This window comes from Notoacmeibacter sp. MSK16QG-6, from assembly GCF_024158145.1.
Taxonomy (GTDB): Bacteria; Pseudomonadota; Alphaproteobacteria; order Rhizobiales; family Rhizobiaceae; genus Notoacmeibacter.
Genome location: NZ_JAMYXM010000001.1, coordinates 1,483,624 through 1,538,714, shown reverse-complemented (window position 1 = coordinate 1,538,714; position 55,091 = coordinate 1,483,624). Strand labels below are relative to the sequence as shown.

Sequence of the window (55,091 nt, the reverse complement as noted above, 5' to 3'; positions counted from 1 at the left end):
CTGACGACGATATCCGGCCTCGATGCCGATCTGCCGCCCGCCGAGGGTTTTGACGCCGTTATCCTTACAAGCGCCAATGCAATACGCCACCTGCCCAAGGCAAAAGCGTCCGGTCTCCGGCATCTACCGGTCTGGACCGTCGGATCGGCGACCGCAAACGCTGCGAGAGATCGTGGGTTTACCCATGCCGAGGCGCTTGGCGGCGACGCCGAAACGCTCACCGACACACTGATCGATAGAGCGCCGCAGCGCCTTCTGTATCTCGCTGGCAGAGTCCGTCGAAAGCATATTGAGGAGCGCTTGAGACAGGTAGGTATGGAGATCGTCACGAGGGAAATTTACGACACGCGCGAGAAGAATATTCCAGATACCGATCTGAACAATCTGCGCGCGATACCCATCGATGTTGTTCTGCTGACATCGACTTTGGCAGCGCGTCTGTTCCGAGCGCTCACCGAAAAGGAGCGCTTGGGCGAAAATGCTGTTCGCCTCTGCTTTTCCCGGCGAATTGCCGATGAGGCCGGCGGCACTTGCGAAATTGCAAGGAACGCCACCGAACAGGCCGCTTTAACGCTTCTCGATGAAATTGCCCGCCGATGAACACTAGCGATCTATATCAAAGCGCTGTTACAAGCTGGCGAAACGCAAATTTCGCGCTACGCTTATGACTTGGCGACATCGTTCCGCGATCCGTTGCCGGTGAATTTTTGTGGACCTTACTTTTCTCGGAGCCCCTGAATGGCGAAGAAGCCCGGCGACCGTCACTCCGCCGTCAATCGCGATCCCGTCACCATCGATCTGGATGGCGAAGACGTAAAGCGGCTGGACGAGAGTGAGACCGGATCGGATGGCGCGGCGGCGGAAGCAGCCGAACCGACACCCATGCAGCCCGATGACGTTCCTGAGCCCGAAGATGATCACGTAACAGCCGGATCAGGCGACGGTGACGAGGATATTTCGATCACCGAGAGTAGCGTCGAAGAACCATCTACCGACGTCATCGATGAACAGACCGGCGCGCAGGAAGGCGAGCAAGCGACAGCGAATGAGCCTGTGCTTGACGAAGTCGCCAGCGATTCCGCTGTCGCTGACCAGACTGCGGCCTTGGGAGAAACGACCGGAACAGGCGAAGCGGATCAAATGCGCCCTTCCGATCCGGAGACCGCCGAAACCGAAACGAAACATGGCAGACAACACGCCGAACCCGTTACCGCGACAGCGCCCGCCCGTTCAGGCATGGGCGGATTGACGGCGTTTTTGCTTGGCGCGCTTCTGGTGGCGCTCGCACTCGGTACTGCTGTGGGCCTCGGCTATATTCCACTGACCGGTGAACAACAGGCTGCCGGGCCGCAGATCGAACGGCTTCAGCAGGAGGTAGACGATCTGAAGGCTGGTCTTGCTGCGCAACTCGATACCGTGTCGCAAAACAATGCCGCTGCTGACGATCTTGGCGCTCTTCAGCAAGAAGTGCAGCAGTTGCGTGAGACGGTTTCAAGCGGAGGTGCCGGTGAAGAAGCAGGCCTCCAAGCTCTTTCCGACAGAGTTTCAGCGCTCGAAACCGCTGAAATCGACAACCAGACCGCCGCCGGCGCACAGCAGAACGCGGCGACTGACGAGACTCTCTCAAATATCGACCAACGCATCGCCAGCCTGCGGGAAGAACTGACAACCCTGCAGCAAAATCTGCAAAGTGCTGCGAGCGACCGGGAGGACGCCGCGACCAGGCTGGAACAGTCCCTGACGGAGATCGGTGACAGTTTTGAAAATCTTTCCGGCAGCATGACCGAGGCGCAAGAGCAAATTGGCGCCACGTCCGAAAAGGTCTCCGATCTGGATGGCCGCATTGCGCAGGTGGAGCAACTCGCCGATGCCAATCGCGCGCAAGAGGAAGTTGCGCGGGCGATTGCCGCCTCGGCTCTTCGAAGTGCGGTTGAAAACGGTCGACCCTTCGAAAACGAACTGCAGACGGCGCAGTCGCTCGGTGCCGGCGGCGAAGCTGTTGAAGCGCTCGCAACCTATGCTGACAGTGGCGTCAAAACCGAAGCGCAACTGGCTGAGGCCGTTCCAGACGTCGCGGACGCGATGCGCGAAGCTGCATCTCCTCAACCCGCTGCCGCAAGCGATGGCGGCCTGCTGGAGCAGCTTCGGGACGGTGCCAGATCGCTCGTCACGATACGCCGGGTCGGTGATCCGAAGGCAGAAGGGCCACAAAGCGCTATTACGCGGTTTGAAAACGCCGTCCAGGCGGGCGGGTTGAAGGAAGGACTTGTGGAGTATGAAACGCTTCCGCCCGATGTTCAGCAGACCGGAGATGCTTTCGTGAATGATTTGCGCGCAACCATTGAGGCTCGCGACAATCTTCCCGCAGTGATCAAAGCGGTCGCCACTTCTCGCGCGCCGACTGCTGACGCCACATCGACAGAAACGAGTGAGTTGCCAACTGCCCCGGGTCGCGAAACTTCCCCGCAAGACGCGCCTTCCAACGATGCTGGCCCGGCAGCAGCCGCCGATGCCGCACCGCAGGATGAACAGGTCGAACCCGCGACCACCGGGACGGAGCAGTCACGATGATCAAACTCGTCCTCTTTTTCCTGCTGGTGCTGGGCCTTGCCGGCCTTTTCGCGTGGGTGGCCGATCTGCCAGGCAGCGTCATGGTCACGCTATCCGACACTGAGCTGGAGGTCTCACTCCTTTTTGCCGCAGTCGCTATCGTTGCATTGATCGCCGCGACCATGATCGCCTGGTGGTTCATCAAGGGTATCATCCGCAGCCCCGAACGGCTGACCAGGCATTTCCGGTCGCGCAAGCGCGATCGTGGCTATCAGGCGCTTTCGACCGGCATGATCGCGATAGGCGCTGGCGATAGCGGTCTGGCCCGCAAGATGAATGCGCGCGCTCTGCAGAATCTCGACCCCTCAACGGAACCGCTTCTGCATTTGCTCGATGCGCAGACGTCTTTGCTCGAAGGCAATCACGACAAGGCCCGCCATAAATTCGAGGCCATGCTGGAAGACCCCGAAACTCGGCCGCTCGGTCTGCATGGGCTTTATCTCGAAGCGCAAAAGCTTGGCGAGACGCGAGCCGCCCGCCATTTTGCGGAGCTGGCTGCCAAGGACGCTCCGCAGCTTGATTGGGCGTCGCGCGCGGCAATGGAGGCGCGCACCGCCAACGCCGATTGGGATGGTGCGCTTACATTGCTGGACCGGCAGCTGGCGACCAAGCAGATCGCCAAGGAAATCTACGAGCGCCAGCGCGCCGTTCTGATGACCGCCAAGTCGATGGAGATCGTCGATACCGATCCGGCGCGGTCGAGGTCTCTCGCCGCTGAAGCCGTTTCCATGCAGCCGGAGTTCGTACCGGCGGTTCTGGCGCAAGCCAAGGCGGCAATCCGCAAGGGCGACACGCGCACCGCTGGTAAAGTTCTGGAAGCAGCCTGGAAGCGCGAACCGCATCCGCAAATTGGTGACCTCTATCTCCATTTGCGGCCGGGCGATCCGGTTCAGGACCGATTGATCCGCGCCCGTAAGCTTGAGCAGTGGAAGCCACAGAACAGCGTCGCGGCACTGGTGCTTGCCCGCGCACTTTACGAAGCTGGCGAATATGACGAAGCGCGCCAGAAAATCGAACCGGTCGTCAGGACCGAGCCGCGCGAAAGCGCTTTCCTTCTTCTTGCAGACATCGAGGATGAGCAGACCGGCGATGAAGGCCGTGTCCGCCATTGGCTCGCCCAAGCCGTCAAGGCGCCGCGTGACCCGGCCTGGACGGCCGACGGCTATGTCTCGGAGCACTGGGCGCCGATCAGCCCGGTTACCGGCCGTCTCGATGCGTTCGAATGGCGTGTGCCGGTCGAGCAGGTGCTGCCGCTTGTGGACGGCAAACCTGTCGGTGCATTCGAATATGACGCCACGGTGCCGGTAATCCCGATCATCGAGGCCGATCGCGCCATTCCCGAGAGCCGTCCGAACACCACTGTTGAGGATGTCTCCCTGTCAGTCGACGAGATCGAGCCTGACCTGCCGAGCGAAGCACCTGTCTCCACGGGCCCTGATGCCTCGAATGACGCGCCACCGCTCGCAGAAGAGCCGCTGGAACCGGTGTCCGCCGAGCCAGCGGTTGCGCCTATCCACCGGCCAGGCCCGCCGGATGATCCGGGTCCGGTCGGTCCCCCACCCCAAAAGGACAGTCGTTATCGCCTGTTTTAGCAGTCAAGATCCGTCATGTTACAACGTCTGACCGAACTTTTTCGTCTGCCCGATTCGGCAAACGAGAAAACGAGCGAAAGTGACATACGCCGCGCTGCTGCGGCGTTGCTGGTCATCCTCATGGATGCAGACGGCATCCGTCAGCCGGAAGAAGAAGCTCGGCTACGTGCCAATCTGGCGGCACGTTTCGGTCTGGATGAGGAGAGGATCGAAGCGCTCGTCGCAGAGGGTAAGTCCGCCGCCGCTGAGAGCGCCGATTTTTACGCGTTCACCTCTGTTCTCAAACGCGAGTTCGAGATCGGGGAGCGGAACGATTTTATCGGCATGCTCTGGGAAATGGCCTATGCGGACGGCATGGCCCATGAACTCGAAGACAATCTCGTCTGGCGCATTTCCGAATTGATGGGCGTCGCGGGACGTGAACGCATCCACCAACGGCAGGACGCCGTCGCGCGGCTAGGGGTTTCACTTAGGCCGCGCCCTGAAAGCGATGAGAGCGCGCCGCAATCCCGATGATCGAACCGCCGCTTCGGCCAAATGGTGATGAAAAGGTCGCATACAGACCGGTTCTTGTTATCCTGCACCAGGCAACGTCGTCCCCCGGTCGGGTCGGCATCCTGCTGCGCGAGATGGGTTTTCCACTCGACATTCGCCGCCCGCCCCTCGGCGATGCGCTCCCCTCCACGCTGGAGGGTCATGCCGGCGCAGTTGTGTTCGGCGGGCCGATGAGCGCCAACGACAATGAGGAGTTCATCCGGCGCGAAACGGACTGGCTTGCCGTTCCGCTCTCTGAAGGTCGTCCATTTCTCGGCCTTTGCCTTGGCGCGCAGATGTTGGTCAATCACCTTGGCGGGCGGGTTCACCCTCACGCCGAAGGCCGGGCGGAATATGGCTGGTACGATCTGGAGCCGACGAGCGACGGCTCTTCCTATATCGCCGATTGGCCGGCAAAAGTGCTGCAATTCCACAAGGAGGGTGTCGTCCTGCCAACGGGCGCCACGCTTCTTGCCAAAGGCGAAGATCATTTTCCGAACCAGGCCTTTGCTGTTGGGCCGAAGGCGATCGGAGTGCAGTTTCATCCCGAATTGACGGCGGTCATGCTGCATCGCTGGGTCGTCAAGGCCCACGAGCGATTTCAGATGCCTGGCGCACAATCTGCACGAGAGAGCCTTCAGGGCCGTCTCATCCACGACGCTCCCTTGCGGCAATTTGCAGTCACACTACTGCAGCGCCTCTTCATCGAGGCTGAAGCGTAACAAAAAGGCGGATCGACAACATCGACCCGCCTCGAAAGCTTATCGTGAAAAGCCGGCCGCCTACTTTTTCGCCCGCTCGATAGCCTCGGAGATTTTTTCCTTGGCGAAATCGGCTCCGTGCCAGTCACCGATCTTCACCCACTTTCCGGGTTCCAGATCCTTGTAGTGCTCAAAGAAATGCTCGACCTGTTGGCGGGTGATCTCCGGCAGATCGCTGAAATCGTTGACACCGTCATATCGCTTGGTCAGCCGATGATTGGGCACGGCGACAACCTTTTCATCCACGCCGCCATCATCTTCCATCAAAAGAACGCCGACCGGACGCACATTAATGATGCAACCGGGGACCAGCGGCCGGGTGTTCAGCACCATCACATCGATGGGATCGCCGTCGTCGGAAAGCGTATGCGGTACAAAGCCGTAATTGCCCGGATACGTCATCGGCGTATAGAGGAAGCGGTCGACCACGAGAGCGCCGGCCTCTTTGTCCATTTCATATTTGATGGGATGGCCGCCGACGGGCACTTCGATAATGACGTTAACGTCTTCTGGCGGGTTCTCGCCGATGGAAATGGCGTCGATACGCATAAAGGCTCCAGTCTATTGAAACAGGGTCGTGAACCCTGGAGACATCGAATGGCGTCCTGATAGCGAAGGCGGCCAGCCCATGCAATCGGCAGCGGCACAGGCAATTGGTATGACGATGAGCTTGTGACCGCCCTGTGAGCGTCATTTACTGCGCGCACATGCCTGAACGCATCAAGACGTAAGCGTTACAAATCGATCAGGCCCAGACGAAGGCGACCTTTTTAAACGATGCGCCGCCAAGCTGCTCGACGCCTTCGGCAATGTCATGGCCGCCGTGACCGGCGTAAAATTGCTGCGCGATATGATTGTCTTCCAGCGCCCAGACCACTGTGCCGTTCAGATGCGAGTCTTCGAGCTTTTGGCGTGCAGCGGCGAACAGCCGGCTGCCAATACCGATACCCTGATATTGCGGGTGGAGATAAAGCTCATACACCTCGCCCTTCTGAGGCAATTCTTTTGTCCGGTTCCGGCCATAGGTCGTATAGCCGACGATTTCATCGCCAAATTCGGCCACCAGAACCGACGCTGAACGAGATAGAGCGCGAACCCACCAGTCTTCCCCTCGCTGAGCGATCATCTTCGTAAGGGCAGTATGCGGAATAATACCGGCATAGGCGCCACGCCACGATTCGTGGTGCGTTGCCGCAATGCCGCTTGCGTCGGATCTTGACGCATTCCTTATGTCGATCGAAAGCGTGTTCATGACTGGTTAACCATAGAGAGCCGATCCGGCGATAGGCAAGATGTCGAATGGCGGTCGGCTCGCGAAATCGTCGCGATCCACTAAATTCGACGCGCACACTTTTCCGAGGGAGACAACATGACGGCAATCGAAGGTCCGGTAATCGCGGTGTCTTCCATGGTCGCACGGGGCACGGTCGGGCTTCGCGCGATCATGCCCGCCATGCAAGCGCGACAACGCGACCTTGTCGCCGTACCGACTGTTTTGTTGCCATGGCACCCCGGCCATGGCGCGGGCACGTTTGTTCCGACCGATAGCCGAGCATTCGAATGTTTGCTGAACGATCTTCTCTCACGAGCCGATGACATTGCCCCCGCGGCCATCCTCTCCGGCTGGCTGGCCGATGAAGCGCAGGTCGATGCGCTCGCCGGCTTCGTCGCGGCGGTCAAACGGACAAACCGCGAAACGCTTTATCTCTGCGACCCCGTGATCGGGGATGCCGGCGGGGCGTATCGACCCAAAGGAGTCATCGATGCCATCGCCGAAAAGCTGTTGCCTCTCGCCGACATCGCCACGCCCAACCGCTATGAACTGGAATTGCTGACCGGCGGCAACCTGCCGGACAACAATGCCCTGCTCGACGCCGGACGCTCGCTCAAACTGCCGCGCCTTGTCGTGACGTCGGCCTTCGGCTTGATGACGGGCGCGATCGGCAATCTCCTGATAAGCGACGGACGCGCGCAATTGACGGAGAACCGAATCGTGCCCGACGCGCCTCACGGACCGGGCGACCTTTTCAGCGCTCTGTTTTTGGCAAGGCTGCTGGAGGGCCAGAGCGATGGCAAAGCGCTCTCCGCAGCGACGGCCTCCGTCTTCGAAATGCTGGCTCGCTCGCGCAGGGCGGGTCTGGACGAATTGGCCCTGGCCACCGAGCAGGCGTGTCTCGCCCGCCCGATGGCGATGGTCACGGACCGTTCGCTGGCCATGCCGGGCAATGACTGAACTGAGCTTTTCCGCTCAAATTTGGTGCTCTTGGCGTCAGACAGGTAAACCGAGCGGACTTTCCGAGGCTTTGCCGATTGCCATCTGCGCCTGAAATACCCATAGCAGAGGCTGCGACGGAACAGGAAAGGACGAACGCCGATGGGTCATCTCCCGGATCATCTCGCGCAGGGATACGCCGCATTCATGCGCGGCCGCTTCTCCTTCGAGACCGAGCGCTATCGCAAACTGGCCGAGGAAGGACAGAAACCTTCCACACTCGTCATCGCTTGCTGCGACAGCCGCGCCGCCCCGGAAGTGATCTTCAATTCAGCGCCTGGCGAAATCTTCGTCATCCGCAATGTCGCAAATCTGGTGCCGCCCTATGCACCGGATGACGATTACCACTCCACCTCAGCGGCGCTGGAATTTGCCGTGCAGGCGCTGCGTGTCCAGCATATCCTGGTTATGGGCCACGGCCGCTGCGGCGGCATCGCTGCCAAACTGAACCCCTCCGAGCCGCTTTCGCCAGGCGATTTTATCGGCAAATGGATCGGCCTATTGGAGGAGCCCGCCGAGCAGGTTCGCGCGCGCGCCATCGAAGACGAGACCGAGAGACAGACCGCGCTGGAGCGCACGGCCGTCAAACATTCGATCCGGAACCTCCGCACCTTCCCTTGCGTCGATCAGTTGGAGAAAAGGGGCAAGCTCTCGCTCCATGGAGGCTGGTTCGATATTTCGACCGGTGAACTATGGACGCTCAATACCGGAAGCGGCGAGTTCGAAAAGCAGATGGACGCTTCGTGATTATCGCGTGAGAACAAAAAAAGCCGGCGCTCTCGCACCGGCTTTTTTGTTTGATTGTCGGCGGGATCAGCCGTCGATCTGGGCGCCCATCTGGGCAATTGCCTGCTGATAGACCGATGCCGCGTTCCACCCCTGGATTCCGCGGAAACCGCCCTGTCCGGGTTGATAATTTCGCGACATGCCATGGGCCCGAAGAAAGTTTGCCGTCGAATACAGCGCATCCGTCGCATTCTTCAGATCGACGCGGCCGTCTCCGTTTCCATCGACTCCGAAGCGCAGAATGTTGTTCGGCAGAAACTGCGTATGACCGTATTCGGCATGTGCCGCGCCCTTCGTGCTGGACGAGAAGACGCCGCTATCGACCATGCGGAGCGCTGCGATCAGGTGCGGCAGGAAGAAGTTGGACCTCCGGCAATCATAGACCAGCGTCGCCGCCGATGAGATCACCGGCTCGTTTCCGGTGAACCGTCCAAACCCGGTTTCCATGCCCCAGATCGCCATGAGTGGGCCTGCGGGTACGCCGTAGCGCTGCTCGATATTGGCCAGAAGCCGTGCATTCTGCTTCTTCTTCTGCTTGCCGATCCGAACGATCGCATCGCAACCGCGCTTCTTGCAGAAGGTCCCGAGCGACATCGAGAAGGCCGAACCGCCCTTCTTCACAGCACGGTCGGCCTTGATTGTCGAACTGTTATATCGCGCGCCGGAAAGCGCTTTCAAACCGCGCTGGCCGACACCGTTGGCCTGCGCGACGGGTGCGAAGTCGCGCTTCCACTGATCGAAGCCGGACGCGTTGTTGCCGCAGCGCGGCGCGGCCTGAGCGGCAGTCAGGCCCAGGACAAGAGCGAGAACGGTTCCGGTCATCATACGGACCGGGCGAATATTGGCCATGGGGCGCAGTTCCTCCAGAAATGGAATGGGACGGGTTGCTAACGGCCATAATGACGCAATAGGGCCGGATTTTGAACTATCACGCGAAGATTAACGGATTGGCCGCCGATGGCAACGCCTCGCCAACACGACGGTGGCAAGCGACCGCTCATTGACATGCAACCAAATAGTTGCATTAACTGGACCATGGATGATGTTTTTCGCGCTCTGGCCGATCCTGCAAGGCGGGCCATTCTGGATCGTCTGTTTCTGCGAAACGGGCAGACGCTCGGCGAGCTGACAAACGATGCCGACATGTCTCGTCAGGGGCTCTCCAAGCATCTGCGCATATTGGAAGATGCGAACCTGATTTCAGTGCACTGGCATGGCCGTGAAAAACGCCACTACCTCAACCCCATGCCGATCGCGGAAATCGTCCATCGCTGGGTCGGCAAGTTCGAGGATGCCCGCCTGGAAAATCTCGCAGACATCAAACGAAACGCAGAACGCAAGGAGAAAAGACATGGCTGACGAGCCAAAGGGCAATGCGCCTGACTTTGTCTACACAATCTACATCGCGGCATCGGCCGAAACGGTTTGGAATGCGCTGATGGATAAGGAAATGACCGGACGATATTGGAACCACGAAAACCGCTCCGATTGGACGAAGGGCGCCTTGTGGGAGCATATACGCGCGGACGGCTCGGGCATCGTCGACATTCGCGGCCACGTCGTCGAGATCGACCCACCGAGAAAGCTTGTCGTCACATGGAATGCCGAGGACCATGAATGGGGCGAACCTCACCCCTCGCAAGTGACTTACGATCTCATTGCCCTTGGACCGGACACCAAGTTGACCGTGACCCATTCTATGCTGGATGAAGGTTCGACGATGCACAAGGGCGTGACGGAAGGCTGGCCGGGCGTGCTCTCCAATCTGAAGACGCTCGTCGAAACCGGTCGCGTCCTTTCTGAAGAACAATGGCCCAGCGATCAGCGGTTCGAGCCGCCGGAAGAGGACACTCCCGCCAAATAGCGGTCGGATGAACCAGCCGACCTTGCCTTTGCCACGCTTTTGGCCTAAGACCCGCGCGATTTCGAAGAGCGGACAGCTTTGCGAAGCCGACCGGGGCCGACCTTTCCGATAGCGGAGAACGGCGCGGACCCCGGAGGTCAACACCCGACAGCGCGATGCGCCCTCGGGTGCGTTTGTGCTTTGTCCGCTTGTTCGGAGACGCAACCGTTCCCATTCTCCGTTGTATCTGCGGAGCAAAGGAGTAACCGAATGTTCGACAGCCTATCGGATCGCCTGTCCGGAATTCTCGACGGCCTGACCGGTCGTGGTGCGCTGTCCGAACAGGACGTACAGGCCGCCCTGCGCGAAGTGCGGCGCGCGCTGATCGAGGCCGATGTCGCGCTGCCGGTTGTCCGCTCCTTCACCGAGAGCGTTCGCGAAAAAGCCGTTGGCGTTTCGACGCTTAAGGCGATCAAGCCCGGCCAGCAGGTCGTCAAGATTGTCCATGACGAACTGGTCGAGATGCTCGGCTCCGACGCCGATCCGATCGATCTCAATGCCGCCGCGCCGGTCGTCATCATGATGGTCGGCCTGCAGGGCTCCGGTAAGACCACCACCACCGGCAAGATCGGCCTGCGGCTGCAGAAGCGCCAGGGACGCAAAGTCCTGATGGCTTCGCTCGATACGCGCCGCCCCGCCGCGCAGGAGCAACTTCGCCAGATCGGCGAGCAGGTCGATGTCGCGACCCTGCCGATCATCGCCGGACAAACACCGGTCGAGATTTCGGCGCGCGCAGTGCAGGCGGCTAAGCTTGGCGGCTACGATGTCGTCATTCTCGATACGGCGGGTCGCACCTCGATCGACGCTGAATTGATGGCCGAAGCCGCCGACATCAAGCGCTCGGCCAATCCGCATGAGATCCTGCTCGTCGCGGACAGCCTGACCGGCCAGGACGCCGTGACGCTGGCGGAAAATTTCGACGAGGCTGTCGGCGTAACAGGCATCGTCCTGACCCGGATGGACGGCGACGGACGTGGCGGCGCAGCACTTTCCATGCGCTCGGTCACCGGCAAGCCGGTCAAGCTGATCGGGACCGGCGAGAAGATGGACGCCCTGGAGGATTTCCACCCCTCGCGCATCGCCGACCGTATTCTCGGCATGGGCGATATTGTCTCGCTGGTCGAACGCGCCGCTGAGCAGATCGACGCCGAAAAAGCAGCGGCCATGGCCAAGAAAATGGCCGCCGGCAAGTTCGACATGAACGATCTGGCCGACCAGCTTCGCCAGATGCAGAAAATGGGCGGCCTCGGCGGTATCATGGGAATGATGCCCGGCATGGGCAAGATGAAGGATCAGATGGCCGCTGCCGGCCTCGACGACAAGCTCTTCGACCGCCAGATCGCGATCATCCAGTCTATGACGCGGCAGGAGCGCGAGAACCCCGCTCTTCTCAAACATAGCAGGAAGAAGCGCATCGCCGCAGGCTCCGGCACCGACGCCGCACAGATTAACAAACTGCTCAAGATGCACAAGCAGATGGCCGACATGATGAAGGCCGTGGGCGGCAAGAAGGGCGGCGGCAAGATGCGCCAGATGATGGGCATGCTGGGCGGCAAGATGGGAATGCCTGGCGGTATGGGCAGCGGAATGCCCGACCTCTCCAAAATGGACCCGAAGCAGATCGAGCAGATGGCCAAGCAGGCGCAGGCAGCCGGTCTCGGCGGCGGAATGCCCGGCGGCCTTCCGGGATTGCCGGGTGCGGGCGGCTTGCCGGGCCTTCCCGGCCTGCCGGGCAAGAAGAAGTGAGCCGGCCATGACTGACGACACCACCCGCGCAGCCGAACTGCTTGCCAGCTACCGCCAATCGATCGACAATTTCGATGCGGTGCTGATCCATACGCTTGCCGAACGCTTTCGCTGCACACAGGCCGTGGGGGAATTGAAAGCAAAACACGATCTGCCGCCCTCCGACCCCGATCGCGAAAAGAAGCAGATCGCCCGTCTGCGCCAGTTGGCGGAAGACGCCGATCTCGACCCCGATTTCGCTGAGAAATTCCTCGCCTTCATCATTCGCGAGGTGATCCATCATCACAAACGGATCGCCGAGGATGTGAAGGCGGAGAGCTGAAACACACCAACGATAGCCAAATCACGACATTCAAGGAGAACGAACACAATGGCCATCAAAATCCGCCTCGCTCGCGCAGGCTCCAAGAAGCGCCCTTACTATCACATCGTCGCAGCTGACTCCCGTTCGCCGCGCGATGGCCGCTTTATCGAGGATCTGGGCTTCTGGAATCCAATGCTGCCGAAGGGCGAAAAGCGCGTCGAACTGAAGGAAGACCGGATCAAGGAATGGCTTGAAAAAGGCGCTCAGCCCACCGACCGCGTGATGCGTTTCCTCGACGAGGCCGGACTGGCCAAGCGCGAAGCGCGCAACAATCCGGAAAAGGCGAAGCCCGGCAAGAAGGCGCAGGAGCGTGAAGCCGAACGCAAGGCTGCCGAGGAAGAAGCTGCGGCAGCGGCCGCCGAAGCCAGCGCCGAGCCCGAAGAAGCCTCGGAAGAGGCTGCGGCTGAAGAATAAGCCGCTCGTTACGTCAATCGCAGAAAGGCCGGGCGCTTTTCCCGGCCTTTTTCGTTGAGCGAACCTAGGATCGATCAATTGGTCGAAACGGCAATCTCGCCAATGGTGAAGAAGCGGGTCTCGCCATTGGAATCGTCGACGCCATCATTGTCCGTCACCGCCCAGCCACGTTCGTCGCCGCCAATGGCGAAGCCTTCGATCTTGTCGACCACATAGCCGTTGCCTTCTTTCAGATCGTCCATGAAGTCGTGAACCATCTCTTTCTTCAGGACGGGCAGCTCAGATCCGAGTTCGGCCATCTCCACGCCGGCAAGCGAAACGCGATAGAGCCGCTTGATCTTCGCCGCTTCGCCGATCTGGTTATCGCGCTCGATAATGTAGAGATTATCGCCGTGAGCCGTGATTTCCGACAAGCCGACCCAACCGGTCTCCGCGCTCTCCAGCGGGTAATGCGCCGCCGACCAGCTCTTGCCGGCGAGGTCATAGGCAAGGATTTTCACCATGCCGTCCGGATCGTCGCCCCACTCGCGCTGGATTGCGATATAGAGCGTATCGTCCAGCTTGGTGACGCCCTCCATGCCAAAGCGCTTTTCATGGGCGAGAAGGGCGTCGGGTAGAACGACTTCTTCCACCACCGCGCCACTCGCGTCGACATGAAGCAGGCGGTGTGGAATTTCCTTGTCGGTGCGACCTTCCGACGCCAGCCAGAATCCACCGTCGCCATCCGTCGCGATGCCCTCAAGATCGAGCATTTTGGCCGGCTCGCCATCCATTGTGACCGCAATCGCTTTTGTGATCCGGGCGGGCGTTTGTGAGGCGTCGATGGTGAAGATCGAAGGCGCGCCAGCATAGAAGCTGTCGTTGACGGCGTAGAGCTTGGCGGGGTCCGCCGGGTCTGCGGCAAGGCCGGACAGCGCGCCCCATGCGATAGGTGTCCCGTTCTCATCGTCGTCTGAAACGATCTGCGGATAGGTCGTCTCGCCCTCTGCGAATTCGTAAAGCGTAACATGGCTGCGCACGCCGCCATCCTCGATCAGGTCGGCTTCATTGGAAACGGCCAGAAGATTGCGCGAGGCAATGGCGATAGCGCCTTCCGGCGCAAGCCCGCTCGGCAGAAGCTGTTTGAAGACCGCCTGACCGTCGCCATCAATACCATAGACGCCGATGACGGAACCGCGCTCGGAAAGAAGGAACATGTAATTTGAATCGCCGAAGGTGGCGACTTCCATGCCTTCTGGCTCGGCGCCCTTATTCTCGGAGCGACCCTCCGGATAGTGCCCGGCGCGTGCGACCTCATATTCGAAGGACGGCCCGCTTTCCTGCACAACGTCACCGGCTTTGGTGAAGATCGTGAAGCCGCGGCTACCCCCTTTATAATCGCCCTCATTGGCGGTCGCCAGGCGATCATTGTCGATCCACTGCACCGCGTCCGGCTCGCGGCGAACGTCTTCCGCCGAGCTGTCGAAGGAGATTGCGTCATCCTCCTTGGTATCGATCTTGTCCAGATCGACCGTGCCGGCGGAGAAATGGTTGATCACATCGCCGGTTTCACCGTTCAGAATCACGATGTGATTGTTCTCCTGCAGAGTGACGGCAATCTCGCCCGCTTCGTTGAAGTCGACGAATTCCGGCTCCGGATCGTCGCCGGCAATCTCGGCAAGTCCGGTAACGTCTGCCTTGATCATCGCTTCGCAGTCGGGCTGGCCATCCGTCAAAGGCACGATGGCAACATAACCTGCAGGCATTTGCGGAATGACGCCGTCATTAAGGTCTTCGTCGCGCTCATTCTCGATGGCGATGGCGAGACGTCTACCATCCTTGCTGATCGCGACACTGTCGGGCTGACCGCCAAGATCGCAGCTTTTTGTTAGGCTCTTTGCGGCGATGTCGATTACGGCAAGATAGCCCGATGGCGCGGTGAAGCTCTCCGAAGTGTTTACGCCCGCAAAACCCGTCATGCCCGAAACAGCAATTGAGGTCGGTTCGCCATCCGTTGCAACGAAGCCTGCGGCCTGCGGCCTTTTCGGATCGGTGATGTCGACAAATCCCACGCGCTCGGCGGGGCTGTCCGTATAGACGAGCATATTGCCGTCCTCGCTTGCCGCAATGATCTCTGCGCTCGTTTCCGTCGCCTGATCTTCGTCAGCGCCTAGATTGGTGTTCACCGGAAAGGAGGCGATCCGGTTGAACACTTGTTCGGCGGAGGCGGGATGGGTGAAAGCGGCGGCCAGCGCGACCAGCGACACGGATGACAGAACACGGATCGTCATGGGTCTCTCCTTGATTGAACGGAATGACCGGCGGACTAATGCGATTGCATGACAGCGCCATGACAAATGCCGCACGCCGCGAGGCCGCCTCGTTCAAGGATTGACCGAATAAGCGTGAAAATGGCCGCTGCACCGTCAGGCGCGGCGGATTTCTTCCTCAGGATTCGCGCCGATCTTGTGAATGGAGAGATCCGCTCCCCGCATCTCTTCGCTTTCGGAAAGACGAAGCCCCATTAGTGCGCGAATGATGCCGTAGACGATGAAGCCGGCAATCGACGCATAGGCTGCGCCCGCAACGCTCATCACAAGCTGCGTCATAAACGAAACGCCACCGAGACCGCCGGCCCATTGCAGGCCGAAGATTCCGCACGCAATCCCGCCCCAGAGGCCGCAAAGTCCGTGCAGCGGCCATACGCCCAGCACATCGTCGATTTTCAGCCGCTCCTGGCACCAGATGAACCCGCGCACGAAAACCACACCGGCCACCACGCCCGTAATCAAAGCCCCGATCGGGTGAAAAACATCGGAGCCGGCGCAGACGGCGACGAGGCCCGCCAGCGCTCCGTTATGAACGAAACCTGGATCGTTCCGACCGGCGATCAGCGCCGACACGATACCGCCGACCATCGCCATCAGAGAATTGAGTGCGACAAGACCGGAGACGCCCTCCAGCGACTGGGCGCTCATCACGTTGAAGCCGAACCAGCCGGTGCAAAGCAGCCATGAGCCAAGGGCCAGCCAGGGAATGGACGAAGGGGGAAAGGCCTGGCTCTTGCCGTCCGGGCGGTATCGTCCAAGCCGCGCGCCGAGCAGCAGAACCGCGGCAAGGGCAATCCACCCGCCGACAGCATGCACGACCACCGAACCGGCAAAGTCATGGAACGGCGCGCCGAACATGGCTTCCACGGCCGACTGGATACCGAAATTATTGTTCCAGACGATCCCCTCGAAAAAGGGATAGACGAAGCTGACGAGTATGACCGTTGCCAAAGCCTGCGGCGCAAATTTCATGCGCTCCGCAATGCCGCCCGAAATAATGGCGGGAATCGCTGCGGCAAAAGTGGTCAGAAAGAAGAATTTGACCAGCGCAAAGCCCTGCGGCGCGAAGACATCGCCTCCCTCGGTGCCCGACAGTGTCGCGGCGTTGACGAAGAAGGTGACGCCGTAGGCAACCAGATAGCCGATAAAGAAGTAGGAAAGGGTCGAAAGCGCGAAATCGACGAGGATTTTCACCAGCGCGTTGACCTGGTTCTTATGGCGAACCGTCCCGACTTCCAGAAAAGCGAAGCCGCCATGCATGGCGAAGACGAGAATGGCGCCGAGAAGGACGAAAAAGACGTCCGCGCCAATGGCGTTGGTCATGCGTTAGTTCCCCTCCGAACTTCGCCCAGGCGTTCCCCTCAGAACGCGCACTTGAATGGTCAATAATCAGGCAAAGGCACAGCCGTTTAGCGCGGAGCAGCGGGCTTAGGCAAGTCGAACTGCTTAAATCGAAAGCATCTGCGCATAGACATGCCGAAAAATGGCTCGGAGCCATTCCCGGCGCCTGTTCAACCTCGACCGCCTCTTGCCTCCTCCATAGGAAGCCGGCCATCTTCGATGAAAGAGTTGAGGAGAGGATTGCCCGATGAAGACCCGGATTGCCCTGCTGCGCGAAATGGGCCTGCCCCGCCCCTATACCGACAGCCGACCGCTCGACGTCGTCGAGGCGCAGCTTGACGAACCGGGCCCGGGCGAGATGCTGGTGAAGCTGGCGGCGGCGGGGCTCTGCCATTCGGACCTGTCGACCATCAATGCCGATCGGCCGCGCATCATGCCGATGGCGATCGGACACGAAGCGTCGGGCGTCGTCGAGAAAGTGGGGCCGGGCGCTTCGCGATTTGCCCCCGGCGATCATGTGGTCATGGTGTTCGTGCCCTCCTGCGGCCATTGCGTACCCTGCGCGGAGGGTCGTCCCGCGCTTTGTGAGCCGGGCGCCGCGGCCAACGGGGCCGGCACGTTGATTTCCGGCGAGCGGCGTATCGACCGTCAGGGAGAGACGATCAACCATCATCTCGGCGTCTCCGCCTTTTCCGACCGAGCCGTCGTTTCAGAAAATTCCTGCGTGAAAATCGACAAGGACATTCCGCTCGACCGGGCGGCGCTTCTCGGCTGCGCCGTGCTGACCGGGGTCGGGGCGGTCCTGAACTCTGGAAATCTGAGGCCGGGCCAGGACGTCGCGGTTGTCGGTCTTGGCGGGGTCGGCCTCGCCGGATTGCTCGGCGCAATCGCAGGAGGCGCAAGGCGCGTCATCGCTGTCGATCTGGCAAGGGACAAACGCGACTTCGCGCTGGAACTCGGCGCGACCCACGCCATCGACCCGACTGAAGATGGCGCGGTCGAAACGGTCAAGGAATGGACAGGCGGCGGGGTCGATCTGGCCGTGGAACTCGCCGGCGCCGTGCCGGCGCTGAAATACGCCTATGCGATCACCCGGCGCGGCGGCACAACCGTGACTGCGGGCCTGCCGCACCCTGAAGCCGAACTCTCCTTCGCGCCGGTCACGCTGACGGCGGAGGAGCGCGTACTGAAAGGGTCTTACGTCGGCTCATGCGTGCCGGTGCGTGACATCCCGCGCTACGCGGCGATGATGATGGATGGCCGCCTGCCGATCGAAAAGCTGATGACGCATACGATCAAGCTCGACGACATCAATGAGGGCTTCGAGCGGCTCGCAGCGGGCGACGCGATCCGCCAGGTGGTGGTCTTCGACTGAGAAGAATGGTGGAGCCGAGGGGAATCGAACCCCTGACCTCGTCATTGCGAACGACGCGCTCTCCCAACTGAGCTACGGCCCCGCGCAGCGGGTTTCGACTGACCCGCGCAGTAGCGGCATTTACCGAAGCGCCGCGATTTGTGTCAAGCAAATCGCCGGGTGGCGCATTCGGCAATGAATGATAGACAAAACTGTGCATGCACGGCAATTTGCCTGGCCCGCCAGCCCCTCTCCACAAAATGCCAACCGACGGACCCACAATGGCCGATCTCGACGCCGACGATTCCGAAATCAGACCAACCAGGCCCCACGGACCCGAAGACCGCTTCGCGGCCTTTCGCTACCGTGCCTATACGCTCTATTGGCTGTCGCGTTTCTTTTCGACCTTCGCGACCCAGATTTTCATCGTCGCACTCGGCTGGCAGGTCTACGACATCACGCGCGATCCGCTCGATCTGGGGCTGATCGGCCTGACGCAATTCCTGCCCGCGCTGCTGCTGGTCCTCGTCACCGGCTCAGCCGCCGACCGCTTCGGCCGCCGTCGTATTATGGCCATCAGCGCGGCTGTGGAGGCGGCGATAGCGGCGGCTCTGCTCGCCTACACGCTGACCAATCCAACGGTGGTCTGGCCGGTCTTCGCACTATTGGTGATATTCGGCAGCGCGCGCGCCTTCTACAGCCCCGCCAGCTCGGCCCTCGTCGCCAATCTGGTGCCGGCGGATACTTTCGCCAACGCCGTTTCCTGGAACGCCTCGGCCTGGCAGACGGCGACCATCGTCGGTCCGGTGCTTGGCGGGCTTCTTTATGGCGCGGGGGCTACGGTCGCCTATGGCGTTGCCACGATTCTGTTCATCGCCGGCGCATTTCTCGTCATCTCGATCTCCCAGCCGGCGCAGCAGATCGAACGTGAGCGTATCAGCGTCCGCACCGTTCTCGCCGGATTCGATTATATACGCCGTGAAAAAGTGGTTTTCGGTGCAATCTCGCTCGATCTGTTCGCAGTGCTGCTGGGCGGTGCGGTGGCCCTGATGCCGGTCTATGCACGCGACATACTAACCGTCGGCCCGCTCGGCCTCGGCATGCTTCGTGCGGCGCCTGGCATCGGCGCTCTGGCGATGGCCTTCTGGCTGGCCCGCTATCCGATCCGCGCGCACGCCGGTGTGATCATGCTCGGCACGGTCGCGCTTTTCGGCCTTTTTACGGTCGTGTTCGGTTTTTCGACACTGGCCTGGCTCTCAATCGCTGCTCTGGTCGTCATGGGCGCGGCAGACATGGTGTCCGTCGTCATCCGCGAAACGCTGATCCAGCTCTGGACGCCGGACGATCTGCGCGGCCGCGTCAACGCCGTCAATCAGGTCTTCCTCGGCGCCAGCAACGAACTCGGCGAATTTCGCGCCGGCACCATGGCTTATCTTATCGGGGCGGTGCCGGCAGTCGTACTTGGTGGTTTTGCAGCAATGGGTTGTGCCGGCCTCTGGGCCTGGCTGTTCCCGCAACTCGCCCGCGTCCAGCATCTCGACAGCCGCCACTGAGGGATCAGAGTTCGTTCAGCTTCGCGACCAGTTCGCTAGAATCGCCTCCGATTTCGAGGCGTTTCATCCGGCTGGTCGGTCCCGAGATGACCGATATGTCGCTTTTGCGCAAATCGAGCTGACCGGCAAGAAGCGCGATCAGCGCAGCATTGGCTTTGCCGCGCTCCGGCACGGCCCGCACACGCGTGGCAAGATATGTCTGCCCGTCAGAGCCTGTCTCATAGCCGTCGATGCGGTCATGGGCTGCGCGCGGCGTCAGGCGCACGACGAGTTCGGCGCCCTTCCCCGTCAGACGGAATGCCGGCACGGTGAACCCGGCCATGGGCGTCGATCAGAGATAGACGCCTCGCGCCATGTTCAGGATCAGCGTCTGCAGGAAGAAGATCACAATAAACAGAATGATCGGAGAAATGTCGATCCCGCCGAGATTGGGCATGAAGCGGCGAATAGGCGCCAGCGCGGGTTCGGTGACGCGGATCAGAAAATCCCAGACGATATCGACGAAGCGGTTGCGCCGATTGATGATGTCGAAGGCGACCAGCCAGGATACGATGATCATCGCGATGACGATCCATTTATAGATCTCGAGTGCGTAATAGAGCGTGAGAAGAATCGCGTTCAGCACGTGCGATATCCTTTTTCTGATCGGATGGTCCGCTGCCGATGTAGCGGGCGCAACGCCCCGTCACAAGAGAGCCGATGAAATGCTGGTAAAGGAAGACCCGCCCGGCCGATGGCCGCGCGGGTCTCGTCTGGTAGGCAAGGGCCTCGCAAAAGGCCCTTGCCGAGAAGTGGCGGACTTAGCGGACCGAGCCAGTCGGAGAAAATTCCGGATAGGCTTCCACACCGACTTCGGCGCGGTCCAGACCGATCATTTCCTCTTCTTCGGTAACGCGCATGCCGACGATCATCTTCAGGATGAGCCAGACAATGAACGATGCGACCAGCGTGAACACACCATAGGCGGCAACACCGATGAACTGCGTCACGAAGGATGCGTCCGAATTGGTCGCCGGCACGATCATCGTGCCCCAGATACCGGCCAGAAGGTGAACCGGAATGGCGCCGACAACGTCGTCGATCTTCAGCTTGTCGAGCAGCGGCACCGTGAAGACCACGATCACGCCACCGATAGCGCCGATCAGAATTGCCGCAAGAGGGCTCGGCTGAAGCGGCTCGGCCGTGATGGAGACCAGACCGGCCAGCGCGCCGTTCAGCACCATCGTCACATCGACCTTCTTGTAAAGGACGGCGGTCAGGATGAGTGCGGCCACCACGCCGCCAGCGGCGGCAAGATTGGTGTTGGCGAAGATGCGGCTGACATCGGAGACGTCGCCGATCGAGCCCATCGCAAGCTGCGATGCGCCGTTAAAGCCGAACCAGCCGAGCCACAGGATGAACGTACCGAGCGTGGCGAGCGGAATGGACGAGCCCGGAAGCGGATGAACGACACCGCCAGGACCGTATTTTCCGTGACGTGCGCCCAGCAGAAGCGCGCCCGCCAGAGCGGCCCAGCCACCGACCGAGTGCACCAGCGTCGAACCGGCGAAATCGGAGAAGCCCATTTCGGACAGCCAGCCGCCGCCCCACTGCCATGAACCGGCAATTGGGTAGATGAAGCCCGTCAGAACGACCGTGAAGATCAGGAACGGCATCAGCTTGATGCGTTCGGCGAGCGTGCCGGAAACGATCGATGCGGCTGTCGCCACGAACACCATCTGGAAGAACCAGTCGGAGGCCGTGGAGTAACCGGTGTCGAGTGCGTCTCCGCCGACCGGATCGAAGGCATAAGGCGCGAACGAGCCGATGAAACCGCCGTTCACATCCGTGTACATCAGGCTATAGCCGACGACCCAGTACATGATACCGGCGATCGAATAGAGCGCGATGTTCTTGAGGCACTGCATGGATACGTTCTTCGAACGCACCAGGCCTGCTTCCAGCATGGCGAAACCGGCTGCCATCCACATGACGAGGAAGCCGCCGATCAGGAAGAGAAGCGTGTTGAAGATGTAGGCGGTCTGCGGCGTGACACCGCTGTCGGACGCCGCTTCAGCTGCCGCAGGCGCGGCTTCGGCGGTGGCTTCCGCCGCTTCCTGCGCGAACGCAGGTTCGAGATAGGCCAGGCCTGCGAGCCCCGTCAGGGCGGCCGTGGCGAGAAGTTTGCGGTTCATATGACTATCACCCCTCATGGATCAAAGCGCGTCGGAATCGACTTCGCCGGTGCGGATACGCATGGCGCTGTCGACGGAGTAGACGAAGATCTTGCCGTCGCCGATCTGGCCGGTTTTGGCGGCGCCGGCGATGGCCTCGACCACCTTGTCGACATCGGCCGCATTCACGACCACTTCGATCTTCAGCTTGGGAAGGAAACTCACGGCGTATTCGGCGCCGCGATAGATTTCGGTATGGCCTTTCTGGCGACCGTAACCTTTGACTTCGGTCACGGTCAGGCCCTGAATGCCGATGCCGGTGAGGGCTTCGCGCACCTCGTCCAGCTTGAACGGCTTGATGACTGCCATCACTATTTTCATTCGGTTCGACCCTCTCTTTCGCGTGAGATCACGCAATGGTTCGTGAACGCATGCGAGCTTTGCCCCGCGGGTTCATCGCAAAGAGATTCAAGGATCGTGCCAGATGGAAACAGGGGCGATGCTATGCAGCAAAAGATGGCGCTTCAGGCTGCATGACGGAACGGCATGCTTGCTCATTCCCGATTCACGTGCACAAAATTTATGCTGTTTGAAGCGATTTGCCTATTTATTAGGCGTTCGCACTCGCATCAAACCTTCCTGCGCAACGGAAGCAATGTGAGTGCCGTCCCGGCTGAAAATCATGCCGCGCGTGAATCCACGCGAGCCCATCGCGCTTGGACTATCGGAGGTATAGAGCAACCAATCGGAAAGGTCGTTTGGGCGATGAAACCACATGGCGTGATCGAGACTCGCCATCTGAAGCTGCGGATCCCAGACGGAGCGGCCATGTGGAAATGTCGCTGCGTCCAGAAGTGTCATGTCGGACGCATAGGCTAAAATCGAAGCGCGCAGCGGGCGGTTATCCGGCACCTCGCCCAGAGTGCGTATCCAGACATGCTGGATCGGCTCAAGACTGTCCCGGGTCAGATAGTGATCCGTCACCACCGGGCGAAATTCGAATGGACGAGGCCTCTCCCACCAGGTTTTCATCGCTTGAGGCAGCTTGTCGATGAAGCCGCGCATCAGTTCGCCATCGCTATCGAGTTCCTCAGGCGTTGGCACATCCGGCATTTCGGCTTGATGTTCCAGCCCCTCCTCCGCAAGCTGAAACGAAGCCATAAAGGAAAAAATGGCATGGCCGTGCTGGATCGCGTTCACCCGGCGCGTGACGAAACTCCGTCCATCGCGGATGCGATCGACCTGATAAATTATGGGCACGGTCGGATCGCCCGGACGCAAAAAGTAGGCGTGGAGCGAATGAACCCCATATTCCGGTTCGACGGTCTGCTGCGCGGCAACCAGGGCCTGGCCGATCACCTGGCCGCCGAAAACGCGCTGCCAGCCCACCTTGGGAGAATTGCCACGATAGAGATTATGTTCGAGCCGTTCGAGTGTAAGCGTATTAAGAAGTTCGGCGATCGGGTCCGACATAGCGCAAATAAATTCCCCCGTGGACAAGTGCGCATGGTGTCGGACAGGGTGCAGCGCCAGTCAAGAAGCAATAAGTTTTTGCCCGCAAAGGAGTATGTATCGCCATGACTGCGAATAAAGGCGGAGAGCGGCAGGCTGACATTATGGTTTGCGGCGCCGGTTATGTGGGCCTGGCAACGGCAGTGGCCATCAAACAGGCGCGCCCCTCCCTGGATGTCGTTCTGGCCGACGCCGCTCCGGAAGGCGTTTGGCAGAAAGACGGACGCGCGTCAGCGATTGCGGCGGCGGCCGGCGCCATGCTGAAGCGGCTAGGCGTATGGGAAAGCCTCGAAGAAGGCGCCCAGCCGATCAACGAAATGATCGTCACCGACAGCCGCACCTCCGATCCCATCCGACCCATTTATTTGACATTTTCCGGAGAGGTCGAGCCGGGCCAGCCCTTCGCCCACATGATCATGAACCGGGATCTGAACGGAGCGCTCCGCCAACGTTGCGACGAGCTCGGCATCGAAATCAATCAAGCCACGCCCATAGCCGGACTGGATCGCAGCGGCCCAAGAGCGGTGGCGACCGCCGCCGACGGACGGCGCTTCGGCGCGCGCCTCATCGTAGCCGCCGATGGGGCGCGGTCTAGACTACGCGATTGGGCGGGAATCCGAACCGTGTCCTGGCAATATGGCCAGAGCGGCATTGTCTGCACGGTGGCCCATGAGCGGCCGCATCATGGCCGCGCCGAAGAGCACTTTCTGCCAGCCGGGCCGTTCGCAACACTGCCATTGCCCGGCAACCGATCCTCGATCGTCTGGACCGAGCGAACCGCGGATGCCGATCGGCTGGTCAATTCCGACCCCTTCCTCTTCGAAACGGAACTGGAATCGCGCTTTGGCCACAAGCTCGGCGCTATCACCGTGGAGAGCAAGCCTCGCGCATGGCCGCTCGGCCTCACCCTCGCGCGGGCCTTCGTAACCCACCGGCTGGCGTTGGCCGGCGATGCGGCCCACGGCATTCACCCGATTGCCGGCCAGGGCCTCAATCTGGGCTTCAAAGACGCAGCCGCATTGGCCGAGGTTATTGTCGATGCTGACCGGTTGGGACTGGACTTCGGTCAGGAGGACGTTCTGGAGACCTATCAGCGCTGGCGTCGTTTCGACACGGTGCGGATGGGCGCGACCACCGATATTCTGAACCGGCTGTTCTCGAATGACATCGCGCCGATCCGACTGATCCGCGATATCGGGCTCGGTCTCGTCGACCGCATGCCGGGACTCAAGCGGGACTTCATTGCGCAGGCCGCTGGCAAAGGAGGGCCCATGCCCCGCCTCTTGAAGGGAGAGGCGATATGAAAAACGGTTTGGCCGATGATGGGCGGCAGTCCAAAGGATCCCTCCGGCGTACCTCTTTCGATGAATTTTCGAAAGCCATAGAGGCGGCAGCGCGTGCTCGCTCCTATCCCCCGGAATTGGCTTCGCTAGCCGGTGAGATGACACTTTGGTGCCAACGGCATCGCCTGCCGGGACTTCCCGCCATGGTCGATCATCTTGAACCGGCGCCACGTTTCGATCAGCAGGCCGCTCAGCCCAAGCCGCAAAAAGATGGCTCCGTGCATTTCAGCGATCCGGTTCTTGGAGGCCTGTTCATCCACCATCACTATAGCGACTTCCAGTGGCCCGCCCTGATCGACGGACCGAAGACGGGCGCTGTTCTCTTCGCCGCCTTTCTTGCCATGGGCGCTCATGAGCGCGGCGACCATCTGTCGATCGCTTTCCTTGGAACGGATGATCGCCCGGCAGAAGCGGCCCGGCTTCTCTACGGCGAGGGCCGTTCGCTTCTGGAGGGCGATGCCGATGTCGCCAGGCTTTCGCGGCGGATCGCCATTGAAAAGATCGCGCCGGAAAGCCATCCGCCTCTGGATGAGCCGCTTGCCGAAAGCGTGCCTTGCGACATCGCCATGTTGGACCGTCTCCTGGCTATTCCAGCCTCCACGTAACAAAGACCGGGGGCAAGCATGCCGACCTTTTTGATGCTCTTCGCCCAGACAGGCGGGCAGGCGGCAGAAGAAGCCGCCCTGTCCAGCGATGGAGACGTCGCAACGACGCCCGAGCAGATCGATGTGAGCCCGCGCGGGCTCTACGAAAAGTTGGATGGCTGGCTCGACGGTTTCGTAACCCTTCTGCCCAATATTCTCGTCGCTGTCGTCGTATTCGCGCTGTTCTGGATGATCGGCATCGGCGTCAAACGGTCTCTTCTTCTCTGGGCGGGGCGCAACGACCGCGCTAATCTCGGTGAGGTGCTCGGAGGGTTTCTGAAAGCCGCGCTGATCGTGCTTGGCGCCCTTCTGGCCATGACGATCATCCTGCCGACACTCAAACCTGCCGATCTGGTCGCCGGCCTCGGCATCGGCTCGGTGGCAATCGGCTTTGCGTTCAAGGATATTTTGCAGAACTGGCTTGCTGGACTGCTGATCCTGATCCGCCAACCGTTCCGCCCAGGCGATCAGATCGTCGTTAATGGCTATGAGGGGACGGTCGATCATATTGAAACAAGAGCGACGGCGATCCGAACCTATGACGGACGCTTGGCTCTCGTTCCCAATGCCGATGTCTACACCAATGCCGTTGTCGTCAACACTGCGTTCCAATCTCGGCGAAGCGAATATGATGTGGGGATCGGTTACGGCGACGAAATCGCAAAGGCAAAACCCGCAATATTGAAAGCCGTAGGCAATGCGAAAGGCGTGCTGAGCGATCCGGCGCCCGACGTCCTGGTGGTTGATCTCGCCGCTTCCTGGGTCACGCTGCGGGCGCGCTGGTGGACCGATCCACGCCGTGCTGACGTACTCGATGTCAAATCCGACGTGATCGAGGCGATCAAGCTCGGCCTCGACGAAGCGGGTATCGACCTGCCCTACGAGACGGTCGTCTCGCTCTTTCATGACCAAACCGAAGATATCGATGGAGACAGATCGAGCCAGCGTGAAGGATGGCCGGCAGGCGATAATCCGCCGCGCCCGGCGCGACGCCGAAACGATACGCGCTATCAGGCGACCGATGAGGAAAACTAAGGCTTTCGGCCGCGGCGAAACTATCGGACACGCGGAACCGCTTTTCATATTGCATTCTATGCATGGGATTTAGGCCGAGTTTACCCTTTCGCTCAACGCGATATTAGGCGACGCGACTTATCCTCAGCGACAATGAAACGCTGGGATATCTCGATGTTGCGCAATCTTCGCCTTACCGTACGTCACTTTCTTCGCCACAAGCGAGGTAATTACGGGATGATGGCCGCCCTGCTTACGGTGCCTCTCCTGATTGCCGTCACTGTGCCGATCGATACGGTGCGCGCACTGGGCGTTCGAACGGTCGTGCAACAGGCGTCGGACGCGGCCGCTTTGGCAGCAGCGACGTCAGGCCTGTCGAGTAAGGCGAAGCGCAGTGCGCTGGCCGATTCCGTTTTTCAGGCCAATCTCGATGCGGCGAAGCTCGACCTGAACATTTCGTCTGCGGGATTGACGGAAAGCAGCAGCTCGGGCGGCTCCAACCCCGACACCTACACCTACAGCGTGGTGGCCACGGTTGGCGATGGAGCGACCATCCTGCCGATCGGCACGCTTTTCAGCGCCGATATCGACGCAGTCGTCAAGACCGGCAACCAGATGCTGGATATCGCTCTGGTGCTGGACAATTCCGGTTCGATGGGTAGCTACGATGGCAAATCCACAACGCGCCTCACAGAACTGAAAACGGCCGCCAACACCTTCATCGATCAGTTTGCCGGCGATAGCCAGGTCAAGATCGGCCTGGTGCCGTTCGATTCGCAAGTGCGGGTGAACTTGACGCCCAGCCAATCCGGAACGGCAACCAATCCCTATGCCGAGATCGACTGTAGCACCCTGACCGACCCCGACGAATTAACGATCTGTCAGAACAACCAGACCACCACCACAACCACCACCACGATCACCATTCCGGGTGTTTTCACGATGGATTGCACCCAGATGCCCTACGATCTTGAGGATACGTGGTGCGCTGCAGGCAAGAGCGGTTTCACCTTCAGCGGAACGACCGGGTCGACCGGGACCTACGTCTACGCCACGAATTATCGTGTGGGATGCTGGGGGTTCTGCGCCTACTACGAGACTTATGTCGCACGTTATACGGCTGTCTACGAGAGTGACCGCTATAAGATTAAACGTGAACTCGGTAGCTGTGACTTGAGCTGGAACCCCTCTGTCGGCGCAACCAGCCCTTGCGCGACAACATATACGAGTTGGGGCAAAACCTATTCGATTTTCGGATCGTCAACCACAATCTTCGACCAGGCCGCGCCAGCGGGAACCACGCAGACTGTCACCAACACGGTCACGGCCTATACCTACACGCCGCAGAGCGACAAAAGCGATAGCGACACCACCCGTACAGCTGATTCGTCGCTGATCTGGGACGGTACCTCTTCTTATGACGGCTGCTATATCGACCGCCTGAAAGAAGATGCGAGCGGTAACGCCCTCGACTATGACGTCACCGGCTACGTCATGCCGGTTAATAACCAGGATACCCAATATACTAAGGCGCAATGCGCCAATAATAGCCTCAGCTACATCACGGGGCTGACCAATCAGCACGATACGATCAAGACCCAAGTCAATGGAATGGCGTCGGCCGGCTATACGAATATCACGATCGGTGTGGCCTGGGGCATGGAAGCCCTCTCGCAGAACCCGCCGCTCACCGGTGCGCGCGGCGCATCGGCCGCAAGGAAGATCATGGTCCTGATGACGGATGGCGAGAACACCCAGAACCGCTGGACCAATGTCTACGTTAAAAGCGGCTCGAACTGGATCGTGGATACAGCGAAGCGCACGGCCATCAACGCCCGGACCAAACTGGCCTGTGACAACGCCAAGGCGCAGGGTGTTGAGATCTACACCATTAATCTGGTCGACGGTGACTCATCGCTCCTTTCCTACTGCGCGGACAGTGGCGCTCAGGCCCTGAATGCCGTTCGCGGCGGACTTGAGAGCGCTTTCAAAAACATCGCTACACAGATCAAGCGCACCTATCTGGCCGGCTGATCATCCCGGCTCGATATCGATAAAATAAAACGGGCACCAAGCGCCCGTTTTTCATTTCCTGCAACGGAATGTCAGACTAATTGGCTGCAGCGGCCGCTTCGGTGAGTTTCTTCAACGCGCCGGTCATCTTCTCAATGGATGCCTGTGCCGCTTCATCCAGTTCGTAACGATCCGCAAGCACCGAGGGATCGAGATAGCCGATCCTGGTTGTCTCTCCGTCCTGCCAGATCAGAACCCGCACCGGTAAATCGAGCCCTGCACGGCGATCCGACTGGATAATCGGCGTCCCGATCTTCGGATTGCCGAAGATCACGAGAACCGTTGGCGGCATTTCCGTTTCAATCGATGCTGCGTTTTGCGTGTGATCGACCCGAGCCACGATCATCGCCCCGGCCTGTTCTGCGGCTGCGACGAGTCGTCCCGCCACATCGTCCACGCTGCCTTGCGCCTCTTTGACGATCATTTGCGAATCCGCAGCGATCACGGGCCCCGCAATGCCCAGCGCCGCCGCGCCCGCCAGTGCAATGTGTTTCATTTCCAGCCTCCTCCTGCTCTTGGGTGGATTATCCTAGCTCAACCCGTCAATGCCTTCGAAGGCCTTGTCACCCCAGACTTCACGAACGCGGTCATCGCGTCCGCAAGCGGCGCGGTAATATTTATAGGCCGCCTTGGCCGTGACGCCGCCGGGGGAGAGGCGGAAATCGTCCTTGGTGTAGTAGTCCTGATGATAATCTTCGGCATCGGTAAAGGCGTCTGCCGTCACAACCCCTTCGACCGGCGTCACGATATTCGCGCCTAGCTCCTTTTCGGCTGCCGCCTTGGCGGCGTCGGCCTCAGACGCCTGATCCTCGGACACCGGATAAATTGCCGATGTGTAGCCGTGGCCCCGGTCGCAGAACTGACCGCCATCGTCGGTCACGTCGATGCTGTGGAGCAGAATACCGACCAGTTCGCCATAGCTTACCTTGCCCGGATCGTAGGTGATGCGAACGGCCTCGCGATGTCCACCAGCCTCGTAGGTCTTGTAAGTCGGATCGTCGGTCTTGCCGCCAATATAGCCGGACACCGTTTCGCTCACTCCATCGACCTTGTCGAAATCGCTTTCCACACACCAGAAACATCCACCCGCGAAGATGGCCGTCTCGGCAAAGGCGGGCACGGCAAAGCTTGTGCTCGATAGGCAAAGGGCGAAAGCGGCGGCGAGATAGCGTCGGGCCATGAAATCCTCCAGCGTGTCGGAACGCCGGCAGAATGCCGCGTCCAGATCCGTTATCTGCACTAATAACGGAAGGCGAACCGGGTTTGTTTCACTGGATAACGAGAGGCGCCGCGCTGTTTGGGCGAGCCACAGCCCGATCAGAGTTCGGGCTTGGCCTCTTCGGCGGCAATCTCGGCCTCGACCTCTGCCTTTTCCTGCCTGTCGATCCAGCCACGTTCGACGCAGATCTCGGAGGCCGCCGACAGATCGTCGGTCACGGCAACGGGAATGGAATGGCTATCCGCCACTTTCCGCAATCGCGCGATCTGCTCTTCGTTCACATGCGCCACATCGCGAATGAAAACGGCCATGACACGTCCCGGATGGGTCTCTATGGCGTCGGCATAGATATCCGCATCGCGCTGCCCCGAATCGCCGATCAGAATGAAATTGAGATTGGGCCAGGTTTTCATCACCCGGTCGATCATCTTGCCCTTATGGCCTGTGTGGCCGCCGGTGAACCATTTGGTCTCGTCCAGGCCGAAATCCTTCAGCATCATCGGTCCGAGAGGAATGTCGTTGAGCGCCATGAACCGTTCGAACAGATCGGCGAGATTCCAGGGGCTGGACGAGACATAGACGACGGGGTTGGTTTCCGGGCCTACCGCGCCGGCAGCCAGAGCCGAATAAAGTTTCGACGTGCCCGGCAGAACCTGCCGTCCCGCAGCCGAATGCGAGACGACCGTGCGCCAGTGCTTCAGGAAATTGAAGGCGCCGGTTTTGACGATTGTGTCATCGATATCTGAGATCACGCCAAACCGCGCATCGGGCCGCGGTGTACGAATGCGGCACCGCGCTTCGAGCGGCGGCGCATCGGCTTCACCCACATCGACAAGCGTCAGGTCGACATTCTGCCATGGTCCGCTCTCGTCGAAATCGTTACCCGGCGCGATGGTCAGGTCGAAATAGCCTTCGTCGTCCGTCACCAGCTCACCGCTCTGGCTGCCGATCCGCCAGGCGACCTTCGCTCCGGGTATTTCGCGCGTGGCATAACGCTTATAGGTATAGCGTAGATTGGTCAGCAAAGAGTGGCTGTTCAGATGAGCCACTTCATTGCGATCTTCTATGACGCGCCCGCGAAACCAGAGGCGGTCCGCCGTGCCGAAACCGAGATAAGGTTGGATGAGCGCCGGCTTGTTGAGGCCAAGCCGACGGCGGATGGAACGGCGACCGCTGTCCAGATGCCGCTCCGCATAGTGAATTTTCTTTCTCAGCCGGGCGGACCAGGACAATGCCATATGCGCGCTACCTTTTTCTTCGCTTCAGGTCGCAACAAACATAACAGCGGGGCTGTTTTCGGCAAGAATGGCGGGCGGCAACCTTGTTTCATGCAACCGTAGGGCGCGGGTCGCCGTTTCCGGACCGGGGCCGTCGAAACGGTCGATCTGCAATAATGAATTTTGAGAGGTTCATATTATGAAACGTCACGCAACCGCGATCTGGCAGGGCAGCCTTTCCGATGGCAAGGGTACGCTCGACACACAATCCGGCGCGCTTTCCAGTCATGGCTATTCGTTCAAGTCCCGTTTTGAGGACGAGAATGGCAAGTCCGGCACCAATCCGGAGGAATTGCTGGCTGCGGCCCATGCGGGCTGCTTCGCCATGCAACTGTCCCATATGCTTGCGGAGAACGGCACGCCTGCCGACAAGCTCGACGCCAAGAGCGTTGTCGACGTTCAGCAGGAAGGCGAAGGCTTCGTGATCAAATCGTCGAAAATCACGCTGGAGGGCCATGTGCCCGGCATCAATGACGAGACATTCCAGAAGCTGGCGACAAAGGCAAAGGAAGGATGCCCGCTTTCCAAAGCGCTGGCGTCCATCGAAATCACTCTGGATGCACGCCTCGTCTAATCGAGGCGGACCACCCGCAATTTAAGGCCCGCTCCGTGCATCGCCACGGTGCGGGTTTTTTTGCAGACGGCATCAATTGCCCATCGCCAGACGCGGCAGCCATAGGACGATGGCCGGGAAAGCCAGCAATGTCGCGATCGTCAGCGCATCGGCGATGAAGAAGGGCGACGCGCCCTTGAAGACGTCCTGCACGGAAATGTCCTCGCGAACCCCCGCCACCACGAAGCAGTTCAACCCGATCGGCGGCGTAATCAGGCAAAGCTCGGCCATCTTGACCACGAGAATACCGAACCAGACGCCGCACAGCATCCCGTTCATGCCGAAAGCAGCTTCGTCGGCGGAAACGAAGGCTCCACCATTGAGCGCCATGACCGCGGGATAGACCACGGGCAGCGTCAGCAGCATCATGCCGATGGCGTCCATGAACATGCCGAGCACCGCATAGGCCAGAAGAATGAGGATCAGTGTAATCCAGGGCGACTGTTCCAGCCCGCCGATCCAGTCGGCGAACGCTGTCGGCAATTGCGCGAAGCCAAGAAACCGAACGAAGATCAGGACGCCCCAGATAATCGAGAAGATCATAACGGAGAGCTTTGCCGTCTCCATCAGTGCCTTTTTCAGCTCAGGCCACCGCATACCGCGATAAACGGCCATGCAGAACACCACGAATGCGCCGATGGCGCCGCCTTCCGTCGGCGTACCCCACGCCGCCCCGCCGAACGGGTTGTAGACGAATAGGATGATCACCGCGACGACAATGAAAATCGGCAAGGTCGCCGGAATGGCGGCGAAACGCTGCTTCCAGGAGAACCCGCCGACCGGGGGGCCGAACCCTTTGATGACCATCGCTAGCGCGATGACCAAAGCAGCATAGATAACGGCCGACACCATGCCGGGCAGAAAGCCGGCAAGAAGCAACATGCCGACATCCTGCTCCACGATGATCGCATAGATCACCAGAATGGCCGATGGCGGAATCAGCGAGGCGAGCGTGCCGCCGGCAGCAACGACGCCGGCGGCAAAGCGTCGGTCATAGCCAACGGACAGCATTTCGGGGATAGCGATTCGCGCAAACACGGCGGACGTCGCCACCGACGCGCCCGAAACAGCGGCAAAGCCGGCCGTTGCGAAGATGGTCGAGACGGCAAGACCTCCAGGCACCCAGCCCATCCACCGTTTGGCGGCTTCGAAAAGCGAGCGTGTCAGACCCGCATAATAGGCCAGATAGCCGATCAGAATGAAGGTCGGGATGAGACTCAGCGCCTGACTCGCAACCTTGGAGTGCGGGACTTGGCCGGCTGTCTTCGTCGCCACGGTGAGCGCCCACCCGAATTGATCTGGCGCATATCCTTTCTTGGACCAGAAGATCCAGATTAGTCCGACGACCCCGGCAATGGCCGCGGCGAAGGCAACGCGCATTCCGAGGATCACCACGATGAGCAAGCCAGCCGTGACGGCGATGCCGATTTCGATCGGTTCCATCGGCTAATCCCTGCTCATCGGCGTATCGCGCACGGTTTCGTCGTCCACCCGCACATCGTGAACGCTTTCGGCCTCCCGCGAAGCCTGCGTTGCCGCATCCTCGATCAGCGGAACCGCAACCGGGGCGGATGTGCCGCTGGCAATGGCGCGGCCATAGGCCCAGAGTTGAAGGATCAGCCGAAGGCCCAGAATGAAAAGCGCGACCGGCACGACCAGTTTGGCCGGCCAGAGCGGCAGCGCAATATCGATGGAGGAATCGCGCGACCAGAGCGGCGCGGCGAAATCGAAAGAGCGCTGGAAATGCGCCCAAGATCCGTAAATGAGTACAAGCACCAGCAACAGGACAAGGGAGGTGGTCACGAATTCGGTGATCCACAATGCCCGCCCCTTCAGCATGCCGACGACAATATCCATGCGGATATGGCCGCCAAGCCGCTGGACAAATGCGATGCCGCTAAGGGCGATCAGCGGCATCGCCTGTTCGATCCAGTCGACATAGCCCGGCAAAGGCTGGCCGAAAAAGTTTCGGCCACCGACAGAGACCACGGCCAGGAGCATGAGGGAAAAGACGGCGAGCCCCGAGACAAGGGCCAGCCAGCCCTCGACCCGGAACAGCCCGCGGTCCAGCCGCGATACCAGGCTGTCATTTGCCAGAATCGACGATGCACCCGCCATTGACGCGGTCCTGCCCCTTGCGCCGAAAGGCGCGCCTTATTGGCTTTGCGCCTTCTTTTCCTCGATGGTTTTGGCCACCAGATCGTAGAGATCCTGGCCGGGCAGACCCCGCCCGTTCATCTCTTCGACCCACGCCTTGGCGATCGGCCCTGCCGCCTTCTCCTCGAATGCGGCAATCTCCTCATCGCCGAAGGTGACTTTCTCGACGCCCTTCTCCTGCAGCGTCGGGTCCCACTTGGACATGGTGCTGGTGTTGTAATTCTCGACGTAATAGTCGAGCGATTCTCCCACCGAACTCATCAAAGCTTCACGATGCTCGTCCGAAAGCGCTTCCAGCGCGTCCGTGTTGACGACGACAGGACAATTGACCGTGCCCGGATTGAGGTTGGTCGTCCACCATTGGCCGCCCTCCACCGTGCCATACGACATGTGCGCATGGGGCGCGAAGGCGACGCCCTGCACGATGCCGCTATCGAGCGCCTGACGCGCTTCCGTCGCTGTCACCGATGTCGGCACGGCGCCGACCTTTTCCATCGCCTGGCCGATGCCGCCGGTCGCCCTGACGGCAAGGCCGGAGAAATCTTCCAGCTTGGCCGGCTTTTCGCCCTTTCCGACAATATTGTATTGCGGCATGGGCGAGGGCATCAGGATGGTTGCGTTCCAGCGTGCCAGATCCTCCTTCACTGCCGGGTGAGCATAGACGACCTCCGACAGGTCGCGCTCCAGTTCCAGCGTGTCGACACCGAGAAACGGTAGTTCCAACACGGTGATCGTCGGGTTCTTGTCGCGGTGATACCCCGCGCAGAACTGCGCCATTTCAAACGCGCCGATAGAGATACCGTCGAGATTTTCGCGGTTTTTGGAAAGACCGCCATAGGAGATGTTCATGGTGAACTCCCCATTGGTTTTCTGTTCCACCAGCTCTTTCATCTTCTCGATATGCTCGGTGAAGGCGCGGCGCTTGCCCCAGACCGAGACATTCCATTCGACAGCGAATGCCGGCGCGGTCAGAGCAGTTCCGAGCGCCGCCGCCATCGCGACGAGTGTCAATCGTTTCATCGAATTTCCTCCCATATCCTCCGATGATTATCCGCACAGTAACGGCCACGGCCCATCGTGCAAGCCCGCAAGGCCGATTGCCTTTCGCCGGCCATCGTGCCAAGCGCCGGGGTGGATCGATGAAACGGCAGAAGCGACCGCTGACGGATGCTGGATATCATTTCAATCACCGGCCCTGTTTTCATCATCATCGCAGTGGGTTTTGCGGCGACCAAATCCGGTCTGTTGAACGAAGCGGATATTCGTGGGGTCGGGCGTTTCGTACTCGTGATCGCGCTGCCCGCCCTCATTTTCCGGGCGGTCGCGATCCGGCCGATGAGCGAGGTGATCGAACCAGGCTATGTACTGGCCTATGCGCTCGGTTCCTTCGTAATGCTCGCGGCAGCCTATCTCTTCAGCCGCAGGATCACTGGTCTCGACCAAAGTCAGGCCGCCATGCGGTCCATGGGCATGACCTGTCCCAATTCTGGGTTCATCGGCTTTCCGGTCTTCTTGATTCTCCTGCCGGATATTGCCGCACAGATTCTCGCCCTCAATTTCATTGTAGAGAACGTCATGCTGGTGCCGATCCTGCTTTTGTTAGCCGAGCAGGGACGTGAAAACGGACATTACGGCTCTGTCTGGAAAACGGTGTTGGCGACACTCAGTCGACTGGCCCGCACCCCGCTGATGATCGCCATCGCTCTGTCGATCCCTGTATCCCTGGTGGGCTTTGAAATACCTTCTGTCGTGGAGCGGCCACTCGCCTTGCTGGCCGATGTCGCGGTCGGCGCATCTCTCTTTTACGTCGGTGCGATGCTGGCTATTCTCGGACTGACCGGGATGAACAGTCAGGCGATTGTGACGGTGATCGGCAAGCTGGTGATCCATCCGCTCGTTCTGATCGGCGTCTATATTGGCCTGTTCGCTCTCGGTATGGCGAACCTCGACCATCCGATGATCCTGGCGCTGGTCGTAACTGGCGCGCTACCGGCCTTTTCGGTCTATCCGATCCTTGCCGGCAATTACGGTTATGGAGCCGAAGCCGGATTTGCGCTCATCGTGATGACGGCGGCGTCCTTTTTCAGCCTGACCTTACTGCTCTATCTGATGAACGGTGCGACCGGCCAGGCGCTGATCCACGCTCTTTAAGACGAGCGATGGGTGATTACTGCGAAACGCCGAGCGGAACCGGAGTGAGCTTCCACCCCGCCTGTTGAAGAAGCGCGACCACGCCCTTATCGCCAGGTAGATGGAGCGCGCCGACCGCGATGAAGGCATTGCCGGTCTGAAGAAAGGGTTCGGCGGCCTCCGCCATGTCGCGATTGCGGTTCGTCACGACCTTCTCTTCGAAGTCGGCAACCGATGCGAGCTCCTCCTCGCTCGGTTCGCCCTGTATATCTTCGCCAATCGCCTGCAGCGCCGGCATGATGAGGCCAAGGTCGCCGCTCAAATAGCGAATGGTAAGCGTTTCCGTCATATCGGCCGCGTATTTGTCCAGTTCGGCAGCGTTGGCGAGGCCTTCAATGTGGCTCTCCATCGGCATGGCGGCGAGCGCCTTCATCTGGTCCACCATGGTCTCAAGGCCCTCGACATCCTTGCCTGCTTCTTCAGCGCGATCGGCAAGCGCATTGTCCAGAAACACCAAGCCCGACGCCTTGCGCTGCAATTCGCAGGGCGGCGCGGCAAGCATGCCGGCGATCAGCCACGGCTTCAGCTTGGTCGCCGTGGATGGATCGATGCCGCGCCGCTTCAGCGCCGCCTTTACGGCCGCGCCGTGCTCATCGCTCAGCTGATCGAAGGCGCTGGTTCCATCCGTGTAGAGGAAGAGCGATGGATGACGAGCCATAGCGAGCGTGGCGGCGATCGTGCTGCGCGTATCGGCTGCCTCCATCACGAAGACCGAAGCCTTCTCGAAGGCCGATTCCACCGGCCCGGACAGAGCCAGAGCGCGCGGATCGGTGGTATGGATGGTGCCGAACAGGTAGGACGGCGAAACGCCCTCTTTCTCGATCCGCCAGAAACGACCCCGGCGATTGGGCATCGCTTCGAAGGCCGCTTCGGCTTTCGCTGCGGCCTTGGGATCGCGTGCTTTAAGCTCTGCGAACAGATCGCGGCCCTGACAGCGGGCGGCTTCCTCTGCACGGGCAGAACCCGGATCGATCAGCAGAAGACTAACCGCAAAACCGGCAAAAAGCAGGCCGTGCAGCAGGCTGACAACGATCAGCGCAGGACTGGCGAGACGGGCAAGAAAGGAAGAGGTCGCGTTCATGACGCTTTTATCCCATCGATAGCCATCACAAAGAGTAAACGCGCGGTGTGCCGCGACGAAACACGATGGCTGCCGGATCAGCCTGTTCGGCCGCGCGGATGGGCGCTATCGTATATCTCCATCAACCGGGCTGTCTCGACCTCCGTGTAGAGCTGGGTGGTCGAAAGACTGGCATGACCCAGCAATTCCTGAATGGTTCGCAAATCGCCGCCCGCCGACAGCAAATGCGTCGCGAAAGAGTGGCGAAGCGCGTGCGGGGTTGCGCTTTCCGGCAAGCCCAGCGCGCGGCGAAGGCGCTGCATGTCCCGTTGCAGGACGCCAGGATTGAGCGCGCCTCCTCTGGCTCCGCGAAAAAGCGGACTGTCGGCGGAAAGGTCGTAAGGGCAGAGTTTGCGATAGGCAGCAGTGGCATCGATGGCGGCGGGCAGCACCGGTACGATCCGTGTCTTGCCGCCCTTGCCGGTAATGCGCAGCGTTGACTGCTCCGGATCGGTCAGCGCATCGCCGGGCAGGCCCAGCGCCTCGGAAATGCGGAGCCCCAAACCGTAAAGCAGCGTCAAAACCGCTGCGTTGCGCGCGGCGATCCAGCCCTCCTCGATCTGCTCACCCAGTTCGACAACCAGTTGCGCTTCGGAGATCGATAGCGGTTTGGGCAGGCTGCGCTTCTTCTTCGGCGTCTTGGCGGCGGTTGCGGCAGCACTGGAGGCGTGGCCCTGCCGTTCCAGAAAGGTCAGCAACGAACGGATACCGGAAAGATTGCGGCCGAGCGACCGCGCACCCGTACCGGCCTTTCGTCGATTGGCGAGAAAAGCGCGAAAATCGGTCGGCTTCAATTTCGTCAACACCGCGAAACTGGCGGGTTGGCCGTGATACTGCGTGAGGAATGTGAAAAACTGCCGCGTGTCGCGCTCATAGGCGTCCAGCGTCAGATCGGCGACCCGTCGCTCTTCCGCCAGGTTTTTCAGCCAGGCGGAGCGTGATGCCAGCAATTCCGGCGTCGCAAAGGTTAGAATCGAATCATCGCGGCTCATATCTCTATCCTAGCGGCAGAAGGTTGACGGAATGAAAGCAGCCGTGCTTCTGGCGCACAGCAAAAGAGAAAGGCACCACGCGCCGAATGAAAAAGAGCGATGAAAATCGGGTGGTCGTCGCCAGAATTGGCGCGGCGCATGGCATTCGCGGCGAGGTTCGGATCAAGAGCTTCACCGAAAACCCTGCCGATTTTGCGGCCTACGGTCCGCTCGCCACGGATAATGGACGCACCTTCGAGGTGCTGAGCGCCCGGCCCCAAAAAACCATGATGATCGCTCGGCTGAAAAATGTCACGACCCGCGAGGCGGCTGAAGCGCTGAACGGTGTCGAACTATCCGTCTCCAGAGACGCGCTTGGCGAAGCGGACGAGGATGAGTTCTTCCTTGCCGATCTTATCGGGCTGACCGCAAAGAGCGAAAGCGGAGAGAAGCTCGGAACGGTCGCCGCTGTCCATAATTTTGGCGCTGGCGATATTCTGGAAATCCGCATGGTGGGTAGCGGCAGTGAAATGGTCGACTTTTCCAAGCATACTGTGCCCGCCATCGATCTGGACGAAGGCATACTGACACTGGTCCTGCCGGACCAGGTTTCCGAACGCGACGAGGCCGACGACGACGATCGGACTGAAGCTCAATGAATTTTGCAGCGACCGTCGTGACGCTTTATCCGGAGATGTTTCCGGGCCATCTCGGCCAATCGCTTGCCGGTAAGGCGCTTGCCGAGGGAGTCTGGTCGCTTCAGACAATCCATCTGCGGGAATTTGGACTTGGACGGCATCGTGCTGTCGACGAAACACCGGCCGGCGGCGGCGCGGGTATGGTTCTGCGTCCCGATTGCCTCGCCGCCGCCATCGACAGCGCAAATATCTCCCCTGACGTGCCGCGTCTTCTCATGAGCCCGCGTGGCAAACCTCTCACACAGGATTACGTCCGGCAGCTTTCCTTGGAACGAGGCGCACTGATCGTCTGCGGCCGGTTCGAAGGCGTCGATGAACGCGTCATCGAAGCGCGTGGTCTGACGGAAGTGTCGATTGGCGACTATATCCTCTCCGGAGGAGAACCCGCCGCGCTGACCCTTCTCGACGCGATCGTTCGGCTTCTGCCCGGCGTTATGGGCAATGATGAAAGCGGCGCGGAAGAGAGTTTCGAAACAGGCCTTCTGGAACATCCGCACTATACGAAGCCAGCCGATTGGGACGACCGGACCGTGCCGGCCATTCTGAAAAGCGGCAATCATGCAGCCATTGAGGCATGGCGGCGCGAACAATCAGAACGGTTGACGGCGGAACGGCGTCCCGATCTTCTCGGTAAAAGAGAATGACGGAATGCGAATGGCCGAACATCGACAAAGTGGCATGAACTGGTTGTTACGGCTCGAAGGTCTCGCCCTTTTTGGCGCGGCCACGCTGCTCTACCTGCAGCTGCCAGCGCCCGCCAGTTGGTGGATCTATCTGATCGGCCTTCTTGTGCCGGACCTGTCCATGCTCGGCTATCTGGCCGGCCCGGTCATCGGCGCTGTCACCTATAACATCTTCCACATGACGGTGGGGCCAATCCTTCTTGCCATTGTCGGCTGGATGGTCGACCTGCATTTCTCCATCGATATCGCAGCGATCTGGCTAGCTCATATCGGTCTGGACCGTACGCTGGGTTTCGGCCTCAAAAAGCGTGAAGGTTTCCGGCACACTCATCTTGGAGAGCTTTGAGGAGCGCCGACACGTCTGCCGCTTGATCGGCGAAGCCTTTTGCTGTATGCGCTGGCGAAAATCCGGCAAGACGACCGGACGAAGCATCCACGGATTCCGTGAACACGACCCTGCGGCGGGAAATGACCGTCCGCACCGCTTTCATCATGCAGGCCAGCAATAACTGGCTGCGGGCGGGTGTCGCTCTGGCGGTCCGAAGAAGAACAAGGATCGAAGACATGGATATTATTCGTCAACTCGAAGCGGAAGAATGCGCCCGCATCGAAGAACAGCGCAAATTCCCGACCTTTTCGCCCGGCGACACGCTCCGCGTCCAGGTTCGCGTGACCGAGGGCAAGCGTACCCGCCTCCAGGCATTCGAAGGCGTCTGCATCGCCCGCTCCGGCGGCGGCCTGAACGAGAACTTCACCGTTCGCAAGATCTCCTATGGCGAAGGTGTCGAGCGCGTCTTCCCGGTCTATTCGCCGATGGTTGAAGAGGTCGAGGTCGTGCGCCGCGGTAAGGTTCGTCGCGCCAAGCTTTATTATATGCGTGATCGCCGCGGCAAGTCGGCTCGTATTGCTGAAGCCACCAACGCCCGCGCGCGTCGTCTGAACGATGAGGCCCGCAACGCGGCCAACGAGGCTCGCGCTGCCAAGCAGGCCGAGAAAGACGCCGCCAAGGCTGAAAACGCCGAAGGCTGATAAGGCCCGAAACTTAAATATCTAAAGCCGCAGCGCATATGCTGCGGCTTTTTTCGTTGAGCAGGAATTTCGGTCGGGCCGTCGGCCATGCATTGAAGCGAACGCTGCGGGTTGATACAAAGACGCCATGATTAGACGCGCGAAGATTGCGACATACGGTTTCGTTTTGCAGGACAGAAAGCGCCTGCCGAACCGTTTCGATGCGCATCGCGCCGGCAGCGCCCTGGCGCGGCTAGGCTGACGGTCCAACACCGTTTCAGCCCTTACAACTGCCTGATTTTCCCTGAAAGGGATGCCAACCATGACCGATAAACCCCGCACGCTTTACGACAAGATTTTCGACGATCACATCGTCGACCGACAGGAAGATGGCACCGTCCTGCTCTGGATTGACCGCCATCTGGTGCATGAAGTCACCAGCCCGCAGGCTTTCGAAGGTCTTCGCATGGCAAGCCGGAAGGTCCGCCATCCGGAACGGACGCTCGCCGTGGTGGATCATAACGTGCCGACCTCGCCCGACCGGCATCTCGGCATCGAAAATGAGGAAAGCCGCATCCAGGTGGAAGCGCTGGCCAAGAACGCCGCTGATTTCGAGATCGAATATTACAACGAAGCCGATATCCGGCAGGGCATTGTGCACATTGTCGGTCCGGAGCAGGGTTTCACACTGCCGGGCATGACCATTGTCTGCGGTGACAGCCATACCTCGACGCATGGCGCATTCGGCGCGCTCGCCCACGGCATCGGCACTTCAGAAGTCGAACATGTTCTGGCGACACAGACACTGATTCAGAAAAAAGCCAAGAACATGCTCGTCAGGGTCGATGGCCAACTGCCCGACGGCGTGACGGCCAAGGATGTCATCCTCGCCATCATCGGGGAGATCGGCACCGCCGGCGGAACCGGCCACGTGATCGAATATGCGGGCGAAGCGATCCGCTCGCTCTCCATGGAAGGCCGGATGACCGTCTGCAACATGTCGATTGAGGGCGGCGCCCGCGCTGGCCTTATCGCGCCCGACGAGAAAACCTTCGATTATATCAAAGGCCGGCCACGCGCACCCAAGGGCGAGCATCTGGAACAGGCTATCGCGTATTGGAAAACGCTGACGAGCGATGAAGGCGCTCATTTCGACCGTGTGATCGAGCTTGATGCGGCCAATCTCCCGCCCATTGTGTCCTGGGGCTCTTCGCCAGAAGATGTGGTTTCGGTAACCGGCGTCGTGCCGGACCCGTCCGAGATCACCGACGAGAACAAGCGCGCCAGCAAGGAACGTGCTCTCGCCTATATGGGACTGACGCCCGGCACGAAGATCACGGACATCAAGCTTGACCGCGTCTTTCTCGGCTCTTGCACGAACGGCCGGATCGAGGATTTGCGCGCCGCAGCCAAGATCGTCGAAGGCCGAAAGGTCGCCGATCATGTCGACGCGATGGTCGTGCCGGGATCAGGCCTTGTGAAGCAACAGGCGGAAGAAGAAGGGCTCGACGCAATATTCAAGGCGGCGGGTTTCGACTGGCGCGAGCCGGGCTGCTCCATGTGCCTTGCCATGAACGATGATCGGCTCAAGCCGGAAGAGCGTTGCGCCTCCACCTCGAACCGCAATTTCGAAGGTCGGCAGGGTTATAAGGGCCGGACACACCTCGTCTCGCCAACCATGGCGGCGGCGGCGGCCATAGCCGGCCACTTTGTCGATATACGCGAATGGAAGTAGGGCGAGTTCTCGCTTCTATTCCCGTGTTCCTTTGAACGAAACACAAAAAACGCGGCTCCGGTCGGAGCCGCGTTTTCTTTTGACATCCTGGTTTTCGCTTAGAAGCGGATACGAAGACCGGTCTGAAGCGTAATGGCTTCTGTTTCGATTCTCGTATCGATCTCGGTGCCTTCGGCCGTAACCGCCGTGAACTCACCATCTTCTGCGAAAATATAGTTCGCTTCGGTGACGAGCGAAATGTGATCGGTCAACTGAGTTGCGACGCCGAGGCCGATCTTGCCGGCCAGTACCGTATCGCTGTCGTCAATCGTCGTGCCGTTGTTGTCGGCAGTGTTTTCCTGCTCGACATCGACATCGAGGTGGAGAAGGCCGATACCCGCCGTGCCGAAGACCGAAATCTGACGGGCGAAGCCGATATTGTGCGCGACGGGAACTTCCACGGCGCCCTTGATGAAGCCTTGATAGATTGTCGAGCCGCCATCCAGCTGCGCATCCTGAATTGTACCGACGGTGGCACCTAGAAGCGCGGGAGCGGTAATCGCGGCTGGATCGGAAATATCGAGATAGTCGTTTTTCAGACGACCGATACCGGCCTCGACGCCAACACGAAAGATATCGGTTACGAAATAACCGGCTTCGAACACGCCACCGTAAAGAAGCTCGCTCTCGATCGTGCCGTTGGTTGCCGGAATATCGACAGCAAGAGCGCCACCGAGAACAGTACCAGTTGTGGCGGCAGTTTCGACATCAAGGTCGGCCAGCGCCGGACCATAGCCGAAGCGCGCTTCGATATAGAAGCGACCCGGCTCGACAGCAGGCGTTTCCACCGCAATCGGCGCTTCGTCGACATAGACGGCGTCGGCTGCATTCGCGGCGGCAGTGCCGAGAGCCAGAACGCTCGTCAGTGTAATTAAGAACTTCATCAAACTATCTCCCCCAGACCGCCCTCGCGGCGTTGACGTTTACGTAGCTTGTGAGATTCGTTGACGATGGACAATCGGCAATGCAGCCGTTTATTTCATGTGACGATAATATGGCGAGATACTGTGGCTGGCGCGCAACAAATGTGGCCGGTCGCGAACCGTTTCTCTTCACATAGTTTGAATGGTCAAACGTATGGCCCCGCCCTCTAACACTTAAGAGGGCGGGGGCCGGAAAAATCGATGGCGCGGGAGACCAAAGCTTAAACTCGGCGTTCCACCATCATCTTCTTGATTTCCGCAATCGCCTTCGCGGGGTTAAGACCTTTGGGGCAGGCCTGCGTACAGTTCATGATGGTGTGGCAGCGATAGAGCCGGAACGGATCTTCCAGATCGTCGAGCCGCTCACCCGTTGCCTCGTCGCGGCTGTCGATCAGCCAGCGATAGGCCTGCAGCAGCGCAGCAGGGCCGAGATAACGGTCGCCGTTCCACCAGTAGGACGGGCACGAGGTCGAGCAGCAGGCGCAGAGAATGCACTCATAAAGCCCGTCGAGCTTGGCCCGGTCATCATGGCTCTGCCGCCATTCGGTCGCCGGCTCCGGCGTGGTGGTCTTCAGCCAGGGTTCGATGAAGCGGTGCTGCGCGTAGAACTGTGTCAGGTCCGGCACGAGATCTTTCACCACCGGCATGTGCGGCAGAGGATAGATCTTGATCGCGCCTTCGAACTCATCGATGCCCTTAGTGCACGCCAGCGTGTTGGTGCCGCCGATATTCATGGCGCAGGAGCCGCAAATGCCTTCCCGGCAGGAGCGACGCAGCGTCAGCGTGGGATCGATCTTGTCCTTGATATAGAGCAGCGCGTCGAGCACCATCGGCCCGCAATCGTCAAGGTCCACCCAGTAGGTGTCCATCCGTGGATTATCGTCATCGTCCGGGCTCCAGCGATAAATCTGGAACTCGCGCAAATTCTCGGCATCGGTCGGCTTCGGCCACGATTTGCCATCCGTGACCTGCGAATTCTTGGGAAGCGTGATTTCAACCATATCTCTTCCTCAGTACACTCGCTTCTTGGGTGCGATCTTTGCCAGATCGATCCCTTCCGCGATCAGTTCGACATGGACAGGTCTGTAAGAGAGACCGACATCGCCCTCTTTGCTGACCGTCGCCAGTGAATGCACGCGCCAGTCCTTGTCATCGCGTTCGGAGAAGTCCTCGCGCGCGTGAGCGCCGCGGCTTTCCTTGCGCGCTTCGGCCGAATAGACCGTGGCGATCGCGTTCGCCATCAGGTTCTGCAATTCCAGCGTCTCCACCAGATCGGAATTCCAGATCATGGATCGGTCGGTGACGTTCACATCATCCAGCTCGTTCCAGATTTCACTGATGCGCTTGCAGCCGGCTTCAAGCGTTTCCTGGGTGCGGAAGACGGCAGCTTCTTCCTGCATCGCTTTCTGCATCTTCTCGCGTAGCTTGGCGGTGGGCGTCCCGCCATTGGCGTAACGCGTTTCGTTGAACCGCTCCATGATGGCATCGCAGGCCGCTTCGTTCAGGTGCGGCACGGGCGCATCCTTGTCGACGACTTCCGCCGCCTTGATCGCCGCCGCACGGCCGAAGACCACAAGGTCGATCAACGAATTGGAGCCGAGGCGGTTGGCGCCATGCACCGAGGCGCAACCCGCTTCGCCGACAGCCATCAGGCCGGGTACGACCGCATTCGGCTCGTCGGCAGTGGGATTCAGCACCTCGCCCCAATAGTTTGTCGGGATGCCGCCCATATTGTAGTGAACTGTCGGCAGCACCGGGATCGGCTCTTTGGTCACATCGACGCCGGCAAAAATCTTGGCGCTTTCGGAAATGCCCGGCAGACGCTCGGCCAAAACGTCCGGATCGAGATGATCCAGATGCAGGAAGATGTGATCCTTGTTCTTGCCGACGCCGCGTCCTTCGCGAATCTCCATCGTCATGCAGCGCGAGACCACATCGCGCGACGCCAGATCCTTGGCGGAAGGCGCGTAGCGCTCCATAAAGCGCTCGCCCTCGGAGTTGACGAGATAGCCGCCCTCGCCGCGCGCGCCCTCGGTGATGAGGCAGCCGGCGCCGTATATGCCAGTCGGGTGGAACTGCACGAATTCCATATCCTGCAGCGGCAGCCCGGCTCTCGCCACCATGCCGCCGCCATCGCCGGTGCAGGTATGGGCAGAAGTGGCGGAGAAATAGGCGCGGCCATAGCCACCCGTCGCCAACACCACCATCTTGGCGGAGAAACGGTGGATCGTGCCGTCATCGAGGTTCCAGGCGACGACTCCGGTGCAGCGGCCATCCTCTTCCATGATGAGGTCGAGCGCGAAATATTCGATGAAGAACTGCGCATTGTTCTTCAGCGACTGACCATACAGCGTGTGTAGAATGGCATGGCCGGTGCGGTCCGCCGCGGCGCAGGTGCGCTGCACGGGCGGGCCTTCACCATAATTCTGCATGTGGCCACCGAAAGGCCGCTGATAGATCTTGCCATCTTCGGTTCGCGAAAACGGCACACCGTAATGCTCTAGCTCATAGACCGCTTTGGGCGCTTCCATGGCGAGGTACTGCATGGCGTCGACATCGCCGAGCCAGTCCGACCCCTTCACGGTATCGTACATATGCCACTGCCAGCTATCCGGCGTCATGTTCTTCAGCGAGGCGGCGATACCGCCCTGAGCCGCGACGGTATGACTACGGGTTGGGAAAACCTTCGTTACGCAGGCGGTTTTCAATCCCTGCTCAGCCATGCCGAGCGTTGCGCGCAGGCCCGCGCCGCCGGCCCCGACCACCACCACGTCGAACTGGTGATCGATATAGGTGTAGGCGTTATTGGTTTCAGCCATCGTTCCGTCTTCTCCTCAACCCAGAAGGGCGAGTTTGATGAGCGCGTAGAGGGCGATGAGAGCCACTGCTGCGCAATAAGCATTGTTGGCAAGAAGCAGCAGCGCTTTCATGCCGTCGGAATGAACATAGTCTTCGATCACCATCTGCATGCCGAGCTTCATGTGCCAGGCGATGTTGATGATCGCAGCAGCGAGAAGCAGCCCAATGATGGGATTGGCGAAAAGCGCGCGCGTTTCTTCGAATCCAAGACCGAAGGTCGCGGCAACGACGCCGAAAAGGATGAAGGTCAGAGGAATATTGAGTGCGGCCGTCAGACGCTGATGCCAGAAATGCTCTGTACCGTCGCGCGCTGCGCCGAGACCACGTACTTTTTTAAGCGGCGTCCGCATGTCGTTCTGTATGGTCATGATCGTCCCCTTAGACCAGTAGCCAGGCTATCAGCCAGCAGATCACAGTCATGACCAGTGAGACGGCAGGCAGCGCCATCGATGTCGACCGGCTCTCTTCGCGCGAAAGCAAATGGCCGAAATCCCAGACCAGATGCCTCACGCCGCCAAGCATGTGGTGGAACAGCACCCAGGAAAAGAGGAACAGGACCACTATACCGATGATCGAGCCGAACAGTTCGGAAAAGAGATCGTGCCCTCCTTCACCGCCAGCCAGCGCCAGCAGAAACAGCGCGACAATGGCCATGCCGAAGTAGAGCCCAACGCCGGTAAGCCGGTGCAGAATGCTCATCATCATGGATGGAATGGGCTTGTAAATCTGTAAATGCGGCGACAGGGGCCGTGGCCGCATAGGCGCGTTGGTACTCATCTTCCCCCCGTTTCAACGGCTGGCCGGAATTAAAGTTGGCTGAAATAGTCAGGTTCAACCAGAGAATAGCTGGCCGTTTGATAGGCCAGAAACCGCAGCGCGTCAAAGGATCGACAAGCAATCTAGGCCGGAAATATCATCAAAAAACGACGCGCATCCAATTGAATCGATTGAACTAGTGAAGAGTGCTTATCGCCGGCAGTTAAGCGGCATGTCGCCATTCTTCATGAACAGTGCATCCGGCCCTTCGATCACCAACGCATAGGAATCGGCGCCGTAACGCGCACTCTGTCCCGGAGGTGATGCTGGCAGCACAATGCTTTCGCCATTCGGTGCTGAAACGGCGATCGCGCTACCGGATGCTCGGCGCACCTCCATGGCCGTCCCGCCATCGCATCTGAACGAGCCGTAGGGACTTCCGCCCGGCCCGCCGGACCGGCTGCTTCCCGTCCCGGTGGTGCACCCGGCAAGCGCCGAAAGAATGCCCATGCACATGGCGGCCACACATATCACTCTACTCATTATCTGTACCCACCGAGGTGATGCCCGTAACGCTGAAAACGGACAGCGATCACTAGCATTTTCATGGTTTTTTAACTGTTAACGACATGGCGGAAAAAGCACCGGCGAAGGGATCACATGGCGATCAAAAAGGTTAAAAGAATGTAAATGGAGAGTCGACATCACGGAAAGGCGTAGCGAGCGATGACGAGACTATGCACCCTGTTCATTCTTCCTGCCGCATTCGGCTTTATCGCGCTGGCCGCTCACGCCGTTCATGCCGCGCCAAAAATCATTCATATCGATGACCATGGCAACGTCGAGGAACACTATCTTGGTTCCGGCGATCAGGCCGCTCTGGCAGGCAAAAGAGCCAGTGCCGATATCCAGGATGGCGGTCTGCCGGTCATCGTCCGCGGCCCGGGACGCTCCAAGCCGGCATCGAAAGAGCCGGCACTCATCGTCAGGCAGATCGTGACCCATCCTCACTATCGGGCGCCCATCGTCCCAACATTGACGCGGCCGCTCGTGCAACGGCCCGTTGTCGTCCGACCGCAGATCGTTCGGGCAGGCACATACCGGTATCGCCGCCGTCCCGGCACCGGTCCCACCGTGATTTTCAATGGCGATCATAGCCGCTATGACGACGTCAACATCAATATCGAGCGGTATTGAAGACGCGCGGCAAACGCGTTCATACCGCGGAAATCGGTCAATGCTGAAAACGCTGAATCCTTCTTCAGTTGCAAAACCGCCATCGAACTATTCTCAGGCTGTTCTCGTGCCGCCAAATGCCCGTTGGCTTTATGTTTCCGGGCAGCTCGGTGTCGATAGCCGCGGCGCCCTGGCTGACGGTTTCGAGGCCCAGATGGCGATAGCAATGACGAACGTCTTCAAAATTCTTGCCGAAGCTGACATGTCTCCGAGCGATATTGTGACGCTTCGTGTCTTCGCGGCCGATAACGATCCCGAGACCGTCGAGTCCTACCGGCGCCTCCGCGATACGATGATGGGAGATCATGCGCCGGCCGCACTGTTTGTCGCGGTGGACGGCTTCACCAGTCCTGAATTTCTCGTCGAAATAGAAGCCGTTGCCGCCGCAGCATGTCCGGAAATCGACAGTTCTCGCTAGCGGGCCATTAGGGAACGCTTTGTAGTTGTTGCGCGCTTGCAGGCCGCAACGGCAATCGCTATCGCGTTGACCTGCCACCGCTCATCCCGGCTCCGCTCACCTCGCAATACCGGAACAACGTGCTACAGACATTTCTCGCCATCCTGCCGGTCTTCCTGGTCGTATTCGTCGGTTTTGCGTCGGCAAAGACTGGCTGGCTGCCTGACGGAGCCGGCCATGTTCTCAACCAATATGCACTGCGAGTCGCGGTACCGGCGCTTCTTTTCGGCGCAATGGTGCGTCTGGATTTCGCCCAGGCTTTCGCCCCGCCTGTCCTGATCGCTTTCTACACTGGCGCTCTCGCCTGTTTCTTCCTGGGTTTTGCGATCAGTCGCATCGCATTTCGCGATGGCGCCGAACGCTCGGTTGCCGTCGGCTTTGCCGCAACCTTTTCCAACACGATTTTGCTTGGCCTCTCCATCACCGAACGCGCCTATGGCGAAGCGGAGTTGACGGTGGTCTTCGGCATCGTCTCCATTCATGCCCTGCTGCTATATCCCGTTGGGATGACAGCGATGGAGATCGCTCGACCGAGCAATGGCAACAGATCGCGCCGTATTGCCGATGGGCTGAGGCGCATCGTCGCCAACCCGCTTCTCGCAGGCGTTGTGGCGGGAATTGTCGTTAATCTGACGGGCTTGCCGGTTCCCGAACCCTTGATGATGGCTGTCGATATGCTGGCGGCAAGCGCTATCCCGGCCGCGTTGGTCGGGATCGGCATCAGCCTGTCCACATTACAAATCCGCAGCGAACTGTCGGAGACGCTAATCGTCTGTGCCCTGCTTCTTATCGTGCATCCCGCTATTGCCTGGGCGCTGGGGCGTTTCGGCCTCGGTCTAAATGACACGCAAATTCGGGGTGCGACCCTTTTGGCAGCTATGCCCGCGGGGGTGAATACCTATCTGTTCGCTCTGCTTTATGACAAGGGCGTGCGTCTCTCGGCCTCAGTGGTCATGGTCTCGACAATCCTGTCGATCTTCACCATCACAGGCTGGATAGCCTTTCTGGCATAGGGACTTACGAACGGTTCAGACCCGAATTGACGTAGAGGAAGAAGTCGATATTAAGCATCCGGTTCTATGCAGGGAACCTTTTGCATATGAACGACATTTCTCCGCCGGGACTTAAATTATTTTAGGAGATTTTCATGGCTGAACGCGAACGTGAGGTTATCGTCACGAACAATGGCGGCGGTGGTGGCGGAGGCGGCTGGATCTTCGCCATCATCCTCGTCATCCTGATCGCTCTTGGTCTATGGTGGTTCTTTGGCGGCGGCTTTGGCGAAATGACTGGCGGTGGCGGAGATGTCGACGTCAATGTCGAAGCACCGGAAGTGCCTGACGCACCCGCGCCCGATGGCGGTCAGTAAGAATTTCGGACTGCTTTTATAGCATTGGCCATAGAAAAGCCCGCCTGATCGGCGGGCTTTTCCCTTTCGAGTATCCGCTTTAGCTGTGAATTGGCTTTGCGAAACAGGCTAGCGCCGCCTCCCGCACGGCTTCGCTCATGGTCGGATGCGCGTGGCAGGTACGCGCCAGATCTTCGCTGGAGCCGGAGAATTCCATCAGAACGGCCGCCTCGTGGATCATCTCGCCGGCATTGTGCCCAAGAATGTGAACGCCAAGCACACGGTCCGTTTTCTTATCGGCTAGAACCTTCACAAACCCGTCAGTCGTCAGCATGGCGCGCGCCCGGCCATTGGCCGAAAAGCTGAATTTCCCGACGCTGTATTCGACACCGGCTTCTTTCAACTCTTCTTCCGTTTTGCCGACGGAGGCGACTTCCGGCGCGGTGTAAACGACAGAAGGAATGACGTCGTAATTGACGTGGCCGGCCTGCCCGGCAAGAATTTCGGCAACGGCTATGCCTTCGTCTTCGGCCTTGTGCGCCAGCATCGGCCCACGCACGACATCGCCGATTGCGTAAATACCGTTCACATTGGTAGCAAAATGATCGTCGATGACCACGCGGCCGCGATCGGTTTCGATCCCGGCATCGTCGAGGCCAAGCGAATCGGTGTAGGGCCGGCGGCCCGTCGAGATCAGAACGATATCGGCTTCCATCGTTTCCGCATCGCCGCCATCGACCGGCTCGAACGTGACGGAGGCGCTGTTCTCGCCCTTTTCAACCGCCGTCACCTTGGACGATAGCCGGACATCGACACCCTGCTTCTTCAGAAGCCTCTGGAACTGTTTGGAAATCTCGCCATCCATGCCGCCAAGGATCTTCGGCAGAAACTCGATAACCGTGACGTCCGCGCCAAGCCGTTTCCAGACCGAACCGAGCTCCAGCCCGATCACGCCGCCGCCGACGACAATCATACGCTGCGGGACATTATCCAGCGCGATACCGCCGGTGGACGATACGATCACCTCTTCATCGATATCGACCTCGACTCCTGGAATACCGGCGACGTCAGAGCCTGTCGCAATAACGATATTCTTGCCTTCGACGGTTTCTTCCGATCCGTCATCCTTGGCGACGACGACCTGCCCCTGCCCGGCAATGCGGCCCGTGCCGCGAAACCTGTCGATCTTGTTCTTCTTGAATAGAAACTCCACGCCGTCGACATTGGACTTCACCGTCTTGTCCTTGTGCGCCATCATCGCCGGCAGATCGAGTTCCGGCGTGCCGACCTTGATGCCGAGCTGTTCGAATTCGTGGCCGGCCTTGTGAAACTCCTCCGATGCGTGAAGCAGCGCCTTGGACGGGATGCAGCCAATATTGAGGCAAGTGCCGCCAAGGGTTGCGCGCTTTTCCACCACAGCGGTTTTGAGGCCGAGTTGCGCAGCCTTGATGGCGCAGACATAGCCGCCCGGTCCGCTTCCGATTACGATCACATCATAGGCCATACTGTCACTTCGTCCTTGTCGTCACTTCGTTGGATTTCACGTCCCGACCTCAGCGTCCGCCGCCAATATCGACGAGCGCGTTGCTCACATAAGAGGCGCGTTCGGAAAGCAGGAAGAGAATGGTTTCCGCCACCTCTTCGGCGCTTCCCGCCCGCTTCATCGGCAATTCGTCGGTCAGATCCGCCACGCGGTTGGGATTGCCGGTGTCGGAATGAATGTCAGTTTCGATGATGCCGGGCCGCACCGCATTGACGCGGATGCCCTCGCTCGCCAGTTCCCGTCCGAGGCCGAAGGTCAGCACATCGAGAGCGGCCTTCGAGGCCGAATAGTCGACACATGCACCGGCGCCGCCCAGCCGGCTGGCGATGGAGGAGGTGTTGATGATCGCGCCGCCCTGCCCGCCGCGGCTCTTCGCCATGCGTTTTGCAGCTTCCTGAAGAACGATCGTCGCACCGGTTAGATTGACGGCATAAAGCCGTTCCATGCGATCCGGGTCGGCATCGATAAAGGCGGTGAAAGGGTTGATGATGCCGGCATTATTGGCGAGGCCCTTCAACGGAATGCCCAAAGCATCGATCTCGCCAAACAGCCCCGCGATCGAACTGCGGTCCGCCGTATCGCACTGATGGATCGAGACGGTTCCGCCACCCCGTCTGATATCGGCTGCGACCGCTTCCGCCTCGCCTTTCGCTGAACGGTAGGTGAGCGCGACTGCCCAGCCATCCCGAGAGGCCAGCCGACAGACCGCTGCGCCGATCCCGCGCGAGCCGCCCGTGACGAGGAGAAGGCCTTTGTCACTCATGCCCACACCCCGACAGCGTGAAGATGTCTCCCGCATTCTGCCGCGCTTCGATGGGATCGAGCGCCGGATTGTGGTAGAGTGAAATGCTGAAATTCGGCAGCAGAATCTGCGAGGCCGCTTGTTCGTCAGCATCAGGAAGCATACGCAGCGTCTCGCCCGCAGACAGCGCGTACACCACGCTGCGGTAAAGAATGCATGACTCCAGATCGTCTTGCGTCAAATCGTCTTCAAGACATTGATGTGGCAGCGTCATCACCGGCTGGTCCAGTTCGGCGGACGGGTTGATGTAGGCCCGGCTTTCCAATGCACCGAGCCGCACATCGACCTCATGGATTCTAGGCGGCACGTCCTTCGGCGTCACGAAGGCCAGTTCAGTCCGGCTGTTGGCCGTGTGATAGATCGCATGGCCCTGGAGACAGATGGCGTAGGCCGGCTGCGAAACGGCAAGCCCGACAGCCAGAACCAACAGCAATGGCGCGCCGGGCCGCATCTTCCCCTACAGGTCCAGAACGAGGCGTTCGGGGTCTTCCAGACTTTCCTTGACGCGCACGAGGAAAGTTACGGCTTCCTTGCCGTCGACGATCCGGTGATCGTAGGAAAGCGCCAGATACATCATCGGCCGCACAACGATCTGCCCGCCGACAACCATCGGCCGCTCCTGGATCTTGTGCATGCCGAGAATGCCCGATTGCGGACTGTTCAGGATCGGCGTGGACATCAACGAGCCGTAAACGCCACCATTCGATATGGTGAAGGTACCCCCCTGCATGTCGGCCATGGTCAGTTCGCCATCGCGCGCCGCAAGGCCAAGCCGGCCGATTTCCTTCTCGATTTCGGCAATCGACATCTGATCGGCATCACGAACGACCGGAACGACAAGCCCGCGATCGGTGCCCACTGCTACGCCGATATGAGCGAAATGCTTGTAGATGATGTCGCTGCCATCGATCTCGGCATTCACAGCAGGTATTTCCTGCAGCGCATGACAGACGGCCTTGGTGAAGAAGCCCATGAAACCGAGCTTCACGCCGTGCTTCTTCTCGAACACTTCCTTGTACTTCTTACGCAGATCCATCACCGCGCTCATATCCACCTCGTTGAAGGTGGTCAGCATCGCGGCTGTCTCCTGCGCACCTTTCAGGCGCTTCGCGATGGTCTGGCGAAGCCGGCTCATCTTCACGCGTTCTTCGCGTTCCGCGTCGTCCGGCTGTGACGCCGGGCGCGCCGGCGCCGGCTTGCTTTCCTTCTTCGGCGCGGGGGAAGAGCTTTCATCCTTGCCGCGCTCGATGGCTGCAAGCACGTCACCCTTCAGAATCTGACCACCCTTGCCGGAGCCGGAGATTTCGCTCTTCGTCAGATCGTTTTCCCGCATGAGCTTGGCCGCTGCCGGCGCTGGATCGCGGCCTGCACCGTCCATATCGCCATCGTGACGTTCATCGCGGCTGGCGGTGGTTCCCGATTCGCCGCGGATCTGCTTGCCGCCGCCGTAATCGGCAGCCTTGTCATCGCTCGAAGCCGAACCGCCCTGTGCGCCCTCTTCGATCTTGACCAGCAGATCGCCCGGCTCGACCGTATCGCCTTCGGAAACGGCAATCTCACGAATGACGCCGCCAACCGGAGCCGGCACTTCCTGCGCAGCTTTGTCGGTTTCGAGTTCGAGCAAGGGATCATCGGCTTTCACCGTATCGCCCACTTTGACGAAGATTTCGCCAATATCCGCTTCGGTCACGCTTTCGCCAGCCGACGGCGTATTGACGTCGACCAGCTTACCGCCACTGCTTCCGCCGGCGCCGCCGCTGCCGGATGGCTCTTTCTGCGATTTGTCGGCCGCCGGCTTATCCGCGGCCTTCTCACCACCGCCAGAAGAAGCAGCACCCTCTTCGATCGTCATGAGCAGTGTATCGATCTCGACCTCATCTCCCGTCTCAACGGCGATCTCGGTGATCGTGCCGGAAACGGGAGAAGGCAGCTCCTGCGCCGCCTTGTCGGTTTCGAGTTCCAGAAGGCTCTCATCCTTGGCGACCGTGTCGCCAACCTTTTTGTAGATTTCGCCGATCTGGGCCTCACTCACGCTTTCGCCAAGCGAGGGGACGCGGATTTCGGTTGCCATATTTTCGATCCGTTCTTCGTTTCCGTTGATCCGCTCAGTCGCCGAGCGCGTCCTCGAGGAAAGCCTCGAGTTGTTCCAAATGTTTCTTCATCAGACCCGTTGCCGGCGAGGCCGAAGCCGCTCGTCCGGTGTAACGAACCCGCTGATGTGTGGCGTCGATATGGGCCAGCACCCATTCGAGATAAGGGTCGATGAAGCTCCAGGCGCCCATATTCTTCGGCTCTTCCTGGCACCAGACCATCTCGGCTGTCTTGAAGCGAGACAATTCGTTGATGAGCGCCTTGGCCGGGAAAGGATAGAGCTGTTCGACGCGCAGCAGATAGATATCGTTGATGCCGCGCTTTTCGCGCTCCTCCAGAAGATCGTAATAGACCTTGCCGGAGCACATCACCACGCGGCGTATCTTGCTGTCGCTGACGAGCTTGGTCTCAACCGAATCCGGATTGTACTCCGCATCGTCGTAAAGCAGGCGATGGAAGGTGCTTTCGCCGCTCATTTCCGAAAGTTTGGAAACCGCGCGTTTGTGGCGCAACAGGCTTTTCGGCGTCATCAGGATCAGCGGTTTGCGGAAATCGCGCACCTGCTGGCGACGCAGAATATGGAAATAGTTCGCCGGCGTCGAGCAATAGGCGACCTGCATATTGTCTTCGGCGCAAAGCTGCAAAAACCGCTCCAGCCGTGCCGAAGAATGTTCCGGCCCCTGCCCCTCATAGCCGTGCGGCAGGAGGCAGACGAGACCGCTCATACGCAGCCATTTGCGCTCGCCAGACGATATGAACTGATCGAACACCACCTGCGCGCCATTGGCGAAATCGCCGAACTGCGCCTCCCAAAGCGTCAACGCCCGTGGCTCGGCAAGGCTGAAGCCGTATTCATAGCCGAGCACAGCCTCTTCGGAGAGCATGGAATTGATGACTTCGAAATAGGACTGGTTCGCACCGAGATTGTTGAGCGGCACATAGCGGTCTTCAGTGCGCTGATCGTAGAGCACCGAATGACGCTGGCTGAACGTGCCGCGTTCACTGTCCTGACCGGAAAGGCGCACAGGGCTGCCTTCCATCAGAAGCGAGCCGAAAGCCAGCGCTTCGCCAGTCGCCCAGTCGATCCC

Annotated in this window: 58 protein-coding genes and 1 tRNA gene (2 of these 59 only partly in view); 29 read left to right on the top strand and 30 right to left on the bottom strand. The window is 59.9% G+C overall.

What is annotated here, in order from left to right; all coding sequences use genetic code 11:
* From NIM86_RS07430 to NIM86_RS07410, 5 genes are all read left to right on the top strand, one after another.
* Positions 1-600: the 3' portion of a uroporphyrinogen-III synthase gene (locus tag NIM86_RS07430; RefSeq protein ID WP_253380509.1), read on the top strand. The gene continues 102 nt to the left of window position 1, outside the view; only the last 600 of its 702 coding nucleotides appear in the window; its start codon lies beyond the left edge, outside the window; the stop codon is at positions 598-600.
* Between the two features lie 138 nt (positions 601-738).
* Positions 739-2,571 carry a COG4223 family protein gene (locus tag NIM86_RS07425; protein WP_253380507.1) on the top strand — a complete coding sequence of 611 codons (1,833 nt, stop codon included), beginning with the start codon at positions 739-741 and terminating at the stop codon, positions 2,569-2,571.
* Positions 2,568-4,202: a heme biosynthesis protein HemY gene (locus NIM86_RS07420; protein WP_253380504.1), complete on the top strand. Its 1,635-nt coding sequence runs from the start codon at positions 2,568-2,570 to the stop codon at positions 4,200-4,202. The genes NIM86_RS07425 and NIM86_RS07420 overlap by 4 nt, the downstream gene beginning before the upstream one ends.
* Positions 4,203-4,217: 15 nt before the next feature.
* Positions 4,218-4,718 carry a TerB family tellurite resistance protein gene (locus tag NIM86_RS07415; RefSeq protein WP_253380502.1) on the top strand — a complete coding sequence of 167 codons (501 nt, stop codon included), beginning with the start codon at positions 4,218-4,220 and terminating at the stop codon, positions 4,716-4,718.
* Entirely contained in the window at positions 4,715-5,458 is a 744-nt protein-coding gene (locus tag NIM86_RS07410; protein ID WP_253380500.1) for a glutamine amidotransferase, read from the top strand. Before NIM86_RS07415 ends, NIM86_RS07410 begins: the two co-directional genes overlap by 4 nt.
* Positions 5,459-5,518: 60 nt before the next feature.
* On the opposite strand, the gene ppa is transcribed toward NIM86_RS07410, so the two are convergent.
* Positions 5,519-6,046, bottom strand: coding sequence for an inorganic diphosphatase (gene ppa, locus NIM86_RS07405; RefSeq protein ID WP_253380498.1), 528 nt, complete (start codon positions 6,044-6,046; stop codon positions 5,519-5,521).
* A 196-nt stretch (positions 6,047-6,242) separates the two neighbouring features.
* Positions 6,243-6,749 carry a GNAT family N-acetyltransferase gene (locus tag NIM86_RS07400; protein WP_253380496.1) on the bottom strand — a complete coding sequence of 169 codons (507 nt, stop codon included), beginning with the start codon at positions 6,747-6,749 and terminating at the stop codon, positions 6,243-6,245.
* Between the two features lie 117 nt (positions 6,750-6,866).
* Between NIM86_RS07400 and NIM86_RS07395 the strand changes: the two genes are divergently transcribed.
* On the top strand, positions 6,867-7,730 hold the full coding sequence (locus NIM86_RS07395; RefSeq protein WP_253380495.1) for a PfkB family carbohydrate kinase: 864 nt from the start codon (positions 6,867-6,869) through the stop codon (positions 7,728-7,730).
* A 141-nt stretch (positions 7,731-7,871) separates the two neighbouring features.
* Complete coding sequence (locus NIM86_RS07390) at positions 7,872-8,516, top strand: carbonic anhydrase (protein WP_253380492.1); 645 nt, start codon at positions 7,872-7,874, stop codon at positions 8,514-8,516.
* Positions 8,517-8,582: 66 nt separating this feature from the next.
* On the opposite strand, the gene NIM86_RS07385 is transcribed toward NIM86_RS07390, so the two are convergent.
* Positions 8,583-9,404, bottom strand: coding sequence for a lytic transglycosylase domain-containing protein (locus tag NIM86_RS07385; RefSeq protein ID WP_253380490.1), 822 nt, complete (start codon positions 9,402-9,404; stop codon positions 8,583-8,585).
* Positions 9,405-9,590: 186 nt separating this feature from the next.
* Between NIM86_RS07385 and NIM86_RS07380 the strand changes: the two genes are divergently transcribed.
* The 5 genes from NIM86_RS07380 (at position 9,591) to rpsP (ending at position 12,982) form a co-directional block, all read left to right on the top strand.
* Positions 9,591-9,914 carry a helix-turn-helix transcriptional regulator gene (locus NIM86_RS07380; RefSeq protein WP_253380489.1) on the top strand — a complete coding sequence of 108 codons (324 nt, stop codon included), beginning with the start codon at positions 9,591-9,593 and terminating at the stop codon, positions 9,912-9,914.
* Positions 9,907-10,419 carry an SRPBCC family protein gene (locus NIM86_RS07375; RefSeq protein WP_253380487.1) on the top strand — a complete coding sequence of 171 codons (513 nt, stop codon included), beginning with the start codon at positions 9,907-9,909 and terminating at the stop codon, positions 10,417-10,419. The genes NIM86_RS07380 and NIM86_RS07375 overlap by 8 nt, the downstream gene beginning before the upstream one ends.
* Positions 10,420-10,668: 249 nt before the next feature.
* On the top strand, positions 10,669-12,204 hold the full coding sequence (gene ffh, locus NIM86_RS07370) for a signal recognition particle protein (RefSeq protein WP_253380485.1): 1,536 nt from the start codon (positions 10,669-10,671) through the stop codon (positions 12,202-12,204).
* A gap of 7 nt (positions 12,205-12,211) precedes the next feature.
* Positions 12,212-12,526 carry a chorismate mutase gene (locus tag NIM86_RS07365; protein WP_253380483.1) on the top strand — a complete coding sequence of 105 codons (315 nt, stop codon included), beginning with the start codon at positions 12,212-12,214 and terminating at the stop codon, positions 12,524-12,526.
* Positions 12,527-12,574: 48 nt separating this feature from the next.
* On the top strand, positions 12,575-12,982 hold the full coding sequence (gene rpsP / locus NIM86_RS07360) for a 30S ribosomal protein S16 (protein ID WP_253380481.1): 408 nt from the start codon (positions 12,575-12,577) through the stop codon (positions 12,980-12,982).
* Between the two features lie 74 nt (positions 12,983-13,056).
* Here the strand turns inward: rpsP and NIM86_RS07355 are convergent, their stop codons facing one another.
* Positions 13,057-15,252: an esterase-like activity of phytase family protein gene (locus tag NIM86_RS07355; RefSeq protein ID WP_253380479.1), complete on the bottom strand. Its 2,196-nt coding sequence runs from the start codon at positions 15,250-15,252 to the stop codon at positions 13,057-13,059.
* 135 nt (positions 15,253-15,387) lie between these two features.
* Positions 15,388-16,614: an ammonium transporter gene (locus tag NIM86_RS07350; protein WP_253380477.1), complete on the bottom strand. Its 1,227-nt coding sequence runs from the start codon at positions 16,612-16,614 to the stop codon at positions 15,388-15,390.
* Positions 16,615-16,879: 265 nt separating this feature from the next.
* On the opposite strand from NIM86_RS07350, the gene NIM86_RS07345 reads away from it, so the two are divergent.
* Entirely contained in the window at positions 16,880-18,007 is a 1,128-nt protein-coding gene (locus NIM86_RS07345) for a zinc-dependent alcohol dehydrogenase family protein (protein ID WP_253380475.1), read from the top strand.
* A 6-nt stretch (positions 18,008-18,013) separates the two neighbouring features.
* Here the strand turns inward: NIM86_RS07345 and NIM86_RS07340 are convergent.
* Positions 18,014-18,089 (bottom strand) — tRNA-Ala (locus tag NIM86_RS07340).
* 178 nt (positions 18,090-18,267) lie between these two features.
* Here NIM86_RS07340 and NIM86_RS07335 point away from each other — a divergent pair.
* Entirely contained in the window at positions 18,268-19,539 is a 1,272-nt protein-coding gene (locus NIM86_RS07335) for an MFS transporter (RefSeq protein WP_253380473.1), read from the top strand.
* 4 nt (positions 19,540-19,543) lie between these two features.
* Here the strand turns inward: NIM86_RS07335 and NIM86_RS07330 are convergent, their stop codons facing one another.
* The 5 genes from NIM86_RS07330 to tesB form a co-directional block, all read right to left on the bottom strand.
* A complete protein-coding gene (locus NIM86_RS07330; RefSeq protein WP_253380471.1) occupies positions 19,544-19,861 on the bottom strand; it encodes a DUF167 family protein in 318 nt (105 codons plus the stop codon).
* A gap of 9 nt (positions 19,862-19,870) precedes the next feature.
* A complete protein-coding gene (locus tag NIM86_RS07325; RefSeq protein ID WP_253380778.1) occupies positions 19,871-20,161 on the bottom strand; it encodes a YggT family protein in 291 nt (96 codons plus the stop codon).
* 178 nt (positions 20,162-20,339) lie between these two features.
* Positions 20,340-21,713, bottom strand: coding sequence for an ammonium transporter (locus NIM86_RS07320; protein WP_253380469.1), 1,374 nt, complete (start codon positions 21,711-21,713; stop codon positions 20,340-20,342).
* Positions 21,714-21,734: 21 nt separating this feature from the next.
* Positions 21,735-22,073 carry a P-II family nitrogen regulator gene (locus NIM86_RS07315; RefSeq protein ID WP_253380466.1) on the bottom strand — a complete coding sequence of 113 codons (339 nt, stop codon included), beginning with the start codon at positions 22,071-22,073 and terminating at the stop codon, positions 21,735-21,737.
* A gap of 222 nt (positions 22,074-22,295) precedes the next feature.
* On the bottom strand, positions 22,296-23,165 hold the full coding sequence (gene tesB / locus NIM86_RS07310; RefSeq protein WP_253380464.1) for an acyl-CoA thioesterase II: 870 nt from the start codon (positions 23,163-23,165) through the stop codon (positions 22,296-22,298).
* A gap of 104 nt (positions 23,166-23,269) precedes the next feature.
* Between tesB and NIM86_RS07305 the strand changes: the two genes are divergently transcribed.
* The 4 genes from NIM86_RS07305 to NIM86_RS07290 all read left to right on the top strand — a co-directional run bounded on the left by NIM86_RS07305 (position 23,270) and on the right by NIM86_RS07290 (position 28,239).
* Positions 23,270-24,508, top strand: coding sequence for a ubiquinone biosynthesis hydroxylase (locus tag NIM86_RS07305; protein WP_253380462.1), 1,239 nt, complete (start codon positions 23,270-23,272; stop codon positions 24,506-24,508).
* Positions 24,505-25,152, top strand: a complete 648-nt coding sequence (locus NIM86_RS07300; RefSeq protein ID WP_253380460.1) for a hypothetical protein — start codon at positions 24,505-24,507, stop codon at positions 25,150-25,152. Before NIM86_RS07305 ends, NIM86_RS07300 begins: the two co-directional genes overlap by 4 nt.
* 18 nt (positions 25,153-25,170) lie before the next feature.
* The gene (locus tag NIM86_RS07295) at positions 25,171-26,226 is read left to right on the top strand and encodes a mechanosensitive ion channel family protein (protein WP_253380458.1); all 1,056 of its coding nucleotides are present in this window, start codon (positions 25,171-25,173) and stop codon (positions 26,224-26,226) included.
* 153 nt (positions 26,227-26,379) lie between these two features.
* The gene (locus NIM86_RS07290) at positions 26,380-28,239 is read left to right on the top strand and encodes a VWA domain-containing protein (RefSeq protein ID WP_253380456.1); all 1,860 of its coding nucleotides are present in this window, start codon (positions 26,380-26,382) and stop codon (positions 28,237-28,239) included.
* 76 nt (positions 28,240-28,315) lie between these two features.
* Here the strand turns inward: NIM86_RS07290 and NIM86_RS07285 are convergent, their stop codons facing one another.
* The 3 genes from NIM86_RS07285 to NIM86_RS07275 all read right to left on the bottom strand — a co-directional run bounded on the left by NIM86_RS07285 (position 28,316) and on the right by NIM86_RS07275 (position 30,735).
* Positions 28,316-28,774 (bottom strand): DUF302 domain-containing protein, encoded by a 459-nt coding sequence (locus NIM86_RS07285; RefSeq protein WP_253380454.1) that lies wholly within the window; start codon positions 28,772-28,774, stop codon positions 28,316-28,318.
* A gap of 33 nt (positions 28,775-28,807) precedes the next feature.
* Complete coding sequence (msrA, locus tag NIM86_RS07280; protein ID WP_253380452.1) at positions 28,808-29,458, bottom strand: peptide-methionine (S)-S-oxide reductase MsrA; 651 nt, start codon at positions 29,456-29,458, stop codon at positions 28,808-28,810.
* Positions 29,459-29,595: 137 nt separating this feature from the next.
* Complete coding sequence (locus NIM86_RS07275) at positions 29,596-30,735, bottom strand: App1 family protein (protein WP_253380450.1); 1,140 nt, start codon at positions 30,733-30,735, stop codon at positions 29,596-29,598.
* A gap of 178 nt (positions 30,736-30,913) precedes the next feature.
* Here NIM86_RS07275 and NIM86_RS07270 point away from each other — a divergent pair, with 178 nt between their 5' ends.
* A complete protein-coding gene (locus tag NIM86_RS07270) occupies positions 30,914-31,348 on the top strand; it encodes an OsmC family protein (protein WP_253380448.1) in 435 nt (144 codons plus the stop codon).
* A gap of 72 nt (positions 31,349-31,420) precedes the next feature.
* Here NIM86_RS07270 and NIM86_RS07265 read toward each other — a convergent pair whose 3' ends face one another.
* The 3 genes from NIM86_RS07265 to NIM86_RS07255 are packed head-to-tail and all read right to left on the bottom strand — an operon-like array spanning position 31,421 to position 34,564.
* Positions 31,421-32,830, bottom strand: a complete 1,410-nt coding sequence (locus NIM86_RS07265; protein WP_253380446.1) for a TRAP transporter large permease — start codon at positions 32,828-32,830, stop codon at positions 31,421-31,423.
* Positions 32,831-32,833: 3 nt separating this feature from the next.
* Complete coding sequence (locus NIM86_RS07260) at positions 32,834-33,505, bottom strand: TRAP transporter small permease subunit (protein ID WP_253380444.1); 672 nt, start codon at positions 33,503-33,505, stop codon at positions 32,834-32,836.
* A gap of 36 nt (positions 33,506-33,541) precedes the next feature.
* The gene (locus NIM86_RS07255) at positions 33,542-34,564 is read right to left on the bottom strand and encodes a C4-dicarboxylate TRAP transporter substrate-binding protein (protein WP_253380443.1); all 1,023 of its coding nucleotides are present in this window, start codon (positions 34,562-34,564) and stop codon (positions 33,542-33,544) included.
* A gap of 147 nt (positions 34,565-34,711) precedes the next feature.
* Between NIM86_RS07255 and NIM86_RS07250 the strand changes: the two genes are divergently transcribed.
* Positions 34,712-35,695, top strand: a complete 984-nt coding sequence (locus NIM86_RS07250; protein ID WP_253380441.1) for an AEC family transporter — start codon at positions 34,712-34,714, stop codon at positions 35,693-35,695.
* 16 nt (positions 35,696-35,711) lie between these two features.
* Here NIM86_RS07250 and NIM86_RS07245 read toward each other — a convergent pair whose 3' ends face one another.
* Complete coding sequence (locus NIM86_RS07245) at positions 35,712-36,815, bottom strand: TraB/GumN family protein (protein WP_253380439.1); 1,104 nt, start codon at positions 36,813-36,815, stop codon at positions 35,712-35,714.
* A 77-nt stretch (positions 36,816-36,892) separates the two neighbouring features.
* Positions 36,893-37,846 carry a tyrosine recombinase XerC gene (locus NIM86_RS07240; protein WP_253380437.1) on the bottom strand — a complete coding sequence of 318 codons (954 nt, stop codon included), beginning with the start codon at positions 37,844-37,846 and terminating at the stop codon, positions 36,893-36,895.
* An 86-nt stretch (positions 37,847-37,932) separates the two neighbouring features.
* Here NIM86_RS07240 and rimM point away from each other — a divergent pair, with 86 nt between their 5' ends.
* The 5 genes from rimM to leuC all read left to right on the top strand — a co-directional run bounded on the left by rimM (position 37,933) and on the right by leuC (position 41,949).
* Entirely contained in the window at positions 37,933-38,484 is a 552-nt protein-coding gene (gene rimM / locus NIM86_RS07235; RefSeq protein ID WP_253380435.1) for a ribosome maturation factor RimM, read from the top strand.
* Positions 38,481-39,167 carry a tRNA (guanosine(37)-N1)-methyltransferase TrmD gene (gene trmD / locus NIM86_RS07230; RefSeq protein ID WP_253380433.1) on the top strand — a complete coding sequence of 229 codons (687 nt, stop codon included), beginning with the start codon at positions 38,481-38,483 and terminating at the stop codon, positions 39,165-39,167. The genes rimM and trmD overlap by 4 nt, the downstream gene beginning before the upstream one ends.
* 10 nt (positions 39,168-39,177) lie before the next feature.
* The gene (locus tag NIM86_RS07225; RefSeq protein ID WP_253380431.1) at positions 39,178-39,552 is read left to right on the top strand and encodes a DUF4260 domain-containing protein; all 375 of its coding nucleotides are present in this window, start codon (positions 39,178-39,180) and stop codon (positions 39,550-39,552) included.
* 218 nt (positions 39,553-39,770) lie between these two features.
* Entirely contained in the window at positions 39,771-40,235 is a 465-nt protein-coding gene (gene rplS / locus NIM86_RS07220) for a 50S ribosomal protein L19 (protein WP_253380776.1), read from the top strand.
* A gap of 301 nt (positions 40,236-40,536) precedes the next feature.
* The gene (gene leuC, locus NIM86_RS07215; RefSeq protein WP_253380428.1) at positions 40,537-41,949 is read left to right on the top strand and encodes a 3-isopropylmalate dehydratase large subunit; all 1,413 of its coding nucleotides are present in this window, start codon (positions 40,537-40,539) and stop codon (positions 41,947-41,949) included.
* Between the two features lie 98 nt (positions 41,950-42,047).
* Here the strand turns inward: leuC and NIM86_RS07210 are convergent, their stop codons facing one another.
* From NIM86_RS07210 to NIM86_RS07185, 6 genes are all read right to left on the bottom strand, one after another.
* The gene (locus NIM86_RS07210) at positions 42,048-42,872 is read right to left on the bottom strand and encodes an outer membrane protein (protein WP_253380426.1); all 825 of its coding nucleotides are present in this window, start codon (positions 42,870-42,872) and stop codon (positions 42,048-42,050) included.
* Positions 42,873-43,132: 260 nt separating this feature from the next.
* Positions 43,133-43,912, bottom strand: a complete 780-nt coding sequence (locus tag NIM86_RS07205; protein ID WP_253380425.1) for a succinate dehydrogenase iron-sulfur subunit — start codon at positions 43,910-43,912, stop codon at positions 43,133-43,135.
* Positions 43,913-43,921: 9 nt separating this feature from the next.
* Positions 43,922-45,730: a succinate dehydrogenase flavoprotein subunit gene (gene sdhA / locus NIM86_RS07200; RefSeq protein ID WP_253380423.1), complete on the bottom strand. Its 1,809-nt coding sequence runs from the start codon at positions 45,728-45,730 to the stop codon at positions 43,922-43,924.
* Positions 45,731-45,745: 15 nt separating this feature from the next.
* Complete coding sequence (gene sdhD, locus NIM86_RS07195; RefSeq protein WP_253380421.1) at positions 45,746-46,138, bottom strand: succinate dehydrogenase, hydrophobic membrane anchor protein; 393 nt, start codon at positions 46,136-46,138, stop codon at positions 45,746-45,748.
* 10 nt (positions 46,139-46,148) lie between these two features.
* A complete protein-coding gene (gene sdhC / locus NIM86_RS07190; protein WP_253380419.1) occupies positions 46,149-46,547 on the bottom strand; it encodes a succinate dehydrogenase, cytochrome b556 subunit in 399 nt (132 codons plus the stop codon).
* 189 nt (positions 46,548-46,736) lie between these two features.
* Positions 46,737-47,069: an MliC family protein gene (locus NIM86_RS07185; protein ID WP_253380417.1), complete on the bottom strand. Its 333-nt coding sequence runs from the start codon at positions 47,067-47,069 to the stop codon at positions 46,737-46,739.
* A gap of 183 nt (positions 47,070-47,252) precedes the next feature.
* On the opposite strand from NIM86_RS07185, the gene NIM86_RS07180 reads away from it, so the two are divergent.
* The 4 genes from NIM86_RS07180 to NIM86_RS07165 all read left to right on the top strand — a co-directional run bounded on the left by NIM86_RS07180 (position 47,253) and on the right by NIM86_RS07165 (position 49,588).
* Positions 47,253-47,723: a hypothetical protein gene (locus tag NIM86_RS07180; RefSeq protein ID WP_253380415.1), complete on the top strand. Its 471-nt coding sequence runs from the start codon at positions 47,253-47,255 to the stop codon at positions 47,721-47,723.
* 40 nt (positions 47,724-47,763) lie between these two features.
* Complete coding sequence (locus tag NIM86_RS07175) at positions 47,764-48,180, top strand: RidA family protein (RefSeq protein WP_253380413.1); 417 nt, start codon at positions 47,764-47,766, stop codon at positions 48,178-48,180.
* A gap of 119 nt (positions 48,181-48,299) precedes the next feature.
* Positions 48,300-49,232: an AEC family transporter gene (locus tag NIM86_RS07170; RefSeq protein WP_253380411.1), complete on the top strand. Its 933-nt coding sequence runs from the start codon at positions 48,300-48,302 to the stop codon at positions 49,230-49,232.
* Positions 49,233-49,366: 134 nt separating this feature from the next.
* The gene (locus tag NIM86_RS07165; protein ID WP_253380409.1) at positions 49,367-49,588 is read left to right on the top strand and encodes a hypothetical protein; all 222 of its coding nucleotides are present in this window, start codon (positions 49,367-49,369) and stop codon (positions 49,586-49,588) included.
* A 79-nt stretch (positions 49,589-49,667) separates the two neighbouring features.
* On the opposite strand, the gene lpdA is transcribed toward NIM86_RS07165, so the two are convergent.
* The 5 genes in view from lpdA to NIM86_RS07140 are tightly spaced (at most 49 nt apart) and all read right to left on the bottom strand, a layout consistent with a single transcriptional unit that may run on beyond the window.
* Positions 49,668-51,071: a dihydrolipoyl dehydrogenase gene (lpdA, locus tag NIM86_RS07160; RefSeq protein ID WP_253380407.1), complete on the bottom strand. Its 1,404-nt coding sequence runs from the start codon at positions 51,069-51,071 to the stop codon at positions 49,668-49,670.
* 49 nt (positions 51,072-51,120) lie between these two features.
* The gene (locus NIM86_RS07155; protein WP_253380405.1) at positions 51,121-51,873 is read right to left on the bottom strand and encodes an SDR family oxidoreductase; all 753 of its coding nucleotides are present in this window, start codon (positions 51,871-51,873) and stop codon (positions 51,121-51,123) included.
* Entirely contained in the window at positions 51,866-52,363 is a 498-nt protein-coding gene (locus tag NIM86_RS07150; protein WP_253380403.1) for a hypothetical protein, read from the bottom strand. Before NIM86_RS07150 ends, NIM86_RS07155 begins: the two co-directional genes overlap by 8 nt.
* Before the next feature lie 6 nt (positions 52,364-52,369).
* Complete coding sequence (gene odhB, locus NIM86_RS07145) at positions 52,370-53,983, bottom strand: 2-oxoglutarate dehydrogenase complex dihydrolipoyllysine-residue succinyltransferase (protein WP_253380401.1); 1,614 nt, start codon at positions 53,981-53,983, stop codon at positions 52,370-52,372.
* Between the two features lie 34 nt (positions 53,984-54,017).
* A protein-coding gene (locus tag NIM86_RS07140; protein WP_253380399.1) for a 2-oxoglutarate dehydrogenase E1 component crosses the window boundary here: on the bottom strand, positions 54,018-55,091 show its final stretch. 1,932 nt of this gene lie beyond the right edge of the window; the window shows 1,074 of its 3,006 coding nt (coding positions 1,933-3,006); its start codon lies beyond the right edge, outside the window; the stop codon is at positions 54,018-54,020.

Bases quoted from the DNA above. Each gene is read 5' to 3' on its own strand.
- NIM86_RS07395 (WP_253380495.1), top strand. From the start codon at position 6,867: ATGACGGCAATCGAAGGTCCGGTAATCGCGGTGTCTTCCATGGTCGCA.
- NIM86_RS07355 (WP_253380479.1), bottom strand. From the start codon at position 15,252: ATGACGATCCGTGTTCTGTCATCCGTGTCGCTGGTCGCGCTGGCCGCC.
- sdhD (WP_253380421.1), bottom strand. From the start codon at position 46,138: ATGACCATACAGAACGACATGCGGACGCCGCTTAAAAAAGTACGTGGT.
- NIM86_RS07225 (WP_253380431.1), top strand. From the start codon at position 39,178: ATGGCCGAACATCGACAAAGTGGCATGAACTGGTTGTTACGGCTCGAA.
- lpdA (WP_253380407.1), bottom strand. From the start codon at position 51,071: ATGGCCTATGATGTGATCGTAATCGGAAGCGGACCGGGCGGCTATGTC.
- NIM86_RS07425 (WP_253380507.1), top strand. From the start codon at position 739: ATGGCGAAGAAGCCCGGCGACCGTCACTCCGCCGTCAATCGCGATCCC.
- NIM86_RS07410 (WP_253380500.1), top strand. From the start codon at position 4,715: ATGATCGAACCGCCGCTTCGGCCAAATGGTGATGAAAAGGTCGCATAC.
- NIM86_RS07295 (WP_253380458.1), top strand. From the start codon at position 25,171: ATGCCGACCTTTTTGATGCTCTTCGCCCAGACAGGCGGGCAGGCGGCA.
- NIM86_RS07165 (WP_253380409.1), top strand. From the start codon at position 49,367: ATGGCTGAACGCGAACGTGAGGTTATCGTCACGAACAATGGCGGCGGT.
- NIM86_RS07180 (WP_253380415.1), top strand. From the start codon at position 47,253: ATGACGAGACTATGCACCCTGTTCATTCTTCCTGCCGCATTCGGCTTT.
- NIM86_RS07290 (WP_253380456.1), top strand. From the start codon at position 26,380: ATGTTGCGCAATCTTCGCCTTACCGTACGTCACTTTCTTCGCCACAAG.
- NIM86_RS07390 (WP_253380492.1), top strand. From the start codon at position 7,872: ATGGGTCATCTCCCGGATCATCTCGCGCAGGGATACGCCGCATTCATG.
- rpsP (WP_253380481.1), top strand. From the start codon at position 12,575: ATGGCCATCAAAATCCGCCTCGCTCGCGCAGGCTCCAAGAAGCGCCCT.
- NIM86_RS07260 (WP_253380444.1), bottom strand. From the start codon at position 33,505: ATGGCGGGTGCATCGTCGATTCTGGCAAATGACAGCCTGGTATCGCGG.
- NIM86_RS07350 (WP_253380477.1), bottom strand. From the start codon at position 16,614: ATGACCAACGCCATTGGCGCGGACGTCTTTTTCGTCCTTCTCGGCGCC.
- NIM86_RS07415 (WP_253380502.1), top strand. From the start codon at position 4,218: ATGTTACAACGTCTGACCGAACTTTTTCGTCTGCCCGATTCGGCAAAC.
- NIM86_RS07345 (WP_253380475.1), top strand. From the start codon at position 16,880: ATGAAGACCCGGATTGCCCTGCTGCGCGAAATGGGCCTGCCCCGCCCC.
- NIM86_RS07210 (WP_253380426.1), bottom strand. From the start codon at position 42,872: ATGAAGTTCTTAATTACACTGACGAGCGTTCTGGCTCTCGGCACTGCC.
- ffh (WP_253380485.1), top strand. From the start codon at position 10,669: ATGTTCGACAGCCTATCGGATCGCCTGTCCGGAATTCTCGACGGCCTG.
- NIM86_RS07385 (WP_253380490.1), bottom strand. From the start codon at position 9,404: ATGGCCAATATTCGCCCGGTCCGTATGATGACCGGAACCGTTCTCGCT.
- NIM86_RS07320 (WP_253380469.1), bottom strand. From the start codon at position 21,713: ATGAACCGCAAACTTCTCGCCACGGCCGCCCTGACGGGGCTCGCAGGC.
- NIM86_RS07275 (WP_253380450.1), bottom strand. From the start codon at position 30,735: ATGGCATTGTCCTGGTCCGCCCGGCTGAGAAAGAAAATTCACTATGCG.
- NIM86_RS07380 (WP_253380489.1), top strand. From the start codon at position 9,591: ATGGATGATGTTTTTCGCGCTCTGGCCGATCCTGCAAGGCGGGCCATT.
- NIM86_RS07285 (WP_253380454.1), bottom strand. From the start codon at position 28,774: ATGAAACACATTGCACTGGCGGGCGCGGCGGCGCTGGGCATTGCGGGG.
- NIM86_RS07330 (WP_253380471.1), bottom strand. From the start codon at position 19,861: ATGGCCGGGTTCACCGTGCCGGCATTCCGTCTGACGGGGAAGGGCGCC.
- msrA (WP_253380452.1), bottom strand. From the start codon at position 29,458: ATGGCCCGACGCTATCTCGCCGCCGCTTTCGCCCTTTGCCTATCGAGC.
- NIM86_RS07265 (WP_253380446.1), bottom strand. From the start codon at position 32,830: ATGGAACCGATCGAAATCGGCATCGCCGTCACGGCTGGCTTGCTCATC.
- NIM86_RS07400 (WP_253380496.1), bottom strand. From the start codon at position 6,749: ATGAACACGCTTTCGATCGACATAAGGAATGCGTCAAGATCCGACGCA.
- NIM86_RS07315 (WP_253380466.1), bottom strand. From the start codon at position 22,073: ATGAAAATAGTGATGGCAGTCATCAAGCCGTTCAAGCTGGACGAGGTG.
- NIM86_RS07375 (WP_253380487.1), top strand. From the start codon at position 9,907: ATGGCTGACGAGCCAAAGGGCAATGCGCCTGACTTTGTCTACACAATC.
- ppa (WP_253380498.1), bottom strand. From the start codon at position 6,046: ATGCGTATCGACGCCATTTCCATCGGCGAGAACCCGCCAGAAGACGTT.
- leuC (WP_253380428.1), top strand. From the start codon at position 40,537: ATGACCGATAAACCCCGCACGCTTTACGACAAGATTTTCGACGATCAC.
- NIM86_RS07155 (WP_253380405.1), bottom strand. From the start codon at position 51,873: ATGAGTGACAAAGGCCTTCTCCTCGTCACGGGCGGCTCGCGCGGGATC.
- odhB (WP_253380401.1), bottom strand. From the start codon at position 53,983: ATGGCAACCGAAATCCGCGTCCCCTCGCTTGGCGAAAGCGTGAGTGAG.
- rplS (WP_253380776.1), top strand. From the start codon at position 39,771: ATGGATATTATTCGTCAACTCGAAGCGGAAGAATGCGCCCGCATCGAA.
- tesB (WP_253380464.1), bottom strand. From the start codon at position 23,165: ATGTCGGACCCGATCGCCGAACTTCTTAATACGCTTACACTCGAACGG.
- NIM86_RS07420 (WP_253380504.1), top strand. From the start codon at position 2,568: ATGATCAAACTCGTCCTCTTTTTCCTGCTGGTGCTGGGCCTTGCCGGC.
- NIM86_RS07270 (WP_253380448.1), top strand. From the start codon at position 30,914: ATGAAACGTCACGCAACCGCGATCTGGCAGGGCAGCCTTTCCGATGGC.
- NIM86_RS07175 (WP_253380413.1), top strand. From the start codon at position 47,764: ATGCTGAAAACGCTGAATCCTTCTTCAGTTGCAAAACCGCCATCGAAC.
- NIM86_RS07305 (WP_253380462.1), top strand. From the start codon at position 23,270: ATGACTGCGAATAAAGGCGGAGAGCGGCAGGCTGACATTATGGTTTGC.
- NIM86_RS07365 (WP_253380483.1), top strand. From the start codon at position 12,212: ATGACTGACGACACCACCCGCGCAGCCGAACTGCTTGCCAGCTACCGC.
- NIM86_RS07255 (WP_253380443.1), bottom strand. From the start codon at position 34,564: ATGAAACGATTGACACTCGTCGCGATGGCGGCGGCGCTCGGAACTGCT.
- trmD (WP_253380433.1), top strand. From the start codon at position 38,481: ATGAATTTTGCAGCGACCGTCGTGACGCTTTATCCGGAGATGTTTCCG.
- NIM86_RS07250 (WP_253380441.1), top strand. From the start codon at position 34,712: ATGCTGGATATCATTTCAATCACCGGCCCTGTTTTCATCATCATCGCA.
- NIM86_RS07150 (WP_253380403.1), bottom strand. From the start codon at position 52,363: ATGCGGCCCGGCGCGCCATTGCTGTTGGTTCTGGCTGTCGGGCTTGCC.
- NIM86_RS07205 (WP_253380425.1), bottom strand. From the start codon at position 43,912: ATGGTTGAAATCACGCTTCCCAAGAATTCGCAGGTCACGGATGGCAAA.
- sdhC (WP_253380419.1), bottom strand. From the start codon at position 46,547: ATGAGTACCAACGCGCCTATGCGGCCACGGCCCCTGTCGCCGCATTTA.
- NIM86_RS07240 (WP_253380437.1), bottom strand. From the start codon at position 37,846: ATGAGCCGCGATGATTCGATTCTAACCTTTGCGACGCCGGAATTGCTG.
- sdhA (WP_253380423.1), bottom strand. From the start codon at position 45,730: ATGGCTGAAACCAATAACGCCTACACCTATATCGATCACCAGTTCGAC.
- rimM (WP_253380435.1), top strand. From the start codon at position 37,933: ATGAAAAAGAGCGATGAAAATCGGGTGGTCGTCGCCAGAATTGGCGCG.
- NIM86_RS07245 (WP_253380439.1), bottom strand. From the start codon at position 36,815: ATGAACGCGACCTCTTCCTTTCTTGCCCGTCTCGCCAGTCCTGCGCTG.
- NIM86_RS07185 (WP_253380417.1), bottom strand. From the start codon at position 47,069: ATGAGTAGAGTGATATGTGTGGCCGCCATGTGCATGGGCATTCTTTCG.
- NIM86_RS07300 (WP_253380460.1), top strand. From the start codon at position 24,505: ATGAAAAACGGTTTGGCCGATGATGGGCGGCAGTCCAAAGGATCCCTC.
- NIM86_RS07335 (WP_253380473.1), top strand. From the start codon at position 18,268: ATGGCCGATCTCGACGCCGACGATTCCGAAATCAGACCAACCAGGCCC.